The sequence below is a fragment of the Arthrobacter sp. efr-133-TYG-118 genome, assembly GCF_030209755.1.
Lineage (GTDB): Bacteria > Actinomycetota > Actinomycetes > Actinomycetales > Micrococcaceae > Arthrobacter.
Genome location: NZ_JARVRH010000001.1, coordinates 1 through 54,264 on the forward strand (window position 1 = coordinate 1; position 54,264 = coordinate 54,264).

Annotated in this window: 60 protein-coding genes and 2 pseudogenes (1 of these 62 only partly in view); 27 read left to right on the forward strand and 35 right to left on the reverse strand. The window is 64.1% G+C overall.

The genetic code is table 11. The features are described 5' to 3' along the window. Positions 1-208, reverse strand: a pseudogene (locus QRN59_RS00005) (urocanate hydratase); the annotation flags it as partial. 189 nt (positions 209-397) lie between these two features. After that, positions 398-1,201 carry an IclR family transcriptional regulator gene (locus tag QRN59_RS00010; protein ID WP_234753996.1) on the reverse strand — a complete coding sequence of 268 codons (804 nt, stop codon included), beginning with the start codon at positions 1,199-1,201 and terminating at the stop codon, positions 398-400. 299 nt (positions 1,202-1,500) lie between these two features. Between QRN59_RS00010 and QRN59_RS00015 the strand changes: the two genes are divergently transcribed. Beyond that, the gene (locus tag QRN59_RS00015; protein WP_284980480.1) at positions 1,501-2,973 is read left to right on the forward strand and encodes an amino acid permease; all 1,473 of its coding nucleotides are present in this window, start codon (positions 1,501-1,503) and stop codon (positions 2,971-2,973) included. A 72-nt stretch (positions 2,974-3,045) separates the two neighbouring features. Further along, a complete protein-coding gene (locus QRN59_RS00020) occupies positions 3,046-3,681 on the forward strand; it encodes a LysE family translocator (protein ID WP_284980481.1) in 636 nt (211 codons plus the stop codon). A gap of 28 nt (positions 3,682-3,709) precedes the next feature. Here the strand turns inward: QRN59_RS00020 and QRN59_RS00025 are convergent, their stop codons facing one another. Then, the gene (locus QRN59_RS00025; RefSeq protein ID WP_284980482.1) at positions 3,710-4,366 is read right to left on the reverse strand and encodes a hypothetical protein; all 657 of its coding nucleotides are present in this window, start codon (positions 4,364-4,366) and stop codon (positions 3,710-3,712) included. Between the two features lie 254 nt (positions 4,367-4,620). Between QRN59_RS00025 and QRN59_RS00030 the strand changes: the two genes are divergently transcribed. After that, positions 4,621-4,905, forward strand: coding sequence for a hypothetical protein (locus tag QRN59_RS00030; protein ID WP_284980483.1), 285 nt, complete (start codon positions 4,621-4,623; stop codon positions 4,903-4,905). Positions 4,906-4,940: 35 nt separating this feature from the next. After that, a complete protein-coding gene (locus tag QRN59_RS00035; RefSeq protein ID WP_284980644.1) occupies positions 4,941-5,138 on the forward strand; it encodes a helix-turn-helix domain-containing protein in 198 nt (65 codons plus the stop codon). Here QRN59_RS00035 and QRN59_RS00040 read toward each other — a convergent pair. From QRN59_RS00040 to QRN59_RS00075, 8 genes are all read right to left on the reverse strand, one after another. After that, the gene (locus QRN59_RS00040; RefSeq protein WP_502871000.1) at positions 5,116-6,210 is read right to left on the reverse strand and encodes a LacI family DNA-binding transcriptional regulator; all 1,095 of its coding nucleotides are present in this window, start codon (positions 6,208-6,210) and stop codon (positions 5,116-5,118) included. The two genes, QRN59_RS00035 and QRN59_RS00040, sit on opposite strands and share 23 nt — an antisense overlap. Before the next feature lie 37 nt (positions 6,211-6,247). Further along, positions 6,248-7,153, reverse strand: coding sequence for a carbohydrate ABC transporter permease (locus tag QRN59_RS00045; protein WP_284980485.1), 906 nt, complete (start codon positions 7,151-7,153; stop codon positions 6,248-6,250). After that, entirely contained in the window at positions 7,150-8,031 is an 882-nt protein-coding gene (locus QRN59_RS00050) for a carbohydrate ABC transporter permease (RefSeq protein ID WP_284980486.1), read from the reverse strand. Before QRN59_RS00050 ends, QRN59_RS00045 begins: the two co-directional genes overlap by 4 nt. Positions 8,032-8,077: 46 nt before the next feature. Continuing rightward, positions 8,078-9,412, reverse strand: a complete 1,335-nt coding sequence (locus tag QRN59_RS00055) for an ABC transporter substrate-binding protein (protein WP_284980487.1) — start codon at positions 9,410-9,412, stop codon at positions 8,078-8,080. Between the two features lie 46 nt (positions 9,413-9,458). Continuing rightward, positions 9,459-10,895: a glycoside hydrolase family protein gene (locus QRN59_RS00060; protein ID WP_284980488.1), complete on the reverse strand. Its 1,437-nt coding sequence runs from the start codon at positions 10,893-10,895 to the stop codon at positions 9,459-9,461. 162 nt (positions 10,896-11,057) lie between these two features. Then, a complete protein-coding gene (locus tag QRN59_RS00065) occupies positions 11,058-12,200 on the reverse strand; it encodes a GGDEF domain-containing protein (RefSeq protein WP_284980490.1) in 1,143 nt (380 codons plus the stop codon). Positions 12,201-12,245: 45 nt separating this feature from the next. Continuing rightward, positions 12,246-12,989 carry a 3-hydroxybutyrate dehydrogenase gene (locus tag QRN59_RS00070; protein WP_284980491.1) on the reverse strand — a complete coding sequence of 248 codons (744 nt, stop codon included), beginning with the start codon at positions 12,987-12,989 and terminating at the stop codon, positions 12,246-12,248. Beyond that, on the reverse strand, positions 12,986-14,362 hold the full coding sequence (locus QRN59_RS00075) for an MFS transporter (RefSeq protein WP_284980492.1): 1,377 nt from the start codon (positions 14,360-14,362) through the stop codon (positions 12,986-12,988). Before QRN59_RS00075 ends, QRN59_RS00070 begins: the two co-directional genes overlap by 4 nt. Positions 14,363-14,491: 129 nt before the next feature. Here QRN59_RS00075 and QRN59_RS00080 point away from each other — a divergent pair, with 129 nt between their 5' ends. Then, positions 14,492-15,388, forward strand: coding sequence for a LysR family transcriptional regulator (locus QRN59_RS00080; protein ID WP_284980493.1), 897 nt, complete (start codon positions 14,492-14,494; stop codon positions 15,386-15,388). A gap of 76 nt (positions 15,389-15,464) precedes the next feature. Here the strand turns inward: QRN59_RS00080 and QRN59_RS00085 are convergent, their stop codons facing one another. The 4 genes from QRN59_RS00085 to QRN59_RS00100 are packed head-to-tail and all read right to left on the reverse strand — an operon-like array spanning position 15,465 to position 17,977. Continuing rightward, on the reverse strand, positions 15,465-16,355 hold the full coding sequence (locus QRN59_RS00085) for a spermidine synthase (protein ID WP_284980494.1): 891 nt from the start codon (positions 16,353-16,355) through the stop codon (positions 15,465-15,467). A gap of 56 nt (positions 16,356-16,411) precedes the next feature. Then, positions 16,412-16,915, reverse strand: a complete 504-nt coding sequence (locus QRN59_RS00090) for a GNAT family N-acetyltransferase (RefSeq protein WP_284980495.1) — start codon at positions 16,913-16,915, stop codon at positions 16,412-16,414. A gap of 15 nt (positions 16,916-16,930) precedes the next feature. Beyond that, on the reverse strand, positions 16,931-17,614 hold the full coding sequence (locus tag QRN59_RS00095; RefSeq protein WP_284980496.1) for an O-methyltransferase: 684 nt from the start codon (positions 17,612-17,614) through the stop codon (positions 16,931-16,933). Between the two features lie 39 nt (positions 17,615-17,653). Next, complete coding sequence (locus QRN59_RS00100) at positions 17,654-17,977, reverse strand: thiamine-binding protein (protein ID WP_284980497.1); 324 nt, start codon at positions 17,975-17,977, stop codon at positions 17,654-17,656. 70 nt (positions 17,978-18,047) lie between these two features. On the opposite strand from QRN59_RS00100, the gene QRN59_RS00105 reads away from it, so the two are divergent. Continuing rightward, positions 18,048-18,668: a TetR/AcrR family transcriptional regulator gene (locus QRN59_RS00105; RefSeq protein WP_284980498.1), complete on the forward strand. Its 621-nt coding sequence runs from the start codon at positions 18,048-18,050 to the stop codon at positions 18,666-18,668. 55 nt (positions 18,669-18,723) lie between these two features. Here the strand turns inward: QRN59_RS00105 and QRN59_RS00110 are convergent, their stop codons facing one another. Genes QRN59_RS00110 through QRN59_RS00120 form a run of 3 tightly spaced genes read right to left on the reverse strand, consistent with a single transcriptional unit; the run spans position 18,724 to position 20,275 of the window. Further along, the gene (locus QRN59_RS00110) at positions 18,724-19,035 is read right to left on the reverse strand and encodes an AzlD domain-containing protein (protein ID WP_284980499.1); all 312 of its coding nucleotides are present in this window, start codon (positions 19,033-19,035) and stop codon (positions 18,724-18,726) included. After that, positions 19,032-19,784 carry an AzlC family ABC transporter permease gene (locus QRN59_RS00115; RefSeq protein WP_284980500.1) on the reverse strand — a complete coding sequence of 251 codons (753 nt, stop codon included), beginning with the start codon at positions 19,782-19,784 and terminating at the stop codon, positions 19,032-19,034. The genes QRN59_RS00110 and QRN59_RS00115 overlap by 4 nt, the downstream gene beginning before the upstream one ends. Next, on the reverse strand, positions 19,781-20,275 hold the full coding sequence (locus tag QRN59_RS00120; protein ID WP_284980501.1) for a DoxX family protein: 495 nt from the start codon (positions 20,273-20,275) through the stop codon (positions 19,781-19,783). Before QRN59_RS00120 ends, QRN59_RS00115 begins: the two co-directional genes overlap by 4 nt. Before the next feature lie 172 nt (positions 20,276-20,447). Between QRN59_RS00120 and QRN59_RS00125 the strand changes: the two genes are divergently transcribed. After that, a complete protein-coding gene (locus tag QRN59_RS00125; protein WP_284980502.1) occupies positions 20,448-21,185 on the forward strand; it encodes a fumarylacetoacetate hydrolase family protein in 738 nt (245 codons plus the stop codon). A 76-nt stretch (positions 21,186-21,261) separates the two neighbouring features. On the opposite strand, the gene QRN59_RS00130 is transcribed toward QRN59_RS00125, so the two are convergent. After that, positions 21,262-22,161: a glycerophosphodiester phosphodiesterase gene (locus tag QRN59_RS00130; RefSeq protein ID WP_284980503.1), complete on the reverse strand. Its 900-nt coding sequence runs from the start codon at positions 22,159-22,161 to the stop codon at positions 21,262-21,264. 206 nt (positions 22,162-22,367) lie between these two features. Here QRN59_RS00130 and QRN59_RS00135 point away from each other — a divergent pair, with 206 nt between their 5' ends. Continuing rightward, on the forward strand, positions 22,368-23,573 hold the full coding sequence (locus QRN59_RS00135) for a DUF445 domain-containing protein (protein ID WP_502871002.1): 1,206 nt from the start codon (positions 22,368-22,370) through the stop codon (positions 23,571-23,573). A gap of 257 nt (positions 23,574-23,830) precedes the next feature. Here QRN59_RS00135 and QRN59_RS00140 read toward each other — a convergent pair whose 3' ends face one another. Genes QRN59_RS00140 through QRN59_RS00155 form a run of 4 tightly spaced genes read right to left on the reverse strand, consistent with a single transcriptional unit; the run spans position 23,831 to position 26,927 of the window. Further along, a complete protein-coding gene (locus QRN59_RS00140) occupies positions 23,831-24,766 on the reverse strand; it encodes a 5-oxoprolinase subunit C family protein (protein WP_284980506.1) in 936 nt (311 codons plus the stop codon). After that, a complete protein-coding gene (gene pxpB / locus QRN59_RS00145) occupies positions 24,766-25,407 on the reverse strand; it encodes a 5-oxoprolinase subunit PxpB (protein WP_284980507.1) in 642 nt (213 codons plus the stop codon). Before pxpB ends, QRN59_RS00140 begins: the two co-directional genes overlap by 1 nt. Next, positions 25,391-26,140, reverse strand: coding sequence for a LamB/YcsF family protein (locus QRN59_RS00150; RefSeq protein ID WP_284980508.1), 750 nt, complete (start codon positions 26,138-26,140; stop codon positions 25,391-25,393). The genes pxpB and QRN59_RS00150 overlap by 17 nt, the downstream gene beginning before the upstream one ends. Next, positions 26,124-26,927: a hypothetical protein gene (locus QRN59_RS00155; RefSeq protein ID WP_284980509.1), complete on the reverse strand. Its 804-nt coding sequence runs from the start codon at positions 26,925-26,927 to the stop codon at positions 26,124-26,126. The genes QRN59_RS00150 and QRN59_RS00155 overlap by 17 nt, the downstream gene beginning before the upstream one ends. Positions 26,928-27,060: 133 nt before the next feature. On the opposite strand from QRN59_RS00155, the gene QRN59_RS00160 reads away from it, so the two are divergent. Genes QRN59_RS00160 through QRN59_RS00175 form a run of 4 tightly spaced genes read left to right on the forward strand, consistent with a single transcriptional unit; the run spans position 27,061 to position 29,945 of the window. Beyond that, positions 27,061-27,207, forward strand: coding sequence for a hypothetical protein (locus QRN59_RS00160; RefSeq protein WP_284980510.1), 147 nt, complete (start codon positions 27,061-27,063; stop codon positions 27,205-27,207). 34 nt (positions 27,208-27,241) lie between these two features. Continuing rightward, positions 27,242-27,955, forward strand: a complete 714-nt coding sequence (locus tag QRN59_RS00165) for a DNA alkylation repair protein (protein WP_284980511.1) — start codon at positions 27,242-27,244, stop codon at positions 27,953-27,955. A gap of 28 nt (positions 27,956-27,983) precedes the next feature. Next, positions 27,984-29,273, forward strand: coding sequence for a macrolide family glycosyltransferase (locus QRN59_RS00170; protein ID WP_284980512.1), 1,290 nt, complete (start codon positions 27,984-27,986; stop codon positions 29,271-29,273). 33 nt (positions 29,274-29,306) lie between these two features. After that, a complete protein-coding gene (locus tag QRN59_RS00175) occupies positions 29,307-29,945 on the forward strand; it encodes a hypothetical protein (RefSeq protein WP_284980513.1) in 639 nt (212 codons plus the stop codon). A 53-nt stretch (positions 29,946-29,998) separates the two neighbouring features. Here QRN59_RS00175 and QRN59_RS00180 read toward each other — a convergent pair whose 3' ends face one another. Further along, positions 29,999-30,535, reverse strand: coding sequence for a MarR family transcriptional regulator (locus tag QRN59_RS00180; RefSeq protein WP_284980514.1), 537 nt, complete (start codon positions 30,533-30,535; stop codon positions 29,999-30,001). A gap of 108 nt (positions 30,536-30,643) precedes the next feature. Between QRN59_RS00180 and QRN59_RS00185 the strand changes: the two are divergent. Next, a pseudogene (locus QRN59_RS00185) lies at positions 30,644-31,684 on the forward strand (FAD-dependent oxidoreductase); the annotation flags it as partial. Positions 31,685-31,873: 189 nt separating this feature from the next. On the opposite strand, the gene QRN59_RS00190 reads toward QRN59_RS00185, so the two are convergent. From QRN59_RS00190 to QRN59_RS00210, 5 genes are all read right to left on the reverse strand, one after another. Continuing rightward, the gene (locus QRN59_RS00190) at positions 31,874-34,261 is read right to left on the reverse strand and encodes a glycoside hydrolase family 65 protein (RefSeq protein WP_284980515.1); all 2,388 of its coding nucleotides are present in this window, start codon (positions 34,259-34,261) and stop codon (positions 31,874-31,876) included. 41 nt (positions 34,262-34,302) lie between these two features. Continuing rightward, on the reverse strand, positions 34,303-35,040 hold the full coding sequence (locus QRN59_RS00195) for an HAD family hydrolase (protein WP_284980516.1): 738 nt from the start codon (positions 35,038-35,040) through the stop codon (positions 34,303-34,305). Between the two features lie 17 nt (positions 35,041-35,057). Next, positions 35,058-36,068 carry a LacI family DNA-binding transcriptional regulator gene (locus QRN59_RS00200; protein WP_284980518.1) on the reverse strand — a complete coding sequence of 337 codons (1,011 nt, stop codon included), beginning with the start codon at positions 36,066-36,068 and terminating at the stop codon, positions 35,058-35,060. A 154-nt stretch (positions 36,069-36,222) separates the two neighbouring features. Next, the gene (locus tag QRN59_RS00205) at positions 36,223-36,840 is read right to left on the reverse strand and encodes an alpha/beta hydrolase (protein ID WP_284980519.1); all 618 of its coding nucleotides are present in this window, start codon (positions 36,838-36,840) and stop codon (positions 36,223-36,225) included. A gap of 9 nt (positions 36,841-36,849) precedes the next feature. Beyond that, positions 36,850-36,987, reverse strand: coding sequence for a hypothetical protein (locus QRN59_RS00210; RefSeq protein WP_284980653.1), 138 nt, complete (start codon positions 36,985-36,987; stop codon positions 36,850-36,852). Here QRN59_RS00210 and QRN59_RS00215 point away from each other — a divergent pair. Continuing rightward, the gene (locus QRN59_RS00215) at positions 36,946-37,284 is read left to right on the forward strand and encodes an SRPBCC domain-containing protein (RefSeq protein ID WP_350225206.1); all 339 of its coding nucleotides are present in this window, start codon (positions 36,946-36,948) and stop codon (positions 37,282-37,284) included. The genes QRN59_RS00210 and QRN59_RS00215 overlap by 42 nt on opposite strands. Here the strand turns inward: QRN59_RS00215 and QRN59_RS00220 are convergent. After that, positions 37,192-37,929 carry a GAF and ANTAR domain-containing protein gene (locus tag QRN59_RS00220; protein ID WP_284980520.1) on the reverse strand — a complete coding sequence of 246 codons (738 nt, stop codon included), beginning with the start codon at positions 37,927-37,929 and terminating at the stop codon, positions 37,192-37,194. The two genes, QRN59_RS00215 and QRN59_RS00220, sit on opposite strands and share 93 nt — an antisense overlap. A 718-nt stretch (positions 37,930-38,647) precedes the next feature. On the opposite strand from QRN59_RS00220, the gene QRN59_RS00225 reads away from it, so the two are divergent. From QRN59_RS00225 to QRN59_RS00250, 6 genes are all read left to right on the forward strand, one after another. After that, on the forward strand, positions 38,648-38,839 hold the full coding sequence (locus QRN59_RS00225) for a hypothetical protein (RefSeq protein ID WP_284980521.1): 192 nt from the start codon (positions 38,648-38,650) through the stop codon (positions 38,837-38,839). Between the two features lie 297 nt (positions 38,840-39,136). Further along, a complete protein-coding gene (locus QRN59_RS00230; RefSeq protein WP_284980522.1) occupies positions 39,137-39,949 on the forward strand; it encodes a DeoR/GlpR family DNA-binding transcription regulator in 813 nt (270 codons plus the stop codon). Further along, entirely contained in the window at positions 39,946-40,953 is a 1,008-nt protein-coding gene (locus QRN59_RS00235; RefSeq protein ID WP_284980523.1) for a 1-phosphofructokinase family hexose kinase, read from the forward strand. The genes QRN59_RS00230 and QRN59_RS00235 overlap by 4 nt, the downstream gene beginning before the upstream one ends. Before the next feature lie 2 nt (positions 40,954-40,955). Then, positions 40,956-43,007, forward strand: coding sequence for a PTS fructose transporter subunit IIABC (locus tag QRN59_RS00240; RefSeq protein WP_284980524.1), 2,052 nt, complete (start codon positions 40,956-40,958; stop codon positions 43,005-43,007). 35 nt (positions 43,008-43,042) lie between these two features. Next, the gene (gene ptsP, locus QRN59_RS00245; RefSeq protein WP_284980526.1) at positions 43,043-44,752 is read left to right on the forward strand and encodes a phosphoenolpyruvate--protein phosphotransferase; all 1,710 of its coding nucleotides are present in this window, start codon (positions 43,043-43,045) and stop codon (positions 44,750-44,752) included. Positions 44,753-44,785: 33 nt separating this feature from the next. Beyond that, entirely contained in the window at positions 44,786-45,064 is a 279-nt protein-coding gene (locus QRN59_RS00250) for an HPr family phosphocarrier protein (RefSeq protein ID WP_059388405.1), read from the forward strand. 96 nt (positions 45,065-45,160) lie between these two features. Here the strand turns inward: QRN59_RS00250 and QRN59_RS00255 are convergent, their stop codons facing one another. Together QRN59_RS00255 and QRN59_RS00260 are read right to left on the reverse strand one after the other, a co-directional pair. Then, positions 45,161-46,111: a DNA topoisomerase IB gene (locus QRN59_RS00255; protein ID WP_284980527.1), complete on the reverse strand. Its 951-nt coding sequence runs from the start codon at positions 46,109-46,111 to the stop codon at positions 45,161-45,163. Between the two features lie 32 nt (positions 46,112-46,143). Then, complete coding sequence (locus QRN59_RS00260) at positions 46,144-46,623, reverse strand: Dps family protein (RefSeq protein WP_284980528.1); 480 nt, start codon at positions 46,621-46,623, stop codon at positions 46,144-46,146. Between the two features lie 331 nt (positions 46,624-46,954). On the opposite strand from QRN59_RS00260, the gene QRN59_RS00265 reads away from it, so the two are divergent. The 4 genes from QRN59_RS00265 to QRN59_RS00280 all read left to right on the forward strand — a co-directional run bounded on the left by QRN59_RS00265 (position 46,955) and on the right by QRN59_RS00280 (position 48,185). Beyond that, a complete protein-coding gene (locus QRN59_RS00265; RefSeq protein ID WP_139359614.1) occupies positions 46,955-47,125 on the forward strand; it encodes a DUF2207 domain-containing protein in 171 nt (56 codons plus the stop codon). 94 nt (positions 47,126-47,219) lie between these two features. Beyond that, positions 47,220-47,396: a CsbD family protein gene (locus QRN59_RS00270; protein ID WP_059388403.1), complete on the forward strand. Its 177-nt coding sequence runs from the start codon at positions 47,220-47,222 to the stop codon at positions 47,394-47,396. A gap of 66 nt (positions 47,397-47,462) precedes the next feature. Beyond that, on the forward strand, positions 47,463-47,891 hold the full coding sequence (locus QRN59_RS00275) for a hypothetical protein (protein WP_284980529.1): 429 nt from the start codon (positions 47,463-47,465) through the stop codon (positions 47,889-47,891). A gap of 27 nt (positions 47,892-47,918) precedes the next feature. Further along, on the forward strand, positions 47,919-48,185 hold the full coding sequence (locus QRN59_RS00280; protein ID WP_284980531.1) for a DUF7218 family protein: 267 nt from the start codon (positions 47,919-47,921) through the stop codon (positions 48,183-48,185). A 298-nt stretch (positions 48,186-48,483) separates the two neighbouring features. Here the strand turns inward: QRN59_RS00280 and ku are convergent, their stop codons facing one another. Further along, complete coding sequence (gene ku / locus QRN59_RS00285) at positions 48,484-49,362, reverse strand: non-homologous end joining protein Ku (protein WP_284980532.1); 879 nt, start codon at positions 49,360-49,362, stop codon at positions 48,484-48,486. Positions 49,363-49,400: 38 nt separating this feature from the next. Between ku and QRN59_RS00290 the strand changes: the two genes are divergently transcribed. Next, the gene (locus QRN59_RS00290; RefSeq protein WP_284980533.1) at positions 49,401-51,992 is read left to right on the forward strand and encodes an ATP-dependent DNA ligase; all 2,592 of its coding nucleotides are present in this window, start codon (positions 49,401-49,403) and stop codon (positions 51,990-51,992) included. A 144-nt stretch (positions 51,993-52,136) separates the two neighbouring features. Here the strand turns inward: QRN59_RS00290 and QRN59_RS00295 are convergent, their stop codons facing one another. Next, a complete protein-coding gene (locus tag QRN59_RS00295; RefSeq protein ID WP_284980535.1) occupies positions 52,137-52,397 on the reverse strand; it encodes a hypothetical protein in 261 nt (86 codons plus the stop codon). Between the two features lie 72 nt (positions 52,398-52,469). Next, positions 52,470-52,697 carry a hypothetical protein gene (locus tag QRN59_RS00300; protein ID WP_284980537.1) on the reverse strand — a complete coding sequence of 76 codons (228 nt, stop codon included), beginning with the start codon at positions 52,695-52,697 and terminating at the stop codon, positions 52,470-52,472. Positions 52,698-53,057: 360 nt separating this feature from the next. Here QRN59_RS00300 and QRN59_RS00305 point away from each other — a divergent pair, with 360 nt between their 5' ends. Both QRN59_RS00305 and QRN59_RS00310 read left to right on the forward strand, forming a co-directional pair. Beyond that, on the forward strand, positions 53,058-53,861 hold the full coding sequence (locus tag QRN59_RS00305) for a putative protein N(5)-glutamine methyltransferase (protein WP_284980539.1): 804 nt from the start codon (positions 53,058-53,060) through the stop codon (positions 53,859-53,861). 255 nt (positions 53,862-54,116) lie between these two features. Beyond that, positions 54,117-54,264, forward strand: partial view of an MFS transporter gene (locus tag QRN59_RS00310; protein WP_284980540.1) — the 5' end (the start) only. It continues 1,439 nt past the right edge of the window; only the first 148 of its 1,587 coding nucleotides appear in the window; its start codon is at positions 54,117-54,119; its stop codon lies off the right edge, out of view.

Consider the following 54,264-nt stretch of genomic DNA (forward strand, 5'->3'; position numbering starts at 1 on the left):
TGATCGCGTCGAACGCGGCCCAGGACCGGGCGGCCCGGCCCGTGCCGCCGTACACGACCAGGTCATCCGGACGCTCGGCGACCTCCGGGTCCAGGTTGTTCATCAACATGCGCAACGGCGCTTCGGTCTGCCAGCTCTTCGCGGTCAGCTCGGTGCCGCGCGCGGCCCGGACAGGACGGGCTCCGGTAGTGAAATCGGCGGATGCCATGATGACTCCTTTGTCTCTGGAGGTTGCTAGGTGGAAGTCCTTCTGTATCCAGTAGAGCCCCTCCGCAACCCTCTTGGAATGGCTTTATGGACGGTGCTGTCCGGAATACCAGACTCAACCAACTAGCAGTTGTTGTCGTTATGGGCGCCCATAACGACACCTGCTGTTAGCTAGTTGGGCGGGGGCTGGCTAGGAAGGGCGGCCGTGGATGCGGATCGACAGTTCGTCCGCTGTTTTCTGGATTCGGGCGGCGAGGGCGGGCCATTCCTCGACCGGCACCTTGTCCTCGAGGAAAGTCACGGCGACTGCCGCCGTCGGCCAGCCCAAATGGTCGGTGACGGCAGCGGCCACCGAGCCGAAGCCGGGCGTGACTTCGCCGTGTTCGGTGGCGTAGCCGCGCTGCCGGACCTGGTCCAAGTGCGAGGACAAGGCCGAATATTTCATGATGGGCGATTCCATCTCGTGCCGGGCAGTAAAGGCGGCAGCATTCGGGTACAGGGCCCTGACCTGCGATTTCGGCAGCGCGGCCAGGATCGCGCGCCCGCTGGCGGTGAGGTGGCTGGGAAGCCGGACCCCGACGTCGGTCACGAGGGACGGGCGGTTCTTGGCCCGCTCCTCCACGATGTAGAGCACATCGCGGCCGTGCAGGACGGCCAAGTGCGCGCTCTCGCCGATCGCATCCACAAGGGCGGCAAGCATGGGGCGGCCGAGCCGCGACAAAGGCTCTTGACGCGAGTATGCCGAACTGAGTTCAAAGGCGCTGATGCCCAGGCCGTAGCGCTGCTCCTCATGAAGGTGCAGGACGAACCCGTTGGCCTCCATGACGCCAAGCAGGTGATAGACACTGGACCGGGGCAGGCCCAGCGCCGTGGCTATGTTGGACGCTGCCATCGGGCCACGCCGGGAAGCGAGCAACTTCAGGATGCGCAGGGTGTTCTCGGCGGCCGGGACCTTGGAAGCGGCCCGGCCTTGAGTGGACGGCTGTATGGTCATGGCTCCTCTTCGAGTGCACGGTAATGCCCGGCTCGCCTCTTCCGCCACAAAGGCGGCAGGGCGGGTGTCCGGGATCCCGTACTTAAGCGTGCGCCCCGCGGAGCTGATCTGAAAGCCAATCAGAACATTAAGCTGTCTGGAATACCAGACATTTGCCCGCAAGACGCCCCAGTCGCCAACCGCCTGGTGGCACAGCGTCTGAGAACCGAGACAACGATGCGCCGTGAGACCCATCACAGGACGCTCCGGAATGGTCTGCTGGTTAACAGTCCCCCTCCCAATGACGAGAAGGTATTCGCATGCAGCAAGCCCCAACAGCCGTCAGGACGCCGGCCGCCAAAGTCGTCGAAGGCGCGGTCACCACCGTTCTCAGCCGTGGCCTCAATGTCCGCCACATCCGATTCATGGCCCTCGGTTCGGCCATCGGGACAGGCCTCTTCTACGGTTCCGCATCTGCGATCCAAAAGGCCGGCCCGTCGGTTCTCTTCGCATACATGATCGGTGGCGCCGCCGTCTTCATGGTGATGCGTGCCCTCGGCGAAATGGCCGTCCGACACCCAGTCTCCGGCTCGTTCGGCCAGTATGCCAGCCGCTACCTCGGACCGCTGGCAGGGTTCATCACCGGGTGGACCTACGTCTTCGAAATGGCCATCGTGGCGATCGCGGACGTGACGGCGTTCAGTATCTACATGGGCTTCTGGTTCCCACAGGTGGACCGATGGATCTGGGTCCTGGCGATCATCCTCCTCCTTGGCGCCATGAACCTCCTGAGCGTCAAGGTCTTCGGGGAGCTCGAGTTTTGGTTCTCGCTCATCAAGGTGGTGGCGATCATCGCCATGATCGCGGGCGGCGCTGCGATCATCGTGTTCGGCTTCCATTCCGGCAATGGCGGTGCGGCACCGGGGCTGGGGAACCTCGTTGACCACGGCGGCCTGTTCCCGAACGGTTTCGGCGGGCTCTTGGCCTCGTTCGCGGTCGTCATGTTCGCCTTCGGCGGGATCGAAACGATCGGCATCACGGCAGGCGAAGCCGCCGACCCCAAGAAGGTCATACCGCAGGCCGTCAACACCGTCCCGGTGCGCGTACTGCTGTTCTACGTCCTGACGCTCGGCGTGCTCATGAGCTTGTTCCCCTGGAATGAAATCGGGAACAACGGCAGCCCGTTTGTGCAGATCTTCAGCGGCCTCGGCATCCCCGCGGCGCCGCACATCCTCAATGCCGTGGTGATCACCTCGGCCCTGTCAGCCATCAATAGCGACATTTTCGGCGCCGGACGCATCCTCTTCGGGCTTTCCCAGCAAGGACATGCTCCGAAGAGTTTCGGCAAGGTCTCAAGGCACGGTGTTCCCTGGATGACCGTGGTCCTCATGGGCGGCATCCTGCTGGTGGGCGTTGTGCTCAACGCGGTAATCCCCGAGGACGTGTTCCTCGTGATCGCTTCCATCGCAACCTTCGCGACAGTGTGGGTGTGGGTCATGATCCTCGCCTCGCATGTCGCCATGAAGCGCGAAATCAAGCGCAAGGGGCTCCCGGCGTCGGAATTCGCGTCGCCGTGGTGGCCGGCAGCGTCCGTGTTGACCATCGCCTTCATGGCCCTGGTGATCGTCATCCTTGGCGTCTTCGAGGACACCCGCGTGGCCTTGTACGTAGGCGCCGTGTGGCTCGGGCTGCTGGTGCTGGCCTACAAGCTGTGGGTTCGAGGTGGCGGCCGGGTGCGCGCCGAGCTCGTCGACGAAACAGCCTCAATCCCCGTCGTGGCCGAGCGCCCATAGCGGACACTCCCCGACGACGGCGGCCCGCCACTAACCATCGACCGTCACCGCAGGCCAGCGCTATCATCAGGCATGGTTCCGTTCACCAACGTCCTGGCGTTTGCGCTGGCCGCATCGGTCCTCATCGCCGTCCCCGGTCCCAGCGTCCTGTTCGTGATTGGACGTTCCCTCGCCCTCGGCCGCAAAGGCGGACTCCTCAGCGTCCTCGGAAACGCGATTGGCATGGTTCCGCAGATCACCGCAGTGGCGCTTGGGCTCGGCGCGGTCCTGGCGCAGTCGATCATGCTGTTCACCATCATCAAGTTCGGCGGCGCAGCTTATCTGGTCTACCTCGGGGTGCAGGCGATCCGTCACCGCGGCGGGCGTTCGACGGCGGGCGGCCCGGCGCCGTCGCGGTCTATGCGGCGGCTCATCCGCGAAGGCTTCATCGTGGGTGCGAGCAACCCGAAGTCGATCGTGTTCTTCGTAGCCGTGCTGCCCCAGTTCGTTGAATACTCCAACGGCAGCATTCCGTTGCAGCTCGCTGAACTCGGAGCTGTTTTCCTAGTGATCGCCCTGATCTCCGACAGTATCTGGGCCCTCGCAGCCGGCACGGCACGCCACTGGTTTGCCCGCTCACCGCGGCGGATCTCCACCCTGGGTGTCACGGGCGGGGTCATGATGATCGGGCTCGGCGGAACCCTGGCGCTCACAGGCACCAAGTCTTAGCGCCTTAGAACCGGAAGCAACCGCGGCATCAGCCGGCCGGAAGCCAATCCACGTGCGAGTCCGAGTCGTAGACCCGGCAAACCCGCACGCTGTCCTGGGCAGGACCATCAACAAGCTTGGTGGTGATCTTCATGAGGATGTCGTACGACGCCAGACCCGAGGCCGCCGTTGACTGCACGGGGTTCCCGGAATAGGCGATGGAGACAATGGTGAATGGCCGGGGCACCACCGTTCCGGTCACTATTCCAGAGTGGGCGGCATCGCTTTGCAGCCGGGCGGTACAGCTGTCCTTGATGCGTTGGATCCCGGCCGCGTCGAGGCCCTGTGCCACAGGAGCCGGCGCCGCAGGAGCAGGCGCCGCGGGGGCCGGAGCTGGCGCAGCGGGGGCCGGTGCAACCGGGGCATCGGGCTTAGCACTCGTCGCCGGTGCGGGGACCGGGGCCTGGCTCGAAGGCGCAGCGCTGGCGGAAGCGCTGGCGGCTGGCGCTGAAGCGGTGGCACCCGGCGTCGCGGCCGGCGTCTTGGTAGCACCCGGCGCCGAAGCCGACGCGCTGACGGTGGCCGACGGCGCGGCGCCGGCAACGGAGTTCGATGACGTCTGCGTGGCGTTGAGGGTGATCGCCCCCGCCAGTCCGACCGCCACCACGCCCGCAACGACGATTCCTGCTCTTGCAGCTCGTCGCATTGTTCCCCCTCCCGGACCTGACGGAACATTTGCTTTGAGCGTAGGGACTGTTCGCCCGGCCTGGCATGCGTAGCCCCTACCCGTCTTTTGCCCGGACTACCCGGGTCACCACTTGCTCACCCTGGGGTCTTTGTCCGAGTAGTGGTCCAAGTGACGTGAGTGGCCAATGTGCCATAACGGGTGAAAGTCACTCATGTGTCTTGTGGGGTCGGCGCCTACCGTTGGAAGATCGCGACTGCAAAGGAGTGATTCCGATGTTCGATCCTTACTCAAGGCACGCCGCTCGGATGCGCAAGCAGCGCCGCCATGCGCTGGCTTCGCGACTTTTCCAGGTATTTTCCAGGGCATCCAAGCAGGCCAAAACGAGTGCCTCCCGTTTCAAGGTGGGCGACTACGTGGCTGGGGACGATCCCTTCAACGGGTCCCAGGAAGGCGTGGTGGCCGTCATCAAAGGCTCATCGATTGGCCTGCGAACCGTCGTGCCAAAGGGTGGCACCTTGGTCTACTACGACTACCGCCAATTGAGGAGGCCGTGGTGAATATCTCCGCTGCCGGCATTCCAGCCAACCGCTTCATGACAATCGCCGAGGTTGCCGAGGCCCTGCGGGTATCCAGAATGACCGTCTACCGCCTCGTGAACTCGCACGCCATCCATGCGGTGCGGTTCGGTCGGTCCTACCGCGTTCCGGAATCGGCGGTGGAGTCCTACATAGAGCATTCCGCCGTGGACGAGGCTGAGCAGAACCCCTCTAAGGCAACCGGGAACGCGTGAGGGTATTCGGTCCAACGGAGTCGCGTTCCACCGGCGGGCATTCAAGCTTTACCACCGGGCTACCGGCCGGTTCGTCGACGCCGAGGAGCAAGCGCACACCCGCGGCGCCGAGCTCGTAGTGCGGCAGCGCGACGGTGGACAGCGGTGGCCGCATGTGGGCGGCGATGACTTCCTGGTTGTCGAAACCCACCACGGCCATGTCATCCGGAATGGATAGCCCCTGTTGCTTCAGCCCGTCGTAGAGACCCATGGCCATACGGTCGTTGTAACAGAAGACTGCCGTGACGTCCCGTTTGAGGAGCTCCTCGACTGCTCCGTAGCCGCCTTCCTGGTCAGGATACGCGTCGAACACGAGGTTCGGATCGAATGCGATCCCTGCAGATTCGAGCGCGTCCCGGTAGCCCTGGAGGCGTCCGTCCTTCGCCGGGGCAGGAATCGTGGCGTTGATGAAGGCGATCCGCCGATGACCCTTGCGCACAAGGATGTCGGTGGCTTCCCGTCCGCCGTGGACTTCATCCGGGACCACGGCCAGGGCGTCGGAGTCCGGGGAGAAACAGTTCACCAGCACGAAGTCTGTCTCTTGCAACGCGGCGGGTATCTCAGTTGGGCGGTGGAACCAAGTGGAGTACAGGATGCCGCGAACCTTGTGCTCGAGCATCATTGAGATAGCGTCTTTTTCCACGGGCTCGTCACCCTCGGTGTTGGCGACCAACAGCACGAATCCGTGTTTCCAGGCTTCGTCCTGGGCGCCGTGGATGATTTGCCCCGCGAAGGGGGTCGTGGCGATCGCGTCAGCGACGAGGCCAATGAACCGTGAACTGCCGCTCACGAGGTTCTTCGCGAGGGCGTTCGGGCGGTACCCCAGTTCGCGGATGGTGTCCAAGACGCGTTTGCGGGTCCCGGCGCCGATCCTGGCGTCTTTCTTGTTGTTCACAACGAGGGAAACCGTAGCAACGGAGACTCCAGCCCCTTCCGCAACCTCACGCATCGTGACCGGATGACTCGTCCTTGGAGTCGCCGGTGGATGCGAGGGGTTAACCCCGGGTTCTTTCAAGCTTTTTTCAGACGTCATTGGCCCTCCCCTCACAGTCTATCCAGTGGCCGCTTTCTCACCCCTTCGTCGCCCCGCTCTCGAGGCCCTGGATCATCGCCTTGTTGAGGACGAGGAACACGAGCAGCAAAGGAGTGATAGTGATGCAGACAGCGGCGAACGTTGCAGTCCAGTCGACCTTGCCCATCGCTCCGATATAGTTCTGCAGCCCCAGCGGGATGGTCTTGAGCCCTTCGGAAAGAACGAACGTGTTCGCGAAGATGAAATCGTTCCAGATGAAGATGCTGTTCACCAGGACCACCGTCACTACTGTGTTGGTCGAGAGCGGAAGGGTGATCAACCCGAAGATCCGGTACGGGCCGGCGCCGTCCAGGGAGGCTGCCTCATAGGTCTCGCGGGGAATGTATTCAAAGAACGACGAGAAGAGGTAGATCGACATCGGAAGGGCGAACCCCGCCAAGGGGATGATCATCGATTGGTAGGTGTCCAGCAGGTTCACGGACGAGTAGTCGATGAACAGCGGCACAAGCGCGATCTGCACCGGCACGATGATGCCGATCAGGAAGAGGCCCCGGACGAATTTGCTGAACCGGAATCCGAGGACCTGCAACGCATACGCCGCCATCATCCCCAGCAGGACGATGAGGAGGTTGGCACCCATCGTGACGATGAAGCTGTTCAAGATGTTCTGGCCGAGGTTGCCGGTCTGGAACGCGCGGACGTAGTTGTCGAAGCTAATGGAACTCGGCAACGCGAAGGGATCACCCGTCGCGAAGTCGTGCTCGTTGCGCAGGCTCGTGAGGAACAGCCAGGCGAGGGGGTAGACCTGCACGACCACGATGAGGACGATCAGCACCCTCGACAAGCTTCGGAAGACGTTTGGCTTGCGGCGCCGACGTCGGGGAGCCGGGCTGCTTGGCGGGGCAGGGATCGGCCTGGTAACCGGGGCTGTTTGCGCGGTCATGCGTCAGCCTTTCGTTTGAGCATGAGCAAGATGAGTCCGACGGCGACGAGGCACTCGATGACGATGAACACGGAGATGGTGCTCGCGTAGCCGAAGTCGGTGCTCGTGAACGCGGTTTTGTACATGTACGTCGTCAGGAGCTCCGAGGACTGGCCCGGGCCGCCGTTCGTCATGAGGTAGGGGATGTCGAATCCGCGCAGGCCGTAGGTTGTGGCCATGATGGTCGTGGTAATCCACACGGGCCGGATGTAAGGGAACCGGATTTTGGTGAACAGCTGCCACTGGTTGGCGCCGTCCAGGCGCGCAGCTTCTTCAAGTTCCTGCGGGACGGCCAGCAGGGCCGCGTAGATGATGAGCATGTACAGGCCCGTGAACCGCCAGCCTTCGGGGGCTGAAACTGCCGTGAGGACCGTGTTGACGTCCGAAAGCCAGGGCCGCTCCAGGCCGCCGAGACCGATCCAGCCCAGGACCTGGTTGAGCAGGCCCACTGGATCGATTGAATAGATGCGCACGAAGAGGAACGCGATGGCCACCGTCGAGATCACCGCCGGCAGCAGGTAGAGGGTTTTGATGATTCCGGCACCGCGGCGTAGCGACGTGAGGAGACTGGCGACGAACAACGCGCCCCCCAATTGGAGGACGAGGCAGATGGAGAGGTAGCCGAGGGCATTGATGAAGGAGTGCCAGAAAACACTGTCGCCGGTGAGCATACGCACGTAGTTCGCGAAGCCCACGAACTCCATGTCACTGATGCCGTTCCAGGAGAAGAAGCTGAGGAACAACGATTGGAGTATCGGGAACAGCACCGCGACGCCGTAGAGCAGCAGTGGCGGGAGCAGGAAGACCAGGACGGAGAGTCGTGATCGGTTGGGAAGCATGGGAGTGCCTTTCGGGTGGGGGGCCTGCGCCCCCCACCGCTTGGGGTTACTTGAAGAACTTCGGAGCGTTTTGCGCGATGGTGCTATCCATCGTGCTGGTGAACTCGGCCGGCTTGACATTGCCCTGCGCCAAAAGCACGAGCTCTTGTTGCAGCCTGCTGTTCGTGGTCGGGTCAAGCTGGGTGTCCCACGGCATCGCGAGCTTCGTCCCGAGGTCCTGCGCCTGGTCGATTGCCTTCTTGTAGAGCGGTGTCGCGTTGGCGGGAATCGTCGTCTGCACATTCGTCGTGGGCGAGAGGGCGCCCGTGGCTGCGTACTCCGAGGGGTACTTGGCGAGGGCGAACTTCAGGAAATCCTTCACGAGCGGATCAAAGGTGCTTGAGTTGACGGCCATCCCGATCCCGGAGGTCGCTACGTACTCGTTGGCGGCCGTCGCCGAGGTTGGCGTGGCTGGCAGGGTGAAGTAGTCGACGTCGCTGCGCACTGCCGGATTCAGCTTGTCGGTCGCGAGGCTGGGCAGTTCCCAGGTGCCGATGTTGTACATGGCGGCCTTGCCGGAGGTGAAGAGGTTCTGGGCGTCAGAGTAGCCTTGCGACGAGAACCCGTCCTGGAAGCAACTGGCCCCTCCGAGCTGGCTGATCCAGTTGACTGTCCTCTGGCCGGTGGCGTCGCTGAACTTCGCGTCACCCTTCTTGAGCTTCTGCACGAAGTCGGGTCCGGCGTCGCGGAAGGGCTGGTAGGAGACGTAGCGCTCAAGCGGCCACTGGTCCTGGCCGTCCAGGGCGAGAGGCGTAATGCCGGCCTTGCGCAGGGCCGTGCACATTGCGGGAATGTCGTCGAGTGACTTCGGCACTGATACTCCAGCCTGCTGGAAAAGGGCCTTGTTGTACCAAAAGTACTCGAGCTCGAACTGGAACGGGATCATGTAGAGAGAACCGTCGTCGAAGCGTTGGTAGTTGAGCGCGTTCGTCCGGTAGGTGTCGTAGACGCCAAGGTCTTTCAGCAGCTTCTCGGCATCGACCATCGTGCCTTTCTTGGCGAGTTGCTGGGCGAAGGGGGTAGCGTCCGTGTCGAACAGCTCCGGAAGCTTGTTTGCCGCGGCGAGGGTTTCGTACTTCTGGATGTACGAGGGCCGGTCGGGGGTCGTGATCAGGTTCAGGGAAAAGCCGGGATGGGTCTGCGCGTACTCATCGGCGACCTTTTTCATGATGTTGATGACTGCGCCGTCAGCAGGCCGGGACAGAAGCCACGAGATTTGCCGCGGTTTGATTTCGCCGGTGGGGCTGACGTTGGCTGCGGGATTGCCGCCGCCGCTGCCACATGCGGCGAGGGCGAGGGTGACGGCCGCTGCTACGGCGGCCGTTCGCATGAGTTTCTTCATGGGGGAAAATCTCCTTTGATTTGAACGGAGGTCTGGCGCTGGGTATTTAGTTGTCTGTGCGCTTACGTATCTCAAGGTCAGTGAGAGTGATGGTGCCTTCACCGGCGAAAACGCCGATCCGGCCGTCCGGTAGCCCGTAGATCCGGGTGCTCACGGCGACCTGCCGGTCGACGACGGCGACGCAGAGGTCCCCGTCCACGACAAGTTCGAGGGTGTGTTCTCCGGGCAGGAGCTCGCAGGGGCGTTCCAGTTCGATCTCGAAGGGGACATCCCCCGAGATGTGCCATTGCGCGTCGCCATTGATTTCGCGGGGCCACCGGTCAAACACCAGGCGGTCGCGCTTCGGTTCCAGGCGGATGATGTAGGACTCGTCCCCGTCCGCGCTTGAGCGGAGCAGCAAGCCGCATTCGGTGGTATCGGGTTCTATCTGCAACACCGCCCGGGCGTAGAACTGCCGAGGGAGCACCTCATCGGACACCATGGCCGTGTACCCGTCGGGAACATCCAGCGCCACCGGAAGGGCACTGCCGAAGGTTACCGGGATGTCGTCCCAGAAGCTCTCGACAAGCTCGTCGGCAAAGGAAAACGCGAGGGTGCCGTCGTCGTTCTGGCGGGCCTCGAGGACGGACATCGTGCCCGCCCACTGCCAGGCGCCGTCGTCGCGGTTGTCCTCCTTGCTGGCGATCCAGCCGAAGAAGAACCGGCGGCCATCCCGCTCAGCCGTCTTCGATGCATAGAAGGCGCGGCCGTCAACGGTGTCCCGAGCAGGCACGATCCATGGCCCATCGGGACTTTTCGCCATGCGGTAGCGGGTGGTGAAGGACTCGGAGAATTCCGAATAGACCATGTACCACCAGTCACCCCAGGCGAACACGTCCGGGCATTCGTGCGTGATGTACCGGCGGGGATCCCAGAACGGCTCGGCATGCTCCCAATCCATCAAGTCCGGGGAGACGCATTGGGCGATCACTCCGCGCCGGCGCTCCGGCCCCTCCGTGTGCCGTGCGGCCAGCAGCATCCGCCACAAACCGCTTGTCTCGTCCTTGAAGACGAACGGATCGCGCCAGTCGCCGGATTCGTAGCCGGCCGGCGCGCCGAAGGTCAACTCCGGATGCTTGACCCACGTCAGCATCCCGTCCGTGCTCGTGGCATGCATGACGAGTTGCAGCGGGGCCCCGTCGGAGCCGAGGTGCCGAGGATTCTGTCCGGTGTAGAACAGGTGGTGTATTCCGGACTCGTCGCACACAACGCTGCCCGTGTACGCATTGAAGTCGGCCTCGCTGTCCCCACCATGACGCAGCGACACTCCATGGTCCTCGAACCGGGTGAGGTCCTTGGTGGTCACGAGGTTCCAGGACGTTCCCGGCTTCGGGTCGTTCCGCACCTCGTGCAGATAGAAAAGCCAAAACTCCCCGTCCTTCTGGAACGGGATCACGTCTCCAACCCATCCATCGGTGGGTTGGAAGAAGACTGAGTAAGTCATCAGCGTTGATGTCCATTTCTGCTAAAGCGTTTGATCACTGCAAGCGTAACCGAGGTCACACTTTTGATCAAGCGTTTAAGCAGGTTGTTTTGGCGGTCTGGCCCGCACGCTGCGGGATCGGCTCTGCGGTGCGGGAGTTAACGCACGTCGGCTGGTACGCAGCTAGGCAGTTGCGCAGACTGCGCGGTTCCGTCCAAGGGACTTGGCTTGGTACAGCGCTTTGTCTGCGGCCACGATCATGTGGGACACCTCGGCGTCGGCGAGGGTGCTGGGCGCGATGCCATAGCTCACTGTGGGGAAGGTGACGCCGTCCGGTGGTTCTGCCGAGGCCAAACGGCGGCTGATTTCGGTGGCAATGATTTCTGCGCTCTCCAGGTCGGCCCCTGGAAGCAGGATCGTGAATTCCTCTCCGCCGTACCTCCCGACGAGGTCTGTGTGGCGGACCGAGGCCTGACACGCGGCGGCGAAGGCCTGGATGGCGGTGTCACCCGCGGCGTGGCCATGACCGTCGTTGAGGGCTTTGAAATGGTCGAGGTCGGCGAGGATCAAGGTGGAGATCGATCCCGCGGAGTGCAGCCTGCTCATTTCCTGGGTGGCCAGCTCCATGAAGGCGGTGCGGTTGAGGAGCCCCGTCAGGCCGTCCCGGGTGGCGCGTTCGTTGAGCCCGTTGATGAGCTGCTCGTTACTCAGCGCAGTCATGCTGAAGGACACGGTGACGAGAAGCACGATGGTGACCACGCTGGTGGTTGCCGAGCTGAGATAGGTACCGAAATCCGGACCGTCGGGCCCTTCCACGACGTAAGCGATCCCCCGGCAGAAAAAGAATGACGCCAGCACTCCTGCGGCGAGCGCCAAGGAGCGGTGGGCCTGTGAAACGCTGGGCTTCAAACGCCAAAGTTCAACGGTTGCCAAACCCATGCCCAAGGACATCATGGCTAAATACACCAGGCCACCGGACCATGCGTTGGTGGCCGGGCTCTCCAGCGCGGCGGCCACAGCGGCGGCGACGGGTCCGGCGAGGAGCTGCCATCGCGGCGTCGGAAGCAAGCGCAGAGAACGCGAGCCCGCCCACACACTGAACGCCCCTGCTACCAGCAAAGCGTTGCCGAGGGGACCCGCCCAAATTTGCTGGGAAGTCCCGGTGAGCAGGTACGCCATGTTCCCCGAGAGCAGGAAAACGAGGGCGAGGCACCACCACCCGCTGTACGCGGAGCGGGTCCGGCGGAACGATCCGAAAAACAGCAGGCAGAGGGTAAACGCGACAATGCCCAGAGCTATCTTCAAGCTGACCGGATCGAGACCCATATTCGCTCCCCTCGTGGGCACCAGCCTACGACATCGAGGGGGTGGTTAGCGGGCGGACCAGCCCCCGTCCATCGTGTAGCTGGCCCCGGTGACCATGCCGGCGTCGTCGGACGCTATCCACGCGGCCAGCGACGCTACTTCCTCCGGCTCCACAAGTCGCTTCACCGCAGACTCCGTCAGCATGACCTTCGCCAGGACCTCCGATTCAGGGATACCGTGCAGCAGTGCCTGGTTCGCGATCTGCTTCTCGACGAGGGGCGTACGCACGTACCCCGGATTGATGCAGTTTGAGGTGACCCCGTGCTGGCCGCCCTCGAGTGCCGTCACTTTGCTAAGCCCCTCGAGCCCGTGCTTGGCCGAGACATACGCGCTCTTGAATGCCGACGCCCGCAGCCCGTGGACTGAGGAAAGGTTGATGATCCGGCCGAATCCGTTGGCGTACATGTGCGGGAGTGCGGCCCGGATGAGCAGGAAAGGGGCCTCTAACATGAGCGTCAGGATGCGGCGGAAGTCCGCCGGCTCGAACTCTTCGATGGGGGCAACCTTCTGGATTCCGGCATTGTTGACGAGGATGTCGCAATCCAGGCTGAGTCCGGCGAGGGCCTCCGTGTCGAGCAAGTCGACGGCCCAGGCGGTGCCGCCCAGCTTGTCGGCGAGCGCCGCGGCTCCGGCTGCGTCGACGTCGGCCACCACAACCTTCGCGCCCCGCGCGGCGAGGGCCGTGGCACATGCTGCCCCGATGCCGCTCGCCCCGCCGGTGACCAGGGCCTTGCGGCCTTCCAGGCTCATGCGCGGGCACCGATGGGCAGGCCGTGGCGAACGGCGTCGGCGTTGTCGACGTCCTCGAGCGCGACCCCGCGGGTCTCCTTGAGCGTCAAGACGACGGCGGCGGTGATGGCGCAGGCGATCACCAGGTAGATGGCGGTGGGCATCCAGGATCCGGTGTCCTTGAGCCACTGGGTTGCCAGCAGCGGGGCCAGCGAACCGGCGAAGATCGAGGTGACCTGCGAACCGAGGGAGACGCCCGAGTAGCGCATCCGGGTGGGGAAGAGCTCAGTCATGATGGCCGGCTGCCCTGCGTACATGAAGGCGTGCAGGCAGAGGCCGATGGTCACGGCCGCAACGATCACCACGGGATTCTTGGTGTCGAACATGGGGAAGGCGAAGAACGGCCAAGTGGCACCGCTTATGGCCCCGATCAGGTAAACCGGCTTGCGCCCCCAGTTGTCTGCCAGCCGGCCCAGCTGCGGGATGACGACGAAGTGGACGACGTGCGCGATCAGGAGGGCGAGCAGCAAGGAGGAGGTGTCGTACTTGTCCACGCTCTTGAGGTACACGATGGAGAAGCTCACCACGAGGTAGTACATGATGTTCTCCGCGAGCCTCAGTCCCATGGCCTGGAGGATGCCCTTGGGGTACTTGCGGATGACCTCGCCGACGCCGTAGCTGATGGCTTGTTCCTTCTCCACCTGGGCCTTTGCCTCAAGGAAGATCGGGGCCTCGGTGACGTGGGTGCGGATGTAGTAGCCCACGAAGACGATCACGGCGGAGAGCCAGAAGGCCACACGCCATCCCCAGCCCAGGAAGGCTGCGCTGCTGAGGGTCGTGGACATGATGAAGAGGACCAGCGTGGCCAGGAGGTTGCCGACGGGAACCGCGGCCTGCGGCCAGCTTGACCAGAATCCGCGGGACTCCTTGGGACTGTGTTCCGCCACCAGCAGCACCGCGCCACCCCATTCGCCACCCAGTGCGAAGCCTTGGATGAAGCGGAGCGCCACGAGCATGGCCGGCGCCCAGTACCCGAGGTCGGCGAAGCCGGGGAGGCAGCCCATCAGGAACGTGGATACGCCGACAATCACGATGGTGAGCTGGAGCGTGGGTTTGCGGCCGAGCCTGTCGCCGATCTGGCCGAAGACGATCCCGCCCAGGGGCCGGGCCACGAAGCCCACCGCGTACGTCAGGAACGCCTGGATGATGCCGTCAAGGTCGTTGCCGGTGGGCGGGAAGAAGTACTTGCCGAAAACCAGCGTTGCGGCGGTGGCGTAGAGGAAGAATTCGTACCATTCCACCACAGTGCCCACCATCGAGGCGGCGACGATCTTCTTGAGGCCTGCGCCTTTACCGGTGGCGGCGCCTGCTGCGGAGCGTTGTCCTACGCTCATGTCCATCTCCTTAGTGTCCACACTGACACGTGCTGTGATCCACAACACGAAATGCTCCAATGAGTATTGCCGCACATTACTAGTGCATCAATGGCCAAAATGGCACCAAGTGTGTGCAGAATTGCAGATATGAATCCGAATCCCGACGACTTGCTGGTCCTCCTCGCAGTATCGCGCTCAGGTAAGTTCACGACGGCGGCCCAAGCCCTGGGCCTGAACCACACCACCGTTTCCCGCAGGATCGCCGCGCTCGAGAAGACGCTCGGCGGCCGGGTCCTCGCGCGGGCGGCTGGTGGCTGGGAAGTCACGGAGCTCGGCGCTGAGGCCGTGGGCGTGGCAGAGCGGATTGAAGCGGCGGTAGGCACGCTGGGACCGGAGGACCGCGCGCCGGACCCCATTGCCGGCGTCGTACGCATGACCGCAACTGACGGTTTCAGCGCGTACATCGCGGCACCGGCCGTGGCGCGCTTGCGGCGATCGCATCCCGGCCTCACCGTGGAGATCATCACCGTCACCCGCCGGGCGCTCCAGCAGCGTTCCGGCCTGGACGTCGAGGTGGTGGTGGGCGAACCCCAGGTGCACCGGGCCGAGGCTGTGCTGCTGGGCGAGTACATGCTGGGAATGTACGCCTCGCGCGAGTACTTGGCTTTTCACGGCGTGCCCGCCACAGTGGACGAGCTGACGCGGCATCAGCTGGTCTATTTCGTGGACTCCATGCTGCAAGTGGACGACCTCGATGCCCCGCGCCGGCTGGTCCCGTCCATGCGCGACGGCTTGAGCTCCACTAACGTCTTCGTCCATGTGGAGGCGACGCGTGCCGGGGCCGGTATCGGCTTCCTGCCGTGCTTCATGGCGGACCGGCACCCGGACCTCGTGCGGCTGCTGCCCTCGGAATTCGCGGAGCTGCTCCCCTACTGGATGGTCCTGAGACCCGATTCGATGCGCCGCCCCGCCGTTGCCGCCGTCGTGCACGCCTTGCAGGAGGAGACGGCCGCCCACCGCGAGCTGCTGCTGGCGCGCCGCTGAGCTGCGGCGTGCTGCGCCGACGCTCGCTCACATACAAGCCCTCCCCGGCCGACGCTCGCTCACATACGAGTGAGGGTCAGGCGGCTGGCTGAGGGTCGTGCCGGATTTGGGCGCCGACGGCGAATGCCCGGACCTTGGCATCGTCCCAGATATGCGCGGGAACCGCCCCGCCGAGGAGCTTCCGGGCCAGTTGGGGATCGTCGCCGAACGGCTCGTGGCTGCCGGCCATGATCATGTTTCCGTATCGCCGACCCTTGAGCATCGCGGGGTCGGCAACGATCATGGTGTGCGCGAAGGTGTCTGCGATAGTGGCGGCGTCTTCGCGGGCGTTCTTGAGATCCGGGGCATCTCCGGAATTCACCACGTAGAGCCCGCCCGGAGCCAGCACCCTCTGCGCGTGATCGTTGAATTCGCGGGTTGTGAGCGCCCTCGGAGTGAAAGCGCCGGCAAAGACGTCCCGGATGATGAGGTCGCGGGTGTCCGGAGTGAGGCCTTCCGTGACTTCCCTTGCTTCGCCCACCCGGATTCGAAGCAACGGGGCCTTAGGGAGATCGAACCAGCCGCGGACGTATTCGGCCAGCTTGCCGTCGAGCTCCACCACCACTTGGCGTGCATCCGGGTAGGCGGCGTGGAAGTACCGGGCCAGGGAACATGCTCCGCCACCGAGATGCAAGGCTCGAAGCTTCGGCTTGGACTCGGGCGGCCATTTGGATTCCACGAGCGCCGCAATCCAGCGCATGTACTCGAAGTCCAGGAACAGCGGCTCTGCCACATCGATGTGCGAGCTCATGACGCCGTTGATCTTCAGGAGCCAGCCGTTGGAGTTGTCCGGGTCGGCAACGAGTTCGCAGTCGCCGGTGTCGATGTAGTAAACGCCCTCCACGGGACCATTCGGCTTCGTGCCCGCGGGCACCTCAATGACCCCGGCAGCTTGCCCGGCGCCCCTGCCCTTGCCACGCTTCGCCACTACAGCCGCCTTCTTCCGGTCATGCCTCAACCCTAGTTGACGCCGCAGCCTTGCGGTCAGCCCCCGACGGCGGAACGCACCATCCGGATCTCCGGTAGTTCGTGCCATTCCGGCGGCAGGAGCTGACGCGTTCCGTCGGCCCGGAAGCCGTTCTTGCGATAGAAAGCCTGGGCCCGTGGATTATCTTCAAGCACCCAAAGGAACGCGGCAGAGTTGCCGATCACGGCGTCGACCAATGCTTGCCCCACGCACAAACCGTGCACGCGACGCAAGGTATAGATCACCTGCAGTTGCAGCTCGCAGGGCCGGTCCTCGTCCCCGGCCTCACGCGCCGAGGCGATGCCCACCAAGGCACCGTCGGCGTCGTGGGCGAGCATCGGCTTATACGAGCCCGCCAAGGCTTCCCGCTGCCTCTCGATCCGGGCGTTGATGGTGGCCTCGCGGAAGGCGAAGAACTCCTCAGGCAAGAGGTGCCCGTAGCTTTCCCGCCAGGCAGCCACGTGCATTCGTGTCAGGGGCTCGGCGTCGTCCACCGTGGCGGGACGAAGGGTAAATTCCATTGGCACAGCCTAGCGTCACACCACCCGGGCTATCGCGAAGCCGTCCCATCCCTTGGATCCGACTGTCTGGATTGCCGTTGCGTCGAGGCGCAGGTCCTTGCCCATCATCTCCAGTGCCCCTACGATGCCCGGAGCGTTCATTTCATCCATGGACGGATCCAGGATGGCGCCCTCCCAGATGACGTTGTCCATCACGATCACCGTGCCCGGCCTCCCGAGCCGGATGGCCCAGTCGAGGTAGTTGGAGTCGTTCTCCTTGTCGGCATCAATGAAGACGAAGTCGAACGGGCCGTCCCGCTCGGGATCTTCGGCCAGCGCCGCAAGAGTCTCCAACGCCGGGCCGATCCGGATGTCTACCTTGTGGCCGATCCCGGCCATGTCTACGTTCGCACGGGCGATTTCAGCGTGTTTCGGGAGGTATTCGCACGTGACGAGGCGGCCGTCGTCGGGCAGTCCCTGGGCCATCCAGATCGCGCTGAAGCCGGCCAAAGTACCGATTTCCAGCACGCGCCGCGCACCGGACAGCTGCACCAGCATCTTGAGCAGCTTGCCGGCGTTGGGCGCCACTTCGATGGGCGGCATCCCGGCGTCGAGGGCAGACTGCACCGCGTGTTTGAGCGCGGCGTTCGGACGCACGACGGCGGTGGACAAGTATTCCTCGACGGCCACCCAGCCGGGCTGGGCCTTGTGTTCAAACATGGCCCCAGTCTGGCACCGGGTCACGGCGGAGGGAAGGACCTATTCGCCTTGGGCGATCGCGTTTTCCAGCCGCTCGACTTTACCCGTGAGTTCCCCCGTGTACCCGGGCCGGATATCCGCCTTGATCACCAAGGACACCCGGTTTCCGTACCTTCCCACGGCCTCGGTAGCGCGCTTGACGACATCGAACACCTCATCCCAGTCGCCCTCAATGGTGGTGAACATCGAGTCCGTCTGGTTGGGGAGCCCGGATTCGCGGACGATCTTCACGGCCTCGGCAACGGCGTCGTGCACCGAGCCATCAACGGATACGGTGCCAGCAGCGGGCTGGCCGGACGGGGCAACTGAAAAGGCAAGCAACATGAATCCAGTCTTTCACGGGCAAGAATGTCACAAAAGTGATTGGAGCCCCTCCGTTGCTACTGTGAGCAGCATGGACCGGCCCTTGGAACGCAAGCCACTTAGAGCTGATGCTGCGCGCAATGTAGACAAGATCATCACGGCAGCGCGCCAGTGCTTCCGCGAGCTGGGCCCGGAGGTTCCCCTCCAGACGATCGCCACCACCGCAGGTGTTGGCCCGGCTACCTTGTTCCGCAACTTCGCTGACAAAGAACAACTCGTCTTGGCCGCCCTGTCGCGGCAACTCAGGCTTCATGTGGACCCGGTCGTGGAAGATGCCCTCGCGGGCATGGATGCCGCCGTCGGGCTCATCAACGTGATCGACGCCGTGGTGCAGGTTGCCAGCGAAGACGCGAACCTGCTGGGCGCCGTCGCAGGCCGCCGCGGACTACTGGTGGGCATCACGGGCGGCTTGATCGATTCCATGGCTGAACTGCTTAGCCGCGGCCAAGGCCAGGGTTCGCTGCGCCGGGACATTTCCATTGAGGACATGGTGCGCCTTGTTGCCATGCTGATCGGCGCCGTCGACACCATGGAGCCGGGGTCCCGCGCGTGGGAACGGCCGGTCGCCTTGCTTGAAGACGCGATCCGCACCGAACGCCCGTCGCGCCCGCTGCCGCAGCAGACCCCCATCCCCGGGATGGCTTTCCCGTAGCCAGCGCACGACGGCGTTGCGCGCCGCAGCAATTGTTGGAACCGCGCGTGGCGGTTCAGCGCCAGCCGAGCAGCCGCAGGCAGGCGGCCGCCGCCGATCCGACGATGACCACCACAAGGAACGGGGCCCGGAGCCACAGCGCAACGGCCCCGGCCGCCAGCGCACCGAGCCGGGCGTCGAAGGCGAGGGACTGTCCGGACGCCACCGCGTTGACCACGGTCAGGGACGCCAGCAAGCCGATGGTCATGGTGCCGGCCACACGCATCATCCGGGGACTCCGCAGCAGCTTCGCCGGCACGAAATAGCCCGAAAGCTTCGTGACGTACGCCAGTCCGCAAGCGATGAGGATCCAGGGCCAGAGGTTCATTCGGCGTTCCTTTCGCGGCTGGCGGCGTCAGCGCTTGAATGACCGTGCGGGTAGGGATCGACGTCGGGCTCCATGCCTTCGTCACTGCGTCCGTGGCTGAACCAGCCGATGGCTCCGGCCACGACGGCGGCCACGAGGATGGGCACGCCCGCCGGAACGAACGGGACGGCAATGATGGTTGCCAGGGCAGCCGCCGCGGCAATCGCCCACGGCTCGCGGCCCTTGAGCCGCGGCCACAGCAAGCCCAGGAACGCTGCCACGGCGGCGCCGTCGAGCCCCCACTGCTTGGGATCGCCCAAGGCGTCGCCGGCCAGGGCACCGACGGCCGTGAAAATGTTCCACAGCACGAAGATGCCGAGTCCGGCGGTCCAGAATCCACGGCGCTGCTCATCCGGATCGCTTTGGCCAGAGGCGGTGGCCGTGGATTCGTCGATGGTGATGTGGGCTTGCGGGTACTTGAGCCAACCGCTGGGGCGCAACAGTGCGTTCATCTGCATCCCGTAGATGCCGTTGCGCAAGCCCAGCAGCGCGGCAGCGGTCATGGCGGCAATGCCGGAACCGCCGCCGGCCACGACGCCAATGAAGGCGAACTGCGAGCCGCCGCTGAACATGAGCAGGCTGAACGCCATGGTCTGCCAGAAACTGAACCCGGACGCCGAGGCCAACGCCCCGAAGGATATGCCGTAGAGGCCTGTTGCGATGCTGATGGAGAGGCCCACCTTCACCGCCGGGGATTCGAGGAGTTTCATGCGCCCCGTTTCGCTCCGGCCAAACTCCATGCCCACAGGATCAAGGGAACCTGCAAGGGCAGGCGCAGTGTGTGAATCCGCCGCGCGGACGTGGTCCCGGCAGGAGAGTACGCGCGGCGGAGCGCGTCGACGTGGCCGGCGACGAATGCCGTGAACATCAGCGTGATGCCGCGGGCTGCGGCCTTTCGCGTCGGAGGGATGAGGAGCCCGACGGCGGCAGCCGCCTCAAGCAGTCCGCTCACCGCGATCCATTCCTCCCGGGACATGACCGCGAAGGCGCCATTCCGCGGTGCGGCTGCATTGGCCTTGCCCTGGCCGACTTCGAGTGCGGCGTCCCCGCCCGCATAGTCATCGCGGCAGAGATAATCCGGGACGACCGGGGCGAAGAACTTCGGCTGCTGGAAGTGCTTCCTGGCGCTCACGAGCAACAGTGCACTCATGGCCGCCACGGAGATTGTCTGGGTTGTCCGGGCGGACCATGAAAAAGGCATGTATTCATGCAACCACAGCCCTGCCCGGCGCGGTAACCGAAGAATTGCCGGGCAGAGTGTGCGCAATTCTTAAGCGTTCAGAATATTGGACTCAGTTCAGCATGATGTATGTTTTTCTTTAGGCTGTGCCTGACACCGTCCACCCGCCACAAGAAATTCAACGAGGAGTTCCATGCGCATCGCCCGACTACAGACCCCTTCCGGCCCGAAGCACGCAGTCTTGCGCGACCTAAGCTGGGACCACATCGAGGATCCCTTTGCCGAGGTCCTTTCTTTCACTGGAGAATCCAGTTCGGCGGACGACGCCGTGTTCCTCGCCCCGGTGCGGCCTTCCGTGGTCCTCGGAATCGGGCACAACCTGGGCAACAACAACCACGTGCTGCCCATCCAGGCCTGGCACAAAGCGGTCCACAGCATCGCCGGCCCCGGTGACGACATCGTGGCAGTGCGCAACGCGGGCACAGTGAATGTGGAAGGCGAACTGGCCGCCGTCATCGGAAAACGGGCTGAGAAGCTCACGGCCGAGAACGCCTTGAGCCACGTCCTGGGCTACACCGTGGTCAACGACGTCACCAACGTGGACCAGAACCAGGTCGACGAAAAGCTCTTCCAGGGCAAGTCCGGCACCAACTACACGCCTCTAGGACCGTGGATCGAGACCGAGATCGAGAACCCGGACAACGTGAGCACCGAGGTTGTAGTCAATGGCGAGGTCAAAGCCCGGTCCGGTTCCTTCAACCTGCCGTCCTCCATCACGGATTGCCTTGTCTATGTCACCGATTGGCTGACCCTGGAACCGGGAGACATCATCATGACGGGAGCTCCGAACACCTTCGTGGCTGTCCAGCCCGGCGACCGGGTGGACATCACGCTGGACGGCATCGGAACCCTCAGCAATAAGGTCATCTGACTGACAGTTGTTGTCCTTATCACGCCCTATAACGACAACAACTGCCAGCTAGTTGGGAGCCTAAAGCTGGGCTCCCCTAAAGCTGGGCCAGGACCTGCGCCGGCTTGTTCGTGGTGATCTCGTGGATGCCAAGGCCTTGGCAGAGGGCCACATCGTTCTCCGAATCCACGGTCCACACCCGGAAGCGGCGGCCTGATTCAAGCCAGCGCTGGACCGTACGGGCGTGCTTGCGGACGTAGTCGATGCCCGGGCCGGCCAGTCCCACCTCGCAGTCGTCCAGGATCCGCTCGCCTTCCTGCTGGGCTGCCTTCATCACGTTGGCGACCGCTCCCCCGGTGATGACGCCCAGGCCAAGTTCATCGCGGACTTCCTCCACCGTGACGTCGTCCACCAGCTGGCAGATGTGCTCCGCGGGAACGAACTGGAGCAAGTGCTTGACCGAATCCGGGCTGAAACTCATGAAGGAAACCTGGATGTTGTCCAGCATGGACGTCTCTGCGTTCCAGCCTTGGCTGCCCAGCAGCTCGAGCACGCGGTCTTCAAGCTTGAGCTGGTACGGGCTAGGGTGCTTGAGTTCAATGGCCAGGCCGATCGTCCTGCCGGCATCGCGCAGGATGTCCAGCAACTCCGGGAGCGTCAGCAGCTGGTCCGACTTCGCGCCGTACTGGTCCGGAATCCGGGCGCCCTTCCAGGAGGAGAAATCCAGCTGCCGCAGCTCTTCGAGCGTCTTCTCAGCCACGGGACCGGTGCCGTCCGAGGTACGGTCCAAGTTTGCGTCGTGAAGCAGGACAACGTGCTGGTCCCGGGTCAGGTGAACGTCGCACTCGACGCCGTCGGCACCGTCGGCGATTGCCTTCAGGTATGCTGCGCGCGTGTGCTCCGCAAATGCGGCACTCGCTCCGCGGTGGGCGTAGACCATGGGCCGCGTGTTTTGCTCCGTGCTTTGGTCTGGGCGACCGGGCTCGTCATTCGTCATGGGGATACGGTAGCCCACGCCCATGACAGCGACGGGGCTACGCTGGGCACATGCAGGTGAACTCTGAACAAATCCCGGTGACGGACAGCGATGGCGACCCGACCAGGGAGGCCACCCGGCACACAGGTGCCGGGAACAGCTCTGCGGTTGCGGCCGGCGTCGGGCAACGAAACGGTGACGCCGAAAAGGCCGCTGCCCTGCGTCGGATGAAGTCGGTGGCGCTCGCCCTCCTGATTGTGATGGCCGTGGTTTTCACCGCTGCTTTCGCCTTGCAGAGGCAATATCCATGGCTGGAATATGTGCGGGCCGCTGCCGAGGGCGGCATGGTGGGAGCGTTAGCCGACTGGTTCGCCGTCACTGCATTGTTCAAATACCCCATGGGCCTGAAAATCCCGCACACGGCCATCATTCCACGGCGCAAGGACCAGATCGGCGCCTCGCTCGGAGAATTCGTAGAGACCAACTTCCTGTCCGAGCAGGTAGTCCATCAGAAGCTCGCAAGCATCGACATTGCCCGGAAAGCCGGCAAGTGGCTTGGTTCGCCGGGTGGCCCGGAGCGTATCGCAAAGGAAGGTTCAGCACTGATCCGCGGAGCGTTCACCGTGCTGAACGACGACGACGTCCAGGCAGTGATCGAGGGCATGGTCCGCAAGCACCTGCTTACGCCGCCATGGGGACCGCCCGTGGGCCGGATGGCCGAACGGATCTTTGCCGACGGCCACCACCACAAGCTCGTCGATCTGCTGGTTGACCGTGCGGCGGATTGGGTGGAAGCGAACCACTCCACGGTAAACCGGCTCGTGTCCGACCGTTCGCCGCTCTGGGTTCCGTCCTTCGTGGACGACATCGTGGGCGACCGGGTCTACAACGAAATCGCCAAGTTCATCCGGGCGGTGCAGCAGGATCCCGATCATCAAGTGCGCCAATCGATCGATACATACCTCGGCGATCTTGCCCAGGATCTTCAGCACGATCCTGCAATGATTGCCCGGGCCGAGGCAATCAAGACCCAAGTCCTTGGTGATCCCGAGGTCCGCGAACTTGCCTCCCGCACGTGGGGCACCATCAAGAACGCGCTGCTCACCGCCGTCGACGATCCCGACAGCGAACTGACGCAGCGTTTCAAGAGCGCCGTCCGAGACTTCGGTTCGCGGCTTGTCAGCGATGACGAGCTGGCCGGCAAGGTCAATACCTGGATCGGTGACGCTGCCGGGTACCTCGTCAAAACGTACCGCTCGGACATCGCGGGGGTCATCACGGACACCGTGGCGCGCTGGGATGCCGAGGAAACCTCGCAAAAGATCGAACTCCAGGTCGGCAAGGACCTGCAGTACATCCGCATCAACGGCACAGTGGTTGGCTCACTGGCCGGGCTGGCAATCTTCACCGTGGCGCACTTGCTGTTCGGCTGACGCGGGTTCGGCCCGGCAGCAAGCAAGGGACATGCCCACCGCTTGCAGCAAGCAAGGGGCATGCCCACCGCTTGCAACAAGCAAGGGACATAATCCCAATATGTCCACTCCACATACCCAGGAAGGCGCATGTCCAGCGCGGGTACCCGGCTGGCAGGAAGGGACATGTCCACCCGTGCCCCTGGCCAGCGGGCATAATCCCGACATGTCCACTCCTCGCAGCAAAGGCGGCGCATGCCCAGTGGAGGGGGACGCACTCAGCCCAGGAACCGGATCCGCTGGCCGGGGCGGGCCTGGCCCAACAAGTCCAGGTCCGTGCGACGCACTACGGCAATCACGGGGTAGCCGCCGGTCACGGGATGATCAGCCAGGAATACCGTGGGAAGGCCCGACGGCGGCACTTGCAGTGCGCCAAGCACCATGCCTTCACTGGGCAGCTCCTCGAGCCGGGTCTGGGTGAGCGGGCGGCCCACCAGCCGGGCACCGATCCTGTTGGAGTCGGGCGACAAGGTCCATTCCTGGCTGACGAGGCGGCGCCAGGAGTGGTCGTCGAACCAGTCTGCACGGGGGCCGCGGTCCACGCGGGCTGTGATGGCGCGCCCAGGGTCAGGAGCGCGGCGGATAGGAGGGAGGGCATGCGCATTGCTGAGGGTCCCAGTGCCAGGGCCAGCCCCGGGTCCAACACCCTGCCCGGGAACGGAACCCGCGCCGGAAACCAGGCCGTTGCCCGCGGAAACATGTCCGATTCCCAACTGCACACCCGATGTCAACGGTGCGGGGCCTTCACCGGAGAGCATGTCCGTGCTGCTTGAGCCAAGGAGCTTGGGCGCATCGATGCCGCCCTGCACTGCGAGGTAGTATCGCAGTCCGAACAGCGGAGCGCCGAAGTCCAGCACCGCGCCCGGAGCCACCCGCACGGCTTGGTTGAGCGGAATCTCGGCACCGTTGAGTGTCACGATTCCTTCGGCACCTGCCACGGCGACTGTCGACGCCGTGACGAACCGCAGGCGAAGCCCGCCCAGCAATATCTCCAATCCGGCCGCTTGCACAGGATTCCCCGCCAGCAGATTGGCGAGGCGAAGTGATTGCCGGTCGAGGGCGCCGGAAGGGCTCAGCCCCAAGGAAGCCCAGCCCTGCCTGCCAAGGTCTTCCACCAAAGTGAGGGGGCCAGGGTACACCACAACGATCCCCATCAGGCCTCCACGAACCGGACCAGGTCACCCGGCCGGATCAGCGCGGGCTCGGCCTTGGACGCATCCCACAGGGCCGCCGTCGTGGTTCCGATCAATTGCCAACCGCCTGGAGAGGATCGCGGGTAGACGCCGCTGAACTCCCCTGCAAGGCCAACAGAGCCAGCCGGCACGGCCGTGCGTGGAGTGTTCCGACGCGGAACGCGGAGCCGCTCATGCGTGGTGACGAGGTAGACGAAGCCGGGCGCAAAGCCTGAAAAGGCGGCTGTCCACTCCGAGCCCGTGTGAAGCTTGACCATTTCGTCCTCACTCATGCCGAGGAACTGTGCCGCCTCGGCAAGGTCGGGGCCGCCGTAGGAGACCTCGATGGTCACTTCGCGGCCCGAGCCGGAGATCCCCTCTGCCGGTTCTGCGGACTCCAGCCAGTCGCGGACTTCGAAGGGGCGGATCGTCTCGGGATCGAAGGTGACGAGCACGGTGCGGGCGGCCGGAACGACGTCGATAATCCCCTGCGGGGCTGAAACGCCGGCCGACGCGCCGGCCCCGGTCAGCCCGCGGTAGTACGCGACGACGGCGGTCAGTTCGGGCAGTTCCACCAAGAATGCGCTGTCGCCGCAGGGCAGAACCTCAAGCGAAGGATTCAATCTCCACACCAGCTTCCTCAAGGCCAGCGCGCACCGCCGCAGCCAGCTCGACAGCGCCAGGGGTGTCACCGTGGATGCACAAGGAATCGGGCTTCACCCGCACCACCGTGCCGTCCACAGCGAGCACCTCGCCCCGTACGGCAAAGCGCACGGCCCGCTCAACTACCGCGGCGGGGTCGTGCACCACTGCGCCTTCCTGCGAGCGCGGCACCAACGTTCCGTTCGCCATGTAGCCGCGGTCCACGAAAGCCTCCCGGAACACCGGGTGCCCGGATTCCTCGGCGAGGCGCAACAGTGCCGAGCCCGGCAGGCCAAGGACAGGTAGCCCGGGATCGTAGGCGTGAATCGCGGCCACCACGGCTTCGGCCTGCTCGACGTCGTTGACGATCCTGTTGTACAGGGCACCGTGGGGTTTGACGTAGTCCACGGAGGCGCCCACCGCGTGGGCCATGCCGTCCAGGGCACCGAGCTGGTAGAGGACGTCTCCGAAGAGCTCATCGAAGGACATGTCCATCGATCGACGCCCGAAGCCGTGCAGGTCCCGGTAGCCCACGTGGGCGCCGACACGGACGTCGAGCTCGAAGGCGGCACGGCAGCTGTCCAGCATGGTCACCGGATCCCCGGCGTGGAAGCCGCACGCGACGTTGGCGCTGCTGACAATCCGGAACATTGAAGCGTCGTTCCCCATGGTCCAGGAGCCGAACGACTCCCCCGAATCAGCGTTGAGATCCACTATTTCCGCCTTCCAGCGCGTTCTGGTGGGCGGCTGGGAGCAGCTCGCCCGGGATAATGTCCGGCATCGGACCGAATGCTTCCCTCGCCGAGGCCGCTACGGCACGCCCCATGACGCGGTTTCCGACTCCGCCCACTACGGCTCCCACTCCGAAAGGCAGGGCACGGCCGAGGAAAGCGGCGCCTTGGCGCTTGACGAGCCGCTTGAGGAAGGCGCGCTGGATGGCATCGCGAATGACCCCGAATCCTCCGCCGGGCAGCTTCTTGGTGAGGGTCTTGCCCCAGGCCTGCGTGACGCCTTTGCCTTTGCCGAGCGATTGTCCGCTCAGCGCACCCAGCAGGGCGGTGCCTTCCTCGCCGAGCATGATGGCCATGACCATGGTTCGTGCACGGTCCGGATCGGTCAGGCGGATGCCGTGGAGCTCGGCCAGGGAAGCGGCGTAAAGCGCGGTTCCTTCCAGGAAGCCGATGGTGGCAACCGCGGAAAGGCCCAGCGAGGCTGCCGTACCGATACCGGGCACGACGGCGGTTGCCCCGACGGCGGCACCCCCGCCAGTGACTGCGGCGAGGTAGTCGCGCTCCAGCTTGGCGGCCAGCTGCGCCGCCGTGGCCTGCGGGTGTTTGCGCTGCATGCGGCGCAGGTTCGCCAAGACAAGGGGACGTTGGACCTCGACGGCCCGAAGCAGCACGTTGTGGACACCGGGCTTGGCTTTGCCACTGGCGTCGAACATGGCGTTGTGGGCGGTTTCCTGCGCAATCTTTACTGCCGGGTTGGGTCGCTTTGCCATTCTTCACCCCTGCATTCAGCCGTTGGATTCGTTCGGTAGTTCCTTGGCCTAGCCTAGGCCACACGCCCCCTCCCCGGCGTAGACTTTAAGGCGTTCGCGGGAACAGTCCAACGAAGGACAGGAAGTATCCGGAATGAACAAAGCAGCAGATACCAACGACGTCCGCCATCACAGTGACGCCCCTGCCGAAGGTGAAACAGAGGGCTGGGTGCCCCACGATACCGGCCTTCATAGCCAGGAACCTGCCGAAGGGCCGGATACCGACGACGCTCCCGCATAGTAGCCTTCAGCCTGCGAAATCCGGGGCCTGAAAAGTGGCTTCGCACGGAGTGCTCGTCCCTCCCGGGGACACTCAACCGGGGCAATTGTTGGCGCGCGTCCTTGACGAACTGCGCGCCTTGGAGAAGCACGACGCCGCGAGCTTCCGCACCGTCCGCCGCAGGGTTTCCGCGGAAATCGCCACTATGGATGCGGCCGTTGTCTTCGGTCTCGCCGAAGGGCTCGTACAAGCTGGCTTTGACTGGGAGGGCTGGGAGTTCATCAATGCCCATCGGGCGGCTTTCGCCGAGCTGACACCTGCCCGGCTGGAACACTTGGGAGAAGTCATCACTACGTGGGGCCAGGCTGATGCTTTTGCGACCGTCTTGGTGGGACCCGCGTGGCGCGAAGGGCTCATCTCGGACACCGATGTCGACCGCTGGGCACGGAACCCGGACCATTGGTGGCGGCGCATAGCGCTTGTCTCCACCACCGTGCTTAATACGAGATCACGGTGGGGAACCGGTGACACGCAACGGACGCTCGGCGTCGTCGGGATCTTGATCAACGATCGCGACGACACCGTCGTCAAGGCAGTCAGCTGGGCATTGCGGTCTTTGGTGCCGTGGGATCCGCGCGCCGTCCGAAGCTTCCTGGAAATGCATGAGACCGAGCTTGCCGCCCGCGTGAAGCGCGAGGTACGGACCAAGCTTGAGACCGGGCTGAAATCGCGGCGGCGCAGCGTTCATGGCACTGACCTTTCCAAATGAAGCATCCACTGATCTTGGGAGTGGAGGCATGCACGTAGCGTTCATCTGTTTGCCGGCAGCGGGCCATGTGAACCCGACGTTGCCAGTGGTTGCGGAGCTGGTTCGCAGAGGGCACCGGGTCACCTATGCCACGTCGGCGAAGTACGCGAAGGCGGTCGAATCTGCCGGCGCCGCATTCTTTCCCAGTGGAGAGGACCTGGCGGCCTTCCTGCCGCCACGCGGGCGTTCCTCCAGTGGCAGCCCGACGCCGACAGACGGCGCCCCGGCACCGGCACCGATGACGGGGATGTTCGCCGGGATGCCGTCCGGAATGATGTCGGGACTTCTTGAGCGGATTCTCAAGGGCGCAAGGGAGGAATTCCCGGCCCTGCTGGCCCGGCTAGCCGAGGACCCGCCGGACGGGCTGTGCTACGACGCTATGACGCTCTCCGGGAAGCTGGCTGCCGCGAAGCTGGCGTTGCCCGATATTGCGTTGCTTCCGAGCTATGCCACCAATGAACATTTCTCGATGCGGGATCTCATGCCGGGCCCGCCGCCGCCAGGTATGGTCGAGGCCTGGAAACAGGCCAGTCAGCGGATCAGTGATTTCGCTGCGGAGCATGGCGTAGGCCATCTCCAATTCATGGGAGGCCCTCCTGCGTCGTTGAACATCTCCTTCATCCCGAGGGAATTCCAGCCCTCGGGAGAGACTTTCGATGCCAGGTTCCACTTCGTGGGCCCCTGCCTTGGCCTGCGGGGCAACGAAGAGGCCTGGCAGCCGCGGGTGAAGGACAGTCCTCTGTTGTTCGTCTCGCTGGGCACCACGCCGTTGAATGACCGGCCGGACTTCTTCAGGATGTGCCTGGAAGGATTTGCAGGCGCCCACTGGCAAGTTGCCATGGCAATCGGCGAGCGCGTCCAGGAATCCGAGCTGGGAGACATCCCGGAAAACTTTGAGGTGCGCCCCTTCTTTCCGCAGCTGGAAGTCCTGCCCCGCGCCGACGCTTTCCTCTCCCACTCCGGGATGAATTCGACGATGGAGGCGCTTTATTTCGGGGTGCCGTTGGTAACCTTCCCGCTGCAGCCCGAACAGGGAGCAAATGCCCGCCGGGTAGAGGATCTGGGACTCGGACGCCGCCTCCCACAGGAAGGGCTCTCTCCCGAGCTGATCCGGGAAACTGTCATTGCGGTCAGCGGCGACGAGGCGATCCGGGGCAATCTCAAGGCGATGAGTGCGCGCGTCCGCGGTGCCGGCGGAGCTCCCGCAGCCGCCAAAGCCATCGAGGACTTCCTGCGCGGCCCAGGCGTCCGCCTTCCAGTGCCGCCCGCAGCTCTGTAGCGTGTAGCAACACAAGCGCGACGGGAGGGCCTCATGCGCTGGATCAATGCTCCCGCGGGTATGCCGTGGAACAACCCATGGCCGCACGACATGGTGATCAGCGTCGAGGACCGCTCCCTGCCGCTGAACGAGCTTCTGTTCATCCGGCACGCTTGGGGCTTGGCCCCCGACGCCGACATTCCGGCACTCTCGCCCCGTCCAGATCCGGGGACCTCACGGCTCCTTGGTTCGGCGAGCGTCGCCGAATGGGAGGGAAGGTGGCAAACTGCCTGGAAGCGCGCCTGGGACTGGTACGAGATCAGGGAACGGACCGCGGAAAACAGGCCCACACCCGAGGTGATCCGGCAGGTCACCCGGCCGGGTCAACCGCTCCACCCGTTCATTCCCCCATTGTGGAGTTCTGAGTACGGCAGCGAGGGGTCGGACCAGGCGGCTTTCCATGCTTGGCACAATTCCCTGGTCCCTGCAGTTCCGCCGACTGCGGAACGCGATAGCCTGCAGGCCTTGATTCCGGCCTGGGAGAGCGGCCTGGAAGAAATCATCGTTCTCCCCTACGCCGGCTTCTACGCCAAACGCATCAGCCGTCGGCAACTAGTTGTTTCGGCGGTGACGCGGGGCGAGCCCGCGAGTTACAGCCGGGCATTGGCGGTTCGGCTTGCAGAAGGCGGCTAAGCCCGGCCGGGCCCCGCAGACATTCGGCCCGGCCCTGTGTAGCGTGGAGCACCTCAGGCGGGGTTCGACGACGGCGCGCGGCCGCCGTCGTCGTCGTGCGCGCTCGCGCCGGACACGGTACCGAGCCGCCCCGCCGCGTCCTGCTGGATCCGCGCGGCTTTGGAGGAATAGTCCGCGATGACACGGAGTTCTTCGTCGCTATAGCCCTCCAACAGGCTCGCGAGCCCGCCCATGAAGTCGACGAAATGGGGCATTGCGCCAGTCACTTGGTCCCCCACGAGCTCGATCAGGACCTTCCGCTTGTCCCCTTTGTGCCGGACCCTGCGCGCCACACCCTTGCCCTCAAGCCGTTGCATCAATCCCGTGACCGAGGCCGGAGCCAGTCCGGAATGTTCGCCGAATTCCCCCGCCGTCATGGGTCCGAAGCGCAGCAGGATGTCGATCGCTTTGCCTTCCGTCGCAGACAGTCCACGCAGCTCGGATAGCTTTGTGTGGAACATGACGGCCGCCGTCGAAAGCTCCCGTCCTGAGGCAAAGACTGCCTCAAGCAAGTCTTGGCGCCGCGCGCTGACGGCCGGTTGGTTCTCCATCCTCCGAGGCTAGCAAATTATTTCGCCTCACCGAAAGGATTGACGACCCCTTGCGGCGAGTCATATATTTCTTTCATCCGAACGAAATATATTGCGAAGGACTCCGCCATGTTGAACTGCCTTGTCATCGGATCCGGGATCGCCGGACTCGCCACAGCCATCTCGCTACAGAAAGCCGGCCATCACGCCACCGTCTTCGAGGCCTACAGTGAGCCCTCGGACGGAGTCGGGGGCTTCCTCACCGTGGCCGTCAATGGCTTCGATGCCCTGGAAACCCTCGAACTCAAGGGCGCAGCCGCCAACCTGGGCTTCAGCACCCCACAGATGTCCATGTATCTGGGCAGCACCGGAAAACACCTCATCGACTTTGATTACGGCGGATCCCTCCCTGACGGGACCACCGCCCGCACCATGACCCGTTCCGAGCTGTACAGCATGTTCCGCGAGGCGGCAGGCCACCGCGGGATCCATATCGAATATGGAAAGCGGCTCGCCAAGGTGAAAGAAGCGCCCGACGGCGTCACGGCCGTTTTCTCGGACGGCACCTCCGCGCATGGAGACCTGGTGGTAGGAGCCGACGGCCTCCACTCGGCCGTGCGGCCGTTGATCGACCCCGCGTCTCCGGCTCCCCGCAATATCCCCCTGCTCAACACCGGAGGCATCGTAGAGGCCGGGTTGCTCCCGGCGGGGCTGCTGAACCTCGAGCCGAGGCGCATGAAGATGGTCTTCGGCAAGCGCTGCTTCTATTGCTACATGCAGGATCCAGAGGGAAGGATCTGGTGGTTTGCCAACCCGCTTCAGCGGTCATCGGAGGATCCGGCGACGCTGGACCACAGCGCCCGCAAGTCCTGGCTGACGCAACTCGTCGCCGGGGACCGCACGCCCATGGCCAAGATCATCAGCGCCACTGACCGCATCATCCGGCCATACACGACCTCCGATTTTCCGAGCATCCCCAGTTGGCACCGCGGCAGGCTGGTGCTGGTGGGAGACGCTGCCCACGCCGCATCGCCGTCGTCCGGACAAGGCGCCTCAATGGCCATCGAAGACGCCATTGCGCTGGGCCGATCGCTCCGGGGAATCTCGGCCAGCGACATCCCCGGCGCCCTGTCCCGCTATGAAAAGGAACGCCGGAGCCGGGCGGAATTGGTGGTCGAATGGGGCCGTCGGAACGCGGCTCCGAAGATCCGCGGCCAATTCAAGCGCGTCTTCGAAGACCTTGTGCTGAAGGCTGTCTTCCGCTCACTCGCCCGGAAGACAGCCGACAACTTCGACTGGGTTTATCGCCACCACATCGACTGGGATGCGCCGGAGACGGACGGTGCCGGCCGTCCTTCGCTAGACCCTCGCGCTCCCGATCACGGGAAGTCCCGCCGTCGGGAAGAGGCTCGGGAAGACCGAGGGTGCGGGGACCGGCACTGCGTCGAGGGGAACGGTGACCGTCTCGACGCCGACGAGGATCCGCTGCCCGCGCACGCTGACTTCCAACGGCGCGGCACCGGCATCGGGCGCTGAACCTGAATCCGCATTCAGAACCAGCGCAAGGCTGATGGACCCCGGACGCAGCTCGACGGACAACAGCCGCCCGCGGATCTTGAGCCGGAAGGACAGGCTGTCCCACTCGGCTGGCAACCGCGGATCGAAATGCGGGATCTCGCCCTGGTCCCGCATGCCCGCGAATCCGCTCACCAAGGAACTCCAGATGCCACCGGTGGACGCGATGTGCACGCCGTCAACCGTGTTGTTGTGCGTGTTGTCCAGGTCGATGAACAAGGCCTCGGTGAAGTGCTTGAGCGCGACGTCGGAGTAGCCCACCTCGGCCGCCATGATGCCCTGCACGCAGGCGGACAAGGTGGAGTCGCCGGTGGTGATGGGATCGTAGAAGTCGAACGCGCGCTGCTTTTCCTCGGCCGTGAAGTCCTGCCACTGCAGGAACATCGCCAGCACCGTGTCCGCCTGCTTGAGGACCTGGTGCCGGTAGATCACCAGCGGGTGGAAGTTGAGCAATAGCGGGTACTTGGACCGGGGCGTGGACCAGTCCCACGGCTCCAGGGTCATGAAGTCGTTGTCCTGGCTGTAAATCTCCATGTCCGGATCGTAGGGAAGGGACATGCGCGCGGCGGCCTGTTGCCATACCATCCGCTCGGTTTCCGGGACGTCCGGGTGTTCCAGTGCCGCGGCGGCCCGCAGGTTAAAGCGGGCCATGACGTTGGTGTAGAGGTTGTCGTTGACCACAGCCGTGTACTCATCCGGGCCGGTGACGCCGTGGATGTGGAACAAGCCGTCCTTGCCGAAGAAGCCCAGCGAGGCCCACATGCGGGCCGTTTCGATCAACAGATCGGCGCCCACTTCGGCGCGGAAGCTGGCGTCTCCGCTGGCCCATTGGTACCGGTTGGTGGCAAAGGCGATAGCGGCGGCGATGTGGAACTGCGCTGTGCCCGCGGCGTAGTAGGCGCTGGCCTCGTGCCCGTTGATGGTGCGCCACGGGAACAGCGCACCTTCCACGCTCAGTTCCTTGGCCCGGATCCGGGCGTCGGGAAGCATGGCGTGGCGGGATTCCAGCACCTGGCGGGCGGCGGTCGGGTTGGTGTACGTCAGGTACGGCAGCAGGTACACCTCCTGGTCCCAGAAGTAGTGACCCTCGTAGCCTGAGCCGCTGACGCCCTTGGCCGGGATGCCTGCGACTCCGGCACGCGCGCTGGCCTGGGCAAGCTGGAACAGGCTCCAGCGCACGGCCTGCTGCTGTTCGGGCTGGCCACCAATGGTGATGTCCGCTGTGGACCAGTAATCACGGTAGTGGGCCGCGCCTTCGGCCAGGAGCGCGTCGAACGGCACGAGTCCCAACTCGGCGTCCGACGCCAGGATCTCGCCGGGCTCTGCTGCGCTTGCGTCGGCACTGTTCACGACGTAGCTGACGGTCTTCTCCAAGCGGAAGGTCTCGCCCTCATTCACGGCCATGACGTAGCGGACCGTGGACTCGTCTTCCCCCACCACGGTTTCGAAAGGCTGGCCTTCCGCGGAAATCCAATGGTCCACGGCCATGCCGATGCGCTGCCGGGATTCGGCGGTTTCCCAGGCCATGCGCAGGGATCCGTCGGAGCCCTGGAGGTGGAGCGGGACCAAAACACGGCCGGCGTGGCGGCCGGAGCGGCGAGGGTCGTGGGCCGAGTGGTCCTCCACAGGCTGGTCCTGCCGATTGATCACCAAGGACGTGACGTCAGCAGAAACCTGGCGGTCTGCGGTGAGGCTCAGCTCGATACCCAGGGAACCCCTGGATTCGATTCCGACCGCGCGGCGCTCCACCGTCGTGACGATGGCGCCTGAACGGCACTCCCACGTGACAGCGCACTCGTAAACGCCCGTGGCGAAGTCGATGCTGCGGCGGTAGTTCTGCACCGTTGACTCGGCGAGGCTCAGTTGTTCGCCGTCGATGACAACGTTGAAGTTGTTGGCATCCGGGACGTAGACGATCCTTTGTCCTATGCGGGCAAAACCGTACGCGTTCTCGGCGTGCTTGATGTCCCACGTTTCGTGGAAACCGTTGATGAACGTGCCGGGAAGCTCGGCGTCCGCTCCCGCCCAGTGGGCGCCGCGGATGCCCAGGTGGCCGTTGCCGAGGCTGAAGAGGGTTTCGAGCGTACCGGCGTTACCGGGAACGTGGATGCTCTCCACGAGCTTCCACGGTTCGCACGGGAAGCGCAGCCGGTCGGAGCTGATAAGTGCCATGGGACTGTTGGGTTCCTTCTGTTTCTGGTGAAACGGCTTGGTTAGAGGAGATCGTCGAGGTCGTCGACCACGAACGTCGCGCCGGCGTCGAGCAGGGTCTGGTGGCCGGCCCCCCGGTCCACCCCGATAACCGCGCGGAAGTTCCCGGCGCTCCCGGCCTGCACGCCGGACACAGCGTCCTCGACGACGACGCAGCCTGCGGCAGGAACGTCCAGCAGCTCGGCCGCGTAACGGAACGTGGCGGGATCCGGCTTGCCGGGGAGCCCGACGGCGGCCGCCACCTGGCCGTCGACCACCACCGGGAAGTAGCCATCCAGTCCGGCCGCCTTCAGGACGGCGGGCGCGTTGCGCGAAGAGGACACGACGGCGAGCTTGAGTCCCAGTTCCAAGGCTGCATGGATGAACCGGACAGAGCCCGCGTAAGGCTCGACGCCGCGCGAATCCACGATCTCGTTGAAGATCCGGTTCTTGCGGTTGCCCAGGCCCTGCACGCTCGTGTTGGCGGGATCGTCGTCTGTGGGTCCTTCCGGCAAGGTGATTCCACGGGAGGTGAGGAAATCCCTTACTCCGTCGAAACGCGGCTTGCCGTCGATGTGGTCGAAGTAGTCGCTCTCCTGGTAACCGTCCGGATGCCCTGTTTCGGCCAGGTAGCCGTCGAAGAGTTCCTGCCAGGCCTGCTCATGCACGACGGCGGTCGGCGTCAGCACGCCGTCGAGGTCGAAAAGGAGCGCAGTAGCGCCCGTCCAGGCGGTCTTCTGGTTTGCTCGGGTATCAGTCATGGTGTGGAGTGGTCCGTTCAGCGCTGGCGGCGCGTGGTTTTGCGTTCAATGAGTTTCGTGTCAAGGAAGTGATTGGAGGGTTCGTTAGGAGCGTCGGTGTTCTGGAGGCGGTCCACCAGCAGGTTGGCGGCGAAGGCGCCCTGGTCCGCCACCGGCTGCGCCACTGTACTTAGGCCAAGGAACCAACTCATGGGGTGGTTGTCGATTCCAATGACGGAGACATTCTTCGGTGCGGACAGTCCATGCTCGCGCATGGCCATCAAGGCTCCGAAAGCCGCCTCGTCGCAGTCCGCAAAGACTGCCGTTGGAAGGCTTCGGTGGGCAATGAGTTCATTCATGGCCTTGCGTCCGCCATCGATGGTGGAATCCGAGTTGATGACCAAGTCCGGATGAACGGTCAGGTGATGGTCTTTCAATGCCCGGCTGAATCCCTTGAGCCTGTCGCTGGAGGTCAGCACGGAATTCTCCTGGGTTTCACGGCCGGAAAGCACCGCCAGATCCCAATGACCCAGCCCCAACAGGTGTGAGGTGGCCTGCCAGGCCGCAAGTTCGTCGTCGATCCCTACGTTGTCCCACGGTACGGAAGTCATCCCCACGCTCGCAACTGCAAGGCCGGACGCAGCCAGGAGGGCAACCTCGGATTCACTCAAATCGACGTTGAGGAGCAGCACGCCGTCCACGCGTTGGGAGAGCCCAAGGAGATCGCCGAAGATCTTCCGCTTGACGCTCGACTTGCCGCGCAGGCTGATCAGGACGGTGTCGAAACCGCTGTCTCCGAACACTTCCTCGGCCGCTTCGACGGCCTGGGCGAAGAACCAGGCGGTGGCGGTGGGAGCAATGATGGCGATGGAACCGGTATTTCCCCCGGCGAGGCGGGCTGCCGCGGAGGATGCCTTGTAGCCGAGCTTGGCAGCGGCGTCGGCCACTTTGGCTTGCGCTTTTTCGGACACGTTCGGCAGGTTCCGCAGAGCGCGTGAAACGGTGCAGATGGACAAGCCCGAGAGGACGGCAACGTCCTGGATTGTCACGCGGTGAGCCTTAACCATTCAACACGGCCTCAACCCTTTCATCTTCTGGATTTAGCGGCACATCCTTGCACCGCCGAAGAAGAGTGTAAGCGCTTACAATTTTGGCAATCAAGAGTTGTTTTCCAGCATCACTGAATGTGACGCGGACCTCACCTCAACGGAGGACGTAATACCTCAGGAACGCGCTGACATCAGTCAATTCCGGGGCCTCGATCCGATGCCCCATCCCAGGGTAGGTTCGCGCGGTGAGAGCGGTGTATTTGTCGAGCCATTCCGCCGTGTGCTCAATGGCATCACTGAAGATCACGGGATCCGCTTTGTCCCTGCCCCAGAAGAACGGCGGTGGCGAGTCGAAGGATTCGCTGAGCGCCAGAAGGTCGTTTTCCAGCACGAATCCGGAGAGGCCCACGGTCGCTTTGAAGCCTTCCGGACGAAGCCGCAGAAGCGTACTGGCCATGGCCATGCCTTGGGAATAGCCCAGGAGGCTCACGCTGCTGTGGTTGCGTTTGACTGAGTCAATCCAAGCGAACACCTTGTTGGTGGCGGCGATGACGTCCGCAAAGTCGTTGGCCAGGAAGTAGTCCAGCAGGAACCAGCCGTAGTGGTCGCCGATCGGCATGGGCCCACGGAGCGCGGCGCAGGTGAATTCTTTGGGGAGCTGGGGAAAGAGATTCACCATCCGCTGCTCGTCCGTACCGTATCCGTGCATCATCACGAGGAGCGGCGTCCCTGCGCGCTCATTTTCCAGTTTGGACCAGACGACTGTTTCCATGGGAAGAGCCTAGACGTCGCCGTCGAAATCGCCGGAACGGGCCCGGGTCGCCGAAAGGCTCGGGCGAGCCGGCACCGTTCCGGCGAGCTCGCGCTCAACACCACCATCCTCGAATTCGAGCCCGGGAAGCGGCTGGTTAACACACATTTCAGCCCGTTGTCCGGCCAAGAAGACACTCCCGGGAACTATCACACGCTGACGTGGACGCTCGAGCCTGTAGGCGGGATGACCAAGCTGACCTTGGCCCAGGACAACAACGCCAGTCCGGATGAGGCCGCGCATTCGAAGGGCATGTGGGACAGCCTCGTGGAGAGTGTCAAAAACATCGCGGAGCGCAGTTGGCAGAGTCGCTTAGGGCTCGAAGTGCAAGACTGGCGTTTCGTTCGTCAAGGACCGGAGAAGGGATTCCGCAACATCCCTCAGTTTCTGGTTCCTGCCGTTTGAGGCCTTGCTCAGAATCCTGAAAGCCTCTTCCTGGCTGCACCTGTTCTGGCCCATGATGACGCCAGTTGCCAGATCGATGGCGGTCCGGGAACGCATGGCCTGCTCGAGGTCCTCTGCGCGTTGTTGCCTGGCACCGATCCGGACAGCCAGCCTCAAAGCCTTTTCTGCCTGACTTGCGAACTGCTCGCAGCTGTGTACGGAGGCCTCGTCGAATGCATCGCGCTGCGGCGCGAAAAGGTTGATAGCCGCCGTCGCGCCTTCTTCCAGGCCCAGGGGGACGCAGAGTACGGCCAGGTGCCCGCGTTCCGCGATGGTGGTGCAGTATTCAGGCCACCGCGAGTCCGCTGAAGTGTCAGAAACGAGTACAGACTTCCCGGTTCTCATCGCTTCCAGGCACGGGCCGTCTCCGTATGCTTGCTGCACTTCGTCAATGAGGCGGGCTTCGTGGCTGCTTCCAGCCACGGTCATCGATCGGCGGCGTCTGCTCAACGTAACGCCGCACAGGACGTCTTGACCGCGCGCAGCGGACAGTGACGACGCCGTGAATTCCGCAAGGTCTTCGAGGAAGCCGCTGACGTCTTCACTGTCGATGACCAAATCCTGGAGTTGGCCCACCACCGACGCGTTCAGGCCCATTTCGTCCATGGTTCAGTCTAGGAGCAGCGGGGCGGCAATGGCGGAAAAAGGGCATGCCAATACAACGTCCACCACTTGGACAAACGCTCCGCCGGTCTTGCGCGCCGGGGGTACAGAGTGCACAATTCTTCTACAGTCCGTGCAGAACTCCGGACAAAGGCCGAGCCTTCGGCCTGTTTTCGCTCAAGCAGCCGGGCGCCATGTCACTCAACGTGAAGGTGCTGCCTGATGAGCAAATGCCTGTTACCGGCGCGGGGCTAGGCGATGTCGACCCTCTCCGAGTCCGCGATTCCTCGCGAACCACATCAGCCCGGCGCTTCTCCCCTTTGGTGTGCCTCTTGCGGAACAGACAAGCACCTGGTCATCGATTCCATCCAGGCCCGGACTCCAAGGTCTTCCCAACAGCTTGCCGTCTTCTACACGTGCACTTCCTGCGGGTTTTCCTACAGCCACGTTGCCACTGTCCAGCAGGCGGGGGCCATCCTGAATCGTCGGGGGATTCAGGATGGCCTCCTGGAGTTCGGAAACCACTATTTCCACTGCGGTGAACCCCTCCGCGATAACAAAACCGCGCTGCGAAGCTTCGAAGCACCGCCGACCGGCAGGCCCCGATCGCGCAACTTTCCCTTGGAAGTGCAACTCCACACCAAAGTCTTGAGATGCAGGTGCGGGTTCGAGTTGGAAATACCTGCTTAGCCACGACTTGCTTTTACCCGAAGGAAGCACCATGAAGCTCGAAGGTACACACCCTCGCCGACCCGAAGACGACTCGCGCCAAGAACCTGATGAACTAGGCCAACAGCGGAACAAGCATCGGCAAGAGGCGGATTCCTCTACCCAGTTCCGTTTGCCCGACCCTCCCGACCCGGACAACCTTCCCATCGACTACCCCGGTCCGCGGGAAATCGAGTGGCCGTAGGGCACTCTCCGGTCCGGCGCTAGATTCTGCTGGATCATTCCGGCATCCAGGCTCGCCGGCCCCCGCCATTCCGAGGCCGGCGAGCCGTCGCCTTCGAATGATGCAGCAGAATCCAACGCTCTCCACCCTCAAAGCAGGCCCCAAACCAACCCGCGCCAAACCCAAACCACCCCAATATCTTTGTTTATGTTGTTTTCTGTTGACAGACCAACATGAACAAAGATAGAGTCAAGCAATTCCACATCATGTGATCACTGTCACTGATGTACCAGATCGCTTGTACGCAATGGAGGGTATGTGTTTGCTGAAGAGCGCCAACAGCTGATCTCCGAGCTCGTGGCCGAGCGTGGACGGGTCAGCGTCACGGACCTTGCGGATCGATTCAGCATCACCACGGAGACCGTCCGCCGTGACCTGGCTGCCCTCGAATCCGCCGGTAATCTTCGCCGCGTGCACGGCGGGGCAGTCCCGTCGGACCGCCTCAGCACCCGCGAGGAAAGCGTGGTTGAGCGGGCCATCCAGCGCCAACCGGAGAAGCTCCGCATCGCCGAGGCCGCACTTGCCCTCATCCCCGAGAACGCGGCCGGCAGCATCCTGATCGATGCCGGCTCCACCACCGAGGCCCTCGCCCGCTTGCTCGACCAGCGCACCGCGCAGCACACGTCGTCCTCCAACGGGAACACCCCGCGTGAAGAACTCGTGGTTATCACCCATGCCATCCCCATCGCCGGACGTCTCTCCGGCAACCCGCACATCGCCCTCCAGATCCTGGGCGGCCGCGTCCGCGGGCTCACCCAGGCCGCCGTCGGGCAGTCCACCGTCGAGGCCGCTTCCCGGCTCCGCCCGGACATCGCGTTCGTTGGCGCCAACGGTATCCACGCCACGTTCGGGCTCAGCACCCCTGACCCCGAAGAAGCCGCCGTCAAGGCTGCCTTCGTCACGTCCGCACGGCGCGTCGTCGTCCTCGCGGATTCCTCCAAGCTGGACGCGGAAACCCTGGTCCAGTTCGCTGCCCTAAAAGATGTGGACACCGTGATTACTGACCACGAACCCTCTGAAGAGCTCTCCGCCGCTTTGGCCGAGGCCGGCGTCGACGTGGTGATCGCATGATCGTCACCCTGACTGCCAACCCAAGCCTGGACCGCACCGTTGAGCTTCCAGCCCCCTTGGCCCGCGGCGAGGTTCAACGCGCCGTCGCCGTCCACCAGCACTCCGGTGGCAAGGGCGTCAATGTCTCCCGGGCGCTGGTCGCCTCGGGCCTGGACACCGTCGCCGTCCTGCCGGGCGGGGATTCCGATCCCGTCCTAGCGGGACTGCTCGACGACGGCGTCCCCTACGCGGCGCTTCCCATCAGTGCGCCGCTGCGCAGCAACGTGACGCTCACCGAACCGGACGGCGTCACCACCAAGATCAACGAACCCGGCCCGGAGTTGAGCCTGGACGAGCAGGAAGCCCTGATCGGGCTGCTGCTGGACCGCTCCCGTGGCGCAAGCTGGGTGGTACTTGCCGGATCGCTCCCACCAGGAGTTCCAGCGGATTTTTACGCCACAGTCGCCCGCCGGCTCCGGTCCACGCACAACGATCCGGCAAATGGCGGACCGCCGCTTATAGCAATCGATTCCTCGGGCGCCCCGCTGGTTGCCGCCATCAGTGGCGATTCACTCGGCAACATCAGTGGCAAGCCCGATCTCTTGAAGCCCAACGCGGAAGAACTGGCCGAACTGGCCGCCGCAGCAGGCCTCACGGACGTCCACACGGCTGACGAACTGGAAGCGGACCCCGGCCTTGCCGCCAGGGCTGCCGCCGCCGTCGTCGGCAGCGGTGTGGGTGCAGTACTCGCAACACTCGGTTCCAAGGGCGCCGTCCTGGTAACCGCCGACGGCGCGTGGTTCGCCACGCATCCGCCGATCAAAGCCGTCAGCACAGTTGGTGCCGGCGATTCATCCCTTGCTGGCTATCTGCTGGCCGCCACCAACGGCGGAACCTCGCAGGACTGCCTCCGTCAGGCTGTGGCACATGGTGCCGCCGCTGCTTCGCTGCCGGGCTCCACTGTCCCGGCGGTCCACCAAACAACTCCCGACGCCGTAACCATCACGGCCCTTCAGAAGGACTAACAGTGACCCAGCTCATCACCCCCCAACTGGTCTCCCTTGACCAGAACCTCGGCGATTCCCCCGCCGATGTCATCCGCTTCCTGGCAGGCAAAGTTGCCGCAGCCGGGCGCGCCTCCGAGGTTGAAGGGCTCTTCGCGGACGCCTTCGCCCGCGAGCAGAAGACCGCCACGGGCGTACCCGGCGGCATCGCCATCCCGCACTGCCGCTCAATCGCCGTGACCGAACCCGCCTTGGCGATGGCCCGGCTCTCCCAGAAAGTGGACTTCGGTGCCAAGGACGGCCCCGCGGACATCATCTTCTTCATCGCTGCACCGGAAGGAGCGGACCAGGAGCACCTGAAGCTGCTCTCCAAGCTGGCCCGCTCCCTCATCAAGAAGGACTTCACGGCGGCCCTCCGCGCGGCTGCCACGGAGCAGGACATCGTTGACCTGGTTGAAGGCGCGTTGGCCGACAAGCCGGCTGCGCATGCAACAGGGGCGGCAGCACCCGCCGCCGAGGCGGCCCCGGCCTCGGTCCATGCCGCTTCGTCGACTGGACCCAAGCGCATCGTCGCCGTCACGGCTTGCCCCACCGGCATCGCCCACACCTACATGGCAGCCGATTCCCTCGTGGCTGCGGCCAAGGAAATGGGCGTCGACCTTCAGGTTGAAACCCAGGGCTCGGGCGGATTCACCGCGTTGGACCCGTCTGTTATTGCCGCTGCTGACGCCGTGATCTTCGCAGTAGACGTCGATGTCCGCGGCAAGGAGCGCTTCGCCGGCAAGCCGGTCATCAACGCGCCCGTAAAGCGCGGCATTGACGAACCGGCCAAGATGGTTCAGGAAGCCATCGCCGCCGCGTCCGACCCCCATGCCCACCGCGTTCCGCATTTCGGCGCCGAAGAAAACGCCGAACATGCATCAGAGGCTGCCAGCGAGCACCTCGGTACCAAGGTCAAGAAGGTCCTGCTGACCGGTGTCAGCTACATGATCCCGTTCGTCGCCGGTGGCGGCCTGCTCATTGCCTTGGGCTTCCTCCTAGGCGGCTACGAGATCGCCGGTGCGGCCGATAAGATTCTTGGCGCGAACACGCTTGGCAGCCTGCCCACGGAGTTCCCCGCGCACGCCTGGGGCCCGCTGGGCGCGTACCTCGGCGCCGTGCTGTTCAAGATCGGCGCCTTGTCACTTGGCTTCCTTGTCCCTGCATTGGCGGGCTACATCGCCTACGGTATCGCGGACCGGCCCGGGATCGCTCCCGGCTTCGTCTCGGGCGCTGTCGCCGGATACATGGGCGCCGGCTTCCTGGGTGGCCTGGTAGGCGGCCTGCTGGCTGGTATCACTGCACACTGGATCGGCACCTTCAGGGTTCCGCGCTGGCTGCGCGGCCTCATGCCCGTGGTCATCATCCCGCTCGCGGCCTCGATCGTTGCATCCGGGCTCATGTTCCTGGTTCTCGGCGGTCCCATCGCTGCGATCACCAAGGGCCTCAACGCCTGGCTGTCCGGCATGACCGGCGTCTCCGCCATCGTCCTCGGCATCATCCTCGGCCTCATGATGTGCTTCGACCTGGGCGGTCCCGTCAACAAGGTTGCCTACTCCTTCGCCGTGGCCGGTCTCGGCGCCGGAAGCGTAGCCAACCAGGCTCCCTGGCAGATCATGGCAGCAGTTATGGCGGCCGGCATGGTCCCGCCGCTCGCCATGGCACTGGCAACCGTGCTCAACAAAAAGGGCTTCAGCCTGGCCGAGCGTGAAAACGGCAAGGCCGCCTGGCTGCTGGGTGCTTCCTTCATCTCCGAAGGGGCGATTCCGTTCGCCGCTGCCGACCCGCTGCGTGTCATCCCAGCCAGCATGGTGGGCGGCGCAGTGACAGGCGCCTTGAGCATGGCGTTCGGGGTCACCTCGCAGGCTCCCCACGGCGGAATCTTCGTCTTCTTCGCCATGAACAACTTCCTGTTGTTCTTCGGCTCGATCGCTGTCGGCGTGGTCATCACCGCCCTTGTCCTGCTTGCGCTGAAGCGTTGGGCAGTCCGGAAGCCGGTTGAGGCAGAGCCCGTTCCGGCCGTCGTCGCAGCCTGACCCCACCGTCAGCAAGCAAGTAGAGGACTAAATCCATGCAGACCTTTTCAGGTGTAGGCGTTGCCCCCGGACGTGTTCTGGGGCCGGTGCGGCAGATGCCGAAGCCGGTCCAAGAGCCTCACGTGAACGTCAACATTCCTGCGGACGTTACCGTCGAATCGCAGGGCCAGCGCATCAAGGATGCCGCCAAGGCCGTGCAGGCGGAACTCCGTGCCCGAGCCGCGACGGCGTCCGGCGAAGGCAAAGAGGTCCTGGAAGCAACTGCCCTGATGGCCGCCGATCCCATGCTGGTGAAATCGGCCATCAGGCTCCTCTCCCCCGAGGCGCCGGGCGGCGCACGTACGGCCGAGCGGGCCATCTGGGAGGCAGCTGCCACGGTTGCCGACTCGTTGAAGGCCCTCGGCGGCTACATGGCCGAGCGCGTGGCCGACGTCCTGGACGTCCGTGCCCGCATCGTCTCTGAACTGCGCGGGCTGCCCGCTCCGGGGATCCCGGCGTCGGACGTTCCGTTCATCCTGGCCGCCGAGGACCTCGCGCCGGCAGACACCGCCACCCTGGACCCCGCCAAGGTGATCGCGCTGATCACCTCAAGCGGCGGCCCGCAGTCCCACACCGCCATCCTGGCCCGCGCCCTCGGCCTGCCCGCGATCGTCGCCGCCCCGGGGGTCGACGAGATCGGAGACGGCACCGAGGTCTACCTCGACGGTGCTGCCGGCACCATCACGGTTGACCCCGGCGAAGAACTCAAGCTTGCGGCCAAGGCTTGGGCCAACCAGGCGTCTACGATTGCCGCCTTCAGCGGGAACAACGCCATGGCCGACGGGTTCCGGGTTCCGCTGCTCGCCAACGTCGGTACGGGCGCCGACGCGGTCAAAGCCGCCGACGCCGGTGCCGAGGGCGTCGGTCTGCTGCGCACCGAATTCTGTTTCCTGGATCGCGACGACGAACCAACCGTCGAGGAGCAGATCGCCGCCTACGGCGCTGTCTTCGCCGCGTTCCCGGGCAAGAAGGTGGTGGTCCGAACCCTCGACGCCGGCGCGGACAAACCCCTGCCGTTCCTCACCAACGCGGATGAACCCAACCCCGCGCTGGGCGTCCGCGGGTACCGCACCGACCTCACCTCGCCCGGCGTCCTCGAACGCCAGCTGGCGGCGATCGCCGCGGCAGAGGCCGCCAACCAGGCCGAAGTCTGGGTTATGGCCCCCATGATCTCCACGGCCGAGGAAGCCGCGCATTTCGCGGCCCTCTGCGCTGCCGCCGGGTTGAAGACCCCCGGCGTCATGGTTGAAGTCCCGTCGGCCGCCCTGACCGCCGCCTCCGTGCTGCGCGAAGTCAGCTTCGCGTCGCTCGGAACAAACGACCTCACCCAGTACGCGATGGCCGCGGACCGGCAACTCGGCCCGCTCGCCACGCTCAATGACCCCTGGCAGCCCGCCGTGCTACAGCTCGTGAAATTGACCGCCGACGGCGCTGCTGCCGCCAGCGTGGGCAGCACCGCCCGGCCCGTCGGAGTATGCGGCGAGGCAGCCGCGGACCCCGCCCTCGCCGTCGTACTCGTTGGACTGGGCGTAGCGACGCTTTCCATGAGTGCACGCGCCCTGGCTGCCGTTTCGGCTGTCCTGGCAACTGTTACCGTGGCACAAGCCCAAAAGCTCGCGTCGGCGGCACTGGCCGCCCCGAGTGCATCCGCCGCGCGCCAAGCCGTTCGTGCCCAGCTGCCTATCCTGGACGAACTGGGTCTCTAGACTTTCCCCAAGCCCACAATCGAAGGAGCAACAATGTCCGAACGTACCGCCACCATCGCCAGCCGCGTCGGTCTGCACGCCCGCCCGGCGGCCATCTTCGCCGAAGCCGCCGGCGAGCTGGACATCGAGGTCACCATCGCCCGCGAAGGCGAGCCGGCCGACGATGCAATGGACGCCGCCAGCATCCTGTCCCTTATGAGCCTCGGAGCTTCATTCGGCGACGTCGTAGTACTGCGCGCCGAGGGTGCCGGGGCCGACGAAGCGCTGGACCGCCTCGTGAAGATCCTCGAAACGGACCACGACGCCGAGTAACCCCACTGAGCATGCTCTCCCTTGGCACTCAGGGATGGACATATTCCTAATATGTTCCTTCTTCGTAGCCAACGGGGAGCATGCTCATTGTTTAATTCAGGGCAATGACGTCAGGTAGGCCGCAATATCCGACTCGGTGGCGCTCAGCTGTTCGAAATCACCGGCAAGGAAACCCTCCACGACGCGCGGATCGACGTAGGCTGCCCTCGCCACCGTAGGCGTGTTGCCGAGCAGTTCGGCGGCTTCCTTGATCGCCTCGAGGACTCGCTGGCGGGCTGGCACATTCGATCTGCCTGCGAGCGCCATGCCGGCTGCCGCGGTCCCTTTCCAGGTGCGGAAGTCCTTGGCCGTGTAGTCGCCGCCTGTGATGCGGCGAAGGTACTCGTTGACCATCGAGGCGTTCAGGGAGACCCTGCCCTCACCGCACTGGAAGACGAGCAGTGCTTCCTTGCCGGGCCTCCCCGCCAACGGTCCGAGGAACCGGGCCAGCACAGGGTCCTCGATGGTGGAATCCCAGGTTTGACCGCTTTTCCCCGGAAAATGCAGGGAAACCGTATCCCCATTGACCTTTACGTGTTTGCACCTCAGCGTGGTGAGCCCGTACGAGCCGTTGCGGCGCGCGTAGCCATCGGATCCAACGCGCAAGGCGCCGAGATCCATGAGCCGCACGGCCGCGGCCAAGGTTTTGGTCTTCTCCGACGCTGACTCCCGCAGATGGCGGGAGATGAGACGACGCGCCTGCGGCAGGAGGGCTCCGAGGCGCGCAGCCCGGGCGAACTTTTCAGCATCTTGGCGAGCCCGCCATTCCGGGTGGTAGATGTATTGGCTCCGACCGGCGTCGTCCACTCCCATTGCCTGGATATGCCCGTTCTCGAACGGGCATATCCAGACGTCGGTCCACGCAGGAGGAATCGCCAGCGCTTCAATGCGCTCGCGCTCCCCACCCGTGATTAGCGATCCGTCCGGATGGTGGTAACTGAATCCGCGGCCGGACCTTCGCCGGGAAATGCCCGGAGTGCCGGGTTTGCTGCGGCGGAGCCGTGGCATGCTCTGGCGCCGCTTGCCTGGCTTCCCGGTTCCTAGGCTTCCTGCGGGTCTGCCACTGAGGCACTGGCCGACATGATCTCAGCACTGATCATCCAGGCCAGCTGCTCCAAACGGGCAATGAACGCGTGGAGGAGGTCTGCCGTCGTGGGGTCTTCTTCGTCTACTTCGTCGTGGACATCACGCATGGTCTGGACAGTCCGTTCCAAGCGGTCGGTGATCAGCTTCACGGCGTCCTTGGTTTTGGTCAATCCCGCGGGGAATTGCTCCAACCTGGTTGAGGCAGCGACGGTGCTGCTCCGGCCATCGGGAAGGGCATGGAGCGCCCGCATCCTTTCAGCGGTTTCGTCGGCGAACTCCCGGGCGGCCGCGACGAGTTCGTCTAGTTGCAGATGCAGGTCCCGGAAATTGGCGCCGACAATGTTCCAATGGGCCTGTTTTCCCTGGAGCTGGAGTTCAATCAGATCCGTCAGGACCAGCTGGAGATTATCTGCCAGGGATTGCGATGCTTTCACGTTTTCTCCTCCTAGACGACCATCCGATGCGTGTGCTGGAAACCGGCGCACGCCCTTCCGTTTACCCTACGACGATATCCAAAAATTTTTATCAGTGTACTTAGTACTTGATTTGATAAGGGTGCTTAGTAGTACCATGGAGGAAGTCGGTGACGGTTGGTACCGGATGAAAATTCCGGAAAACGGGCGGCATCCGCTGTAACTAAGACCTCGCACGGGGTCTGGGGGCCTGGTGGGGAACCACGGTTCGCAAGCGAACTGACAATCGAGTACATCGCAAGGGGCCCGGGCGCTTGCCGGCGGTCCCACTGAAAGTAAGGAATGTGTCATTGTGAACACTCTTCTGATCATTGCAGGCGTTGTGGCAATCGTTCTTCTGCTCGTCGGCGGTTTCTCGCAGGCCGTGAGCTGGCTCCTCTGGGTCGGCGTGGTCCTCCTGATCGTCGCGGCCATCGGCTGGCTTCTCAGCTTCATGTCCGGCCGTAGGTCACACGGCGTTTGACCGACAACAGCATTTGGGACGCCTGGCCCCATCGGCCGGGCCCACACCGCTTGGCGGAATGAAGTAAATCCATTACCAGCAAAGGAGTACGTCCATGGGTGCAGATGACAAGATCCAGAACGCCGGAGAAAAGCTTGCGGGCAAATCCAAGGAAGCGGCTGGAAAGCTGACGGGTAACGAGAGGCTCGAAGCCGAAGGCAAGATGGATCAAAGCAAGAGCGACCTGAAATCGGCCGGCGAAAAGGTCAAGGACGCTTTCAAGAAGGACTAAATCCGCTCGAAGTGCGGCTTCCGCGTCGCGCGGGAGCCGCACTTCCCGCTTCAAGGAGTTAAGTCGATGCCGACTATCTCTGACCCGATCGTTCCCGACGGCGCGCCTCACCCCAGGGCGGAACGAATCTGGTGCGGCACTTGCCGCACTGCCGAGCACGTGATCCTGGATTCCATCGAGCCGCTCAAACCACCGGTGGCAGACCTCGTGGATGTCGCTTACACCTGCGTGGAATGCGACACGTTCTATGCCCATGCTGCGACCTTTCAGGACGTCGCGGCCATCCTGAACCAACGAGGTTCGGTATCAGGTGTGCTGCAATTCGGCGGCGAATACATCCATTGCGGTGAACCTATGAAGATTTCGGGAACCGGATTCCACAGCGTGTATGCGCCGATGTCCACTGAGGACCCCGCCGTCGACCTTCTCGACGTGTACCTGGCGACAAAGGTGTTGCAGTGCCGCTGCGGGTTCCGGATGGAGCTTCCGTCTTAGCCGGCATCTTGACCGCAGGAGGAATGCATGCCAAACAAGAAGAATCCCAGCCTCAAGGATCCGGAACTCTACGAAACCCTCAGGGAGGATGGCGCCTCGAAGGAGAAGGCCGCCAGAATCTCGAATGCCGCTGCCAAGGAAGGCCGCAAGGAAATCGGTCATCGGGGAGGCACCTCGGGCGACTATGAGGACTGGACCGTGCCCCAACTGAAGTCCCGGGCCAAGGAACTGGGGCTCACAGGGTACTCAGGCAAGAAGAAATCCGAGCTGATCTCGGCGTTGAGAAACCACTAGGCCATCCAAGGGACATGCCCTCCGCTCGGGCACAAGAATGGACATATTCGGATCATGCCCATTCCTCGCTTCACACGAGGGACTTGTCCAGTGCTCCTGCGCGGGCCACGAGCGATATGTGCTCTCCGCCTTGGGAAGAACCGCCCCGGTCCCCAAGGGACATGCTCTCCGCTCGAACCCAGAAATGGACATACTCGGATTATGCCCATTCCTCGCTTCACACGAGGGACATGTCCAGTGCTCCTGCGCGGGCCACGAGGGACATGTCCAGTTTTCACGAAGCGCACGACGGCGCGCGTCAGGCTTTCTTGACCCTCGACCTGGGCTTGCTGGCCGCTTTGCCGGTGGCGCCGTCGTCGGACTCTTCAGTGGACGACCCGCCGGACGCTTTGCCGCGCTTCTTGTCGAGACTCCGCTTGAGGGCTTCCATGAGGTCGATAACCTCGCCGCCTTCCCCTTCGCTGGCTGCGACACCGAACGTTTCCTCGGTGTCGATGGAGTCTCCCTTTTCGAGTTTGGCAGCGATGAGTTGTCGCAATTGGACTTGGTAGTTGTCGGTGTATTGCTCGGGCTCGAAGTCGCGCGCCATGGAGTCCACCAGGGCCGAGGACATCTCGAGCTCCTTGTCCGAGATCTTGACGTCGGTTTCCAGCGACGGGAAGTTGGCCTCGCGGACCTCGTCATCCCAGAGCAGGGATTGCAGCATCAGGACGTCCCCACGTACGCGCAAGGCCCCGAGCCGGGTCTTCTGCCGGAGGGCGTACTGCACAATGGCCACGCGCTCGGTGTCCTGCAGGGTACGCAAAAGCAGCATGTAGGCCTTGGGGGACTTGGAATCCGGCTCCAGGTAGTAGGGCCGTTCGTACATGATGGGATCCAACTGCTCGGCCGGAACGAACTCCACCACTTCGATTTCGCGGCTGTTCTCCGCGGGCAGCGACTTCAAATCGGCCGCGGACAGCACCACGGTACGGCCTTCCTCTTCGTAGGCCTTGTCGATATCCTCGTAATCCACAACAGAGGCGCAGATTTCGCACTTCCGCTGGTAACGGATGCGGCCTCCGTCCTTGTTGTGGACCTGGTGGAGACTGACATCGTGGTCCTCGGTGGCGCTGTAGAGCTTGACGGGTACGTTGACCAGCCCGAACGCGATAGAACCCTTCCATATGGCCCTCATGCACTAAGTGAACATCACAACAAGGCGGAGGTGAAGAGGTGGCAACCAGCCAAAAGGAGCGCGTCAACGTTGAAGGCCACGAACTGACGCTCACCAACCTGGGCAAAATCATCTACCCGGAGACTGGCACCACCAAGGCCGAAGTGCTCGAATACTACGCCGCCGTGGCCCCGTTCCTGATCCCGGCCGCCGCCAACCGGCCCGCCACCCGGAAACGTTGGGTGCACGGAGTAGGGACCACCGAGGATCCCGGGCAGATGTTCTTCCAGAAGAACCTGGACGACTCGACGCCGTCATGGGTTCCCCGGGTCACCATCCAGCACAGGGAGCACAGCAACGTTTACCCGCTGGTCAACAACCTCGCTACGCTCACCTGGCTGGCCCAGATCGCAGCCTTGGAAATCCACGTGCCGCAATGGCAAGTGGACGCCGACGGGACCATGCTGCCGCCCGACCGCCTTGTGCTGGACCTCGACCCGGGTCCCGGCGCCAGCCTTCCCGAATGCGTCGAAGTCGCCAAGTTGGCGCGCAGCATCCTGCAGGACATCGGCCTTGATCCGGTCCCTGTGACGAGCGGCAGCAAGGGCATCCACCTCTACGCCGGCCTGGATGGCACCCGCAGGTGGGAGCAGGTCTCCGCGTTCGCGCACGAATTGGCGCGCTCGCTCGAGGCTGACCATCCGGACCTCGTCGTCAGCGACATGAAGAAGACCCTGCGCAACGGCAAGGTGTTGGTGGATTGGAGCCAGAACAGCGGGAACAAGACCACCATCGTCCCGTACTCCCTCCGCGGGCGGGCCCACCCCATGGTCGCCGCACCGAGGACGTGGCGTGAACTCTCCTCCCCCAAGCTCGAGCATCTGGACTTCGCGGCCGTCATGAAGCGCGTCAAAGAGGGAACGGACCCCTTCGCCGCGGTGGCGGCCGGGCGGTCCGGGCATGGTCCCGAGCACGGGAGCAGCGGCGCCAGGAGCGCCGGCGGCTCCAAGCGCTCCGGCGGTTCCAAAGCCAAGAACGACGACGGCGGCCCGCCCGGCGCGGCCCGCGTCAGCACCGCCGGCGTCAGCTCCGCCGTCGCTGGCACCGCCGTGAACCCGCGGCTCGCCAGCTACGTGGACAAGCGCGATCCGCAGCGGACACCTGAACCGTTTCCCGCTGTCGAACACCAGCCCGGTTCGCGCCCACTCCAGGCCGACGCGGAACCCAATCCGCCCGGCGGAATTTTCGTGATCCAGGAGCACCATGCCCGTCGTTTCCACCTGGACTTCCGGCTGGAACACAACGGCGTCCTGGCGTCCTGGGCCTTGCCGCGGGGCGTGCCGGACACTCCGGCCAAAAACCACCTCGCGGTGCGCACGGAGGACCACCCCATGGAGTATGCGCAGTTCGCGGGCATCATTCCGAAGGGCGAATACGGTGCCGGAACGGTCAGCATCTGGGATAGCGGCGAGTTCGAGTGCGAAAAATGGCGCGACGGCAAGGAAGTCATCGCCACCCTCACCGGCAAACCCGGCGGCGGCTTGCACGGCACCCGCCGCTTCGCGCTCATCCACACGGGAGAGTCGCCGTCGCAGTGGCTGATCCACCTGATGAAGGACAAACCGGGCCATCGGGCGGTGCAATTGCCTGACGCCCCGCCACAATCGAACGGGACTCCCAGCTATGCGCCCATGCTCGCAACATCCGGAACCACGGCCGATGTCTCCTCCGGCGACTGGCTGTTTGAGCTCAAGTGGGACGGATTCCGGGCCATCGTTTCGGGTTCGGGCGGCAAGATCAGGTTGACCAGCCGCTCGGGGATCGACATGACACCCACGTATCCCGAACTGGCGGATCCGCGCTACTGGCCCGACCACGACTTCGTTGCGGACGGCGAAATCGTCGCACTCGGCAAGAACGGCCGGCCCAGCTTCGAACTCCTCCAGAAGCGGATGAACCTCTTCAAACCCGGCGACGTCGAACGCGCCCGGGCCGCGGTCCCCGTGCAACTCATGGTGTTCGATCTCCTGTACGACGCCGGATCCCAAGGCAGCGCCGACCTCGCCTCCCTGCCACTCAGCGAGCGCAGGGACAGGCTGGCCGCGTTCCATGCCAAGCTGCCGGCCCAGAGCTCCCCTATCCATGTATCCGAGATTCTGGAGCATGAACTCGACGACATCCTGGCCAGCGCCGGCGAGCTTGGCTTGGAGGGCGTCATGGCCAAGCGCGCGGACAGCCGGTACCAGCCGGGGAGGCGCAGCAGGTCCTGGATCAAGCTCAAGTTGGAACGCACGCAGGAAGTGGTGGTGGGTGGCTGGCGGCCCGGCGCCGGAGCGAGGCTCGGGACCATCGGTGCGTTGCTGGTGGGGATTCCCGACGGTGACAAACTGCGCTACGCCGGACGCGTAGGCACCGGCTTCAAGGACTGGCAGCTGCGCGACATCCTGAAGCGCATGCAGGGGCTCGATCGCCCGGACTCCCCCTTCCGCGACATCCCCGCCGAGGACGCCGCCACAGCGCATTGGGTGTCCCCCGAGCTGGTGGGAGAGGTGACGTTCGGCGACTGGACCGGCACTGAAAGGATGCGCCACCCCGTCTGGCGCGGCTGGCGCCCGGACAAGTCACCCGCCGACGTCGAGCGCGCGCCCTGATGCCCAAGCAGCCCAGCCCCACGCGCACGCCTCCCGCACGCCCCCCGCACGTAGCTCAGCCCAACTGACTGGCAGCAGATGTCGTTATGAGGGCTCATAACGACATTAAGTGCGAGTCAGTTGGGCTGAGGAGGGCGAATATTCTTAAGAAGAGTGCGGCATCTGGGGACGGCTGGTGCGGTGGACCGCGGTGACCGCCGCCTGCTGGCCTACGCGGCCGTGGCTGGCGCCGCGATCCTTGGGGTGCCTGGTCTTGCCGCTACCGTCTGGCCAGGCCGTTCCTTGGGTCGAGCCCAGTGCCATTGCCACGGTTGCCGGGGCCGGCATGGGCGCCTTGTCCATGGACTCGACCAGGTGGCTGGCCACCTCGGAGTTGATTTGTTGCTCAACGTGCTTCGCAGCCATTGTTCTTCCTTTCTGCATTGAAACGAAGGGATTTTCCATACTAGGTGGGAGCGGTCCGCTTGTCTGCAGGATCTACCAGCGGACTTTCTTCTCGGACTTGGCCAGCTTGCCACTCGCTTGAGTGGGCTTGTGTCCTTTTCCAGTGCTTTGCCAGCTGTTCGCTGCCCCGCCACGGGACTTGCTGGCCAGCATCTCCTTCTGCGCGTCAGTCAGTTTCGATCTGACACCGGCAGCCGGTGCGTCGGTTTCCTGCGCTTCCGGTTCCTGCCCAGCGTCGGTTTCGGGTGTGTTCGGTGTCATGCAGTGGACTCCTTAAAGCTCTTGATTTGCCGGAGGAGGTATCGGGACGCGACGTCCGCTGCGAGACCCTGGGCCTAATAACAGGAACGGCGCGGAGGCGAAGCCTCAACAGGCGTGGATTTTTGTCGGATCAAACTCAGCGGCATCGGTGAAAGCCTGCAGTGCCTTGACTGGCATCTGCGACGAACCAGGACCCGCTGGTCTATTCAAAAATCAGTGTTCCCATGCACCCACCCTAGACACTCCGGGCCGTGTTTGTGAACCCCGGTTTTGTCGGGACCGTTTCACGCGTGCCTTCCACGTCCGCTCTCGGCTAGCATGGCCCGGAGAGCACCCCTCGGTACCCCGAAAGGCTCTCCCATGTCAGCACCCACGTTCCAGCCTTCCCATTCCGCCGTCACAGCACGGCTCCGTTCGGCCGGTTGCGTCTTCGCCGAAGACGAGGCCCGGCTCCTGATCGCCGCGGCGCACGCTCCCGGGGACCTTGACCGCTTGGTCGAACAACGCGCCTCAGGATTGCCCCTTGAATACCTCCTGGGCTGGGCTGAGTTCTGCGGCCAGCACATCGCAGTGGACCCGGGCGTGTTCGTCCCCCGGCGCCGAACGGAGTACCTCGTACGGCAGGCCGCCCGCCTCGCCCGGCCGGGCGCCGTCGTCGTCGATCTTTGCTGTGGTTCGGGTGCCGTAGGTGCTGCTTTGCTTGCCGCGGTGGGCGGGATTGAGCTTCACGCGGCCGACGTCGACCCCGCTGCGGTCCGCTGCGCCCGCCGCAATATCGGGCCTGCGGGCGGACAAGTGCATGAAGGAGATCTCTTTTCGGCCCTGCCGGACACTCTTCGCGGCCGGGTTGACGTCCTGGTGGCCAACGCTCCATACGTCCCCACGGACTCGATCGGGATGATGCCGCCGGAGGCCAGGCTGCATGAACCGCTGGTGGCGCTCGACGGCGGCGCCGACGGTTTGGACGTGCAGCGCAGGATCGCGGAGGAGGCTCCGTCATGGCTGGCTCCCGGGGGTCGGCTGCTGATCGAAACGAGCGTCCGGCAGGCCCGAACGACGGAGGCCCTGTTCGGGCACGCCGGCCTGTCCGCGAGGGTGGTCCATTCTGAAGAATTCGATGCCACGGTGGTGCTCGGAAAACTACAGCAAACCCAGCGAAAATGATCAGCAAACTGTGCGTTTCGGGGTCCTGAACCAAACAATTTGGTAATGGAGTCCCTGGGCACGCCAAAATCCGCGTGATTCCGGGGCTCTAGGCGGTACATGGATGTCAGACATTTGTACCCAAAGTGGGCCGGAATAGCCCCGAATTTCGGACTCCGACTCTCAGTTTCGGCGAATCTCGCGTAAAATTGAAACCCTGCCCAGAGCGGAGCAGCTGTATGTCGCAAGCAAATGATCTCCCTAGGAGAAACCCAAATGCCCACAGACCGAAGCATTACCGACTCTTCAGCAGGCGCTAGGACCGCCGCTGAAACGAGCAAGACAGCACCTCGCGGTGCCTCAAAACTGAAACTTCCAACACGCCGTCGACTCAAGGTATCCGACGTCAACGTCGTTGACCAGC

Bases quoted from the DNA above. Each gene is read 5' to 3' on its own strand.
- ptsP (WP_284980526.1), top strand. From the start codon at position 43,043: ATGCAGACCTTTTCAGGTGTAGGCGTTGCCCCCGGACGTGTTCTGGGG.
- QRN59_RS00190 (WP_284980515.1), bottom strand. From the start codon at position 34,261: ATGGCACTTATCAGCTCCGACCGGCTGCGCTTCCCGTGCGAACCGTGG.
- QRN59_RS00275 (WP_284980529.1), top strand. From the start codon at position 47,463: ATGCCGACTATCTCTGACCCGATCGTTCCCGACGGCGCGCCTCACCCC.
- QRN59_RS00065 (WP_284980490.1), bottom strand. From the start codon at position 12,200: ATGGGTCTCGATCCGGTCAGCTTGAAGATAGCTCTGGGCATTGTCGCG.
- QRN59_RS00125 (WP_284980502.1), top strand. From the start codon at position 20,448: ATGCGCATCGCCCGACTACAGACCCCTTCCGGCCCGAAGCACGCAGTC.
- QRN59_RS00020 (WP_284980481.1), top strand. From the start codon at position 3,046: ATGGTTCCGTTCACCAACGTCCTGGCGTTTGCGCTGGCCGCATCGGTC.
- QRN59_RS00140 (WP_284980506.1), bottom strand. From the start codon at position 24,766: ATGGGGATCGTTGTGGTGTACCCTGGCCCCCTCACTTTGGTGGAAGAC.
- QRN59_RS00135 (WP_502871002.1), top strand. From the start codon at position 22,368: ATGAAGTCGGTGGCGCTCGCCCTCCTGATTGTGATGGCCGTGGTTTTC.
- QRN59_RS00070 (WP_284980491.1), bottom strand. From the start codon at position 12,989: ATGAGCCTGGAAGGCCGCAAGGCCCTGGTCACCGGCGGGGCGAGCGGC.
- QRN59_RS00045 (WP_284980485.1), bottom strand. From the start codon at position 7,153: ATGACCGCGCAAACAGCCCCGGTTACCAGGCCGATCCCTGCCCCGCCA.
- QRN59_RS00295 (WP_284980535.1), bottom strand. From the start codon at position 52,397: ATGGCTGCGAAGCACGTTGAGCAACAAATCAACTCCGAGGTGGCCAGC.
- ku (WP_284980532.1), bottom strand. From the start codon at position 49,362: ATGAGGGCCATATGGAAGGGTTCTATCGCGTTCGGGCTGGTCAACGTA.
- QRN59_RS00090 (WP_284980495.1), bottom strand. From the start codon at position 16,915: ATGGAATTTACCCTTCGTCCCGCCACGGTGGACGACGCCGAGCCCCTG.
- QRN59_RS00060 (WP_284980488.1), bottom strand. From the start codon at position 10,895: ATGACTTACTCAGTCTTCTTCCAACCCACCGATGGATGGGTTGGAGAC.
- QRN59_RS00015 (WP_284980480.1), top strand. From the start codon at position 1,501: ATGCAGCAAGCCCCAACAGCCGTCAGGACGCCGGCCGCCAAAGTCGTC.
- QRN59_RS00225 (WP_284980521.1), top strand. From the start codon at position 38,648: ATGAAGCTCGAAGGTACACACCCTCGCCGACCCGAAGACGACTCGCGC.
- QRN59_RS00255 (WP_284980527.1), bottom strand. From the start codon at position 46,111: ATGCCACGGCTCCGCCGCAGCAAACCCGGCACTCCGGGCATTTCCCGG.
- QRN59_RS00250 (WP_059388405.1), top strand. From the start codon at position 44,786: ATGTCCGAACGTACCGCCACCATCGCCAGCCGCGTCGGTCTGCACGCC.
- QRN59_RS00220 (WP_284980520.1), bottom strand. From the start codon at position 37,929: ATGGACGAAATGGGCCTGAACGCGTCGGTGGTGGGCCAACTCCAGGAT.
- QRN59_RS00280 (WP_284980531.1), top strand. From the start codon at position 47,919: ATGCCAAACAAGAAGAATCCCAGCCTCAAGGATCCGGAACTCTACGAA.
- QRN59_RS00210 (WP_284980653.1), bottom strand. From the start codon at position 36,987: ATGTGTGTTAACCAGCCGCTTCCCGGGCTCGAATTCGAGGATGGTGGT.
- QRN59_RS00170 (WP_284980512.1), top strand. From the start codon at position 27,984: ATGCACGTAGCGTTCATCTGTTTGCCGGCAGCGGGCCATGTGAACCCG.
- QRN59_RS00305 (WP_284980539.1), top strand. From the start codon at position 53,058: ATGTCAGCACCCACGTTCCAGCCTTCCCATTCCGCCGTCACAGCACGG.
- QRN59_RS00110 (WP_284980499.1), bottom strand. From the start codon at position 19,035: ATGAACCTCTGGCCCTGGATCCTCATCGCTTGCGGACTGGCGTACGTC.
- QRN59_RS00175 (WP_284980513.1), top strand. From the start codon at position 29,307: ATGCGCTGGATCAATGCTCCCGCGGGTATGCCGTGGAACAACCCATGG.
- QRN59_RS00055 (WP_284980487.1), bottom strand. From the start codon at position 9,412: ATGAAGAAACTCATGCGAACGGCCGCCGTAGCAGCGGCCGTCACCCTC.
- QRN59_RS00300 (WP_284980537.1), bottom strand. From the start codon at position 52,697: ATGACACCGAACACACCCGAAACCGACGCTGGGCAGGAACCGGAAGCG.
- QRN59_RS00115 (WP_284980500.1), bottom strand. From the start codon at position 19,784: ATGAAACTCCTCGAATCCCCGGCGGTGAAGGTGGGCCTCTCCATCAGC.
- QRN59_RS00195 (WP_284980516.1), bottom strand. From the start codon at position 35,040: ATGACTGATACCCGAGCAAACCAGAAGACCGCCTGGACGGGCGCTACT.
- QRN59_RS00050 (WP_284980486.1), bottom strand. From the start codon at position 8,031: ATGCTTCCCAACCGATCACGACTCTCCGTCCTGGTCTTCCTGCTCCCG.
- QRN59_RS00120 (WP_284980501.1), bottom strand. From the start codon at position 20,275: ATGCCTTTTTCATGGTCCGCCCGGACAACCCAGACAATCTCCGTGGCG.
- QRN59_RS00030 (WP_284980483.1), top strand. From the start codon at position 4,621: ATGTTCGATCCTTACTCAAGGCACGCCGCTCGGATGCGCAAGCAGCGC.
- QRN59_RS00025 (WP_284980482.1), bottom strand. From the start codon at position 4,366: ATGCGACGAGCTGCAAGAGCAGGAATCGTCGTTGCGGGCGTGGTGGCG.
- QRN59_RS00180 (WP_284980514.1), bottom strand. From the start codon at position 30,535: ATGGAGAACCAACCGGCCGTCAGCGCGCGGCGCCAAGACTTGCTTGAG.
- QRN59_RS00105 (WP_284980498.1), top strand. From the start codon at position 18,048: ATGGACCGGCCCTTGGAACGCAAGCCACTTAGAGCTGATGCTGCGCGC.
- QRN59_RS00075 (WP_284980492.1), bottom strand. From the start codon at position 14,362: ATGAGCGTAGGACAACGCTCCGCAGCAGGCGCCGCCACCGGTAAAGGC.
- QRN59_RS00100 (WP_284980497.1), bottom strand. From the start codon at position 17,977: ATGTTGCTTGCCTTTTCAGTTGCCCCGTCCGGCCAGCCCGCTGCTGGC.
- QRN59_RS00270 (WP_059388403.1), top strand. From the start codon at position 47,220: ATGGGTGCAGATGACAAGATCCAGAACGCCGGAGAAAAGCTTGCGGGC.
- QRN59_RS00095 (WP_284980496.1), bottom strand. From the start codon at position 17,614: ATGTTTGAACACAAGGCCCAGCCCGGCTGGGTGGCCGTCGAGGAATAC.
- QRN59_RS00080 (WP_284980493.1), top strand. From the start codon at position 14,492: ATGAATCCGAATCCCGACGACTTGCTGGTCCTCCTCGCAGTATCGCGC.
- QRN59_RS00040 (WP_502871000.1), bottom strand. From the start codon at position 6,210: ATGACGTCTGAAAAAAGCTTGAAAGAACCCGGGGTTAACCCCTCGCAT.
- QRN59_RS00130 (WP_284980503.1), bottom strand. From the start codon at position 22,161: ATGACGAATGACGAGCCCGGTCGCCCAGACCAAAGCACGGAGCAAAAC.
- QRN59_RS00205 (WP_284980519.1), bottom strand. From the start codon at position 36,840: ATGGAAACAGTCGTCTGGTCCAAACTGGAAAATGAGCGCGCAGGGACG.
- QRN59_RS00010 (WP_234753996.1), bottom strand. From the start codon at position 1,201: ATGACCATACAGCCGTCCACTCAAGGCCGGGCCGCTTCCAAGGTCCCG.
- QRN59_RS00160 (WP_284980510.1), top strand. From the start codon at position 27,061: ATGAACAAAGCAGCAGATACCAACGACGTCCGCCATCACAGTGACGCC.
- QRN59_RS00155 (WP_284980509.1), bottom strand. From the start codon at position 26,927: ATGGCAAAGCGACCCAACCCGGCAGTAAAGATTGCGCAGGAAACCGCC.
- QRN59_RS00235 (WP_284980523.1), top strand. From the start codon at position 39,946: ATGATCGTCACCCTGACTGCCAACCCAAGCCTGGACCGCACCGTTGAG.
- QRN59_RS00035 (WP_284980644.1), top strand. From the start codon at position 4,941: ATGACAATCGCCGAGGTTGCCGAGGCCCTGCGGGTATCCAGAATGACC.